51 protein-coding genes, 1 other RNA gene and 3 pseudogenes (2 of these 55 only partly in view) are annotated in these 56,256 nt (G+C 64.9%); 15 read left to right on the top strand and 40 right to left on the bottom strand.

All coding sequences use genetic code 11. The features are described 5' to 3' along the window. From GGD63_RS11610 to GGD63_RS11555, 12 genes are all read right to left on the bottom strand, one after another. A protein-coding gene (locus tag GGD63_RS11610; protein ID WP_312013175.1) for an NAD-dependent malic enzyme crosses the window boundary here: on the bottom strand, positions 1-1,555 show its 5' portion. The gene continues 98 nt to the left of window position 1, outside the view; only the first 1,555 of its 1,653 coding nucleotides appear in the window; the start codon lies at positions 1,553-1,555; its stop codon lies beyond the left edge, outside the window. A 293-nt stretch (positions 1,556-1,848) separates the two neighbouring features. Next, entirely contained in the window at positions 1,849-2,847 is a 999-nt protein-coding gene (locus GGD63_RS11605) for a tripartite tricarboxylate transporter substrate binding protein (RefSeq protein WP_183242327.1), read from the bottom strand. Between the two features lie 102 nt (positions 2,848-2,949). Next, on the bottom strand, positions 2,950-5,289 hold the full coding sequence (locus GGD63_RS11600) for a mechanosensitive ion channel domain-containing protein (protein ID WP_183241925.1): 2,340 nt from the start codon (positions 5,287-5,289) through the stop codon (positions 2,950-2,952). Positions 5,290-6,166: 877 nt separating this feature from the next. Next, positions 6,167-7,204 (bottom strand): patatin-like phospholipase family protein, encoded by a 1,038-nt coding sequence (locus GGD63_RS11595; RefSeq protein ID WP_183241924.1) that lies wholly within the window; start codon positions 7,202-7,204, stop codon positions 6,167-6,169. After that, on the bottom strand, positions 7,201-8,130 hold the full coding sequence (locus GGD63_RS11590) for a polyphosphate kinase 2 family protein (RefSeq protein ID WP_183241922.1): 930 nt from the start codon (positions 8,128-8,130) through the stop codon (positions 7,201-7,203). The genes GGD63_RS11595 and GGD63_RS11590 overlap by 4 nt, the downstream gene beginning before the upstream one ends. After that, on the bottom strand, positions 8,090-9,109 hold the full coding sequence (locus tag GGD63_RS11585; protein ID WP_183241920.1) for a branched-chain amino acid ABC transporter permease: 1,020 nt from the start codon (positions 9,107-9,109) through the stop codon (positions 8,090-8,092). Before GGD63_RS11585 ends, GGD63_RS11590 begins: the two co-directional genes overlap by 41 nt. Next, entirely contained in the window at positions 9,106-9,987 is an 882-nt protein-coding gene (locus GGD63_RS11580; RefSeq protein WP_183241918.1) for a branched-chain amino acid ABC transporter permease, read from the bottom strand. The genes GGD63_RS11585 and GGD63_RS11580 overlap by 4 nt, the downstream gene beginning before the upstream one ends. 5 nt (positions 9,988-9,992) lie before the next feature. Next, positions 9,993-10,697 (bottom strand): ABC transporter ATP-binding protein, encoded by a 705-nt coding sequence (locus GGD63_RS11575; protein WP_183241916.1) that lies wholly within the window; start codon positions 10,695-10,697, stop codon positions 9,993-9,995. A 3-nt stretch (positions 10,698-10,700) separates the two neighbouring features. After that, positions 10,701-11,468 carry an ABC transporter ATP-binding protein gene (locus tag GGD63_RS11570; protein ID WP_183241914.1) on the bottom strand — a complete coding sequence of 256 codons (768 nt, stop codon included), beginning with the start codon at positions 11,466-11,468 and terminating at the stop codon, positions 10,701-10,703. 12 nt (positions 11,469-11,480) lie between these two features. Then, positions 11,481-12,803 (bottom strand): ABC transporter substrate-binding protein, encoded by a 1,323-nt coding sequence (locus GGD63_RS11565; protein WP_183241912.1) that lies wholly within the window; start codon positions 12,801-12,803, stop codon positions 11,481-11,483. Between the two features lie 94 nt (positions 12,804-12,897). Beyond that, positions 12,898-13,602 (bottom strand): NUDIX hydrolase, encoded by a 705-nt coding sequence (locus GGD63_RS11560; RefSeq protein WP_183241910.1) that lies wholly within the window; start codon positions 13,600-13,602, stop codon positions 12,898-12,900. A gap of 28 nt (positions 13,603-13,630) precedes the next feature. Further along, complete coding sequence (locus GGD63_RS11555; RefSeq protein WP_183241908.1) at positions 13,631-14,656, bottom strand: ABC transporter substrate-binding protein; 1,026 nt, start codon at positions 14,654-14,656, stop codon at positions 13,631-13,633. 138 nt (positions 14,657-14,794) lie between these two features. Here GGD63_RS11555 and GGD63_RS11550 point away from each other — a divergent pair, with 138 nt between their 5' ends. Next, a complete protein-coding gene (locus GGD63_RS11550; RefSeq protein ID WP_183241906.1) occupies positions 14,795-15,244 on the top strand; it encodes a cupin domain-containing protein in 450 nt (149 codons plus the stop codon). 47 nt (positions 15,245-15,291) lie between these two features. Here the strand turns inward: GGD63_RS11550 and GGD63_RS11545 are convergent, their stop codons facing one another. Together GGD63_RS11545 and GGD63_RS11540 are read right to left on the bottom strand one after the other, a co-directional pair. After that, on the bottom strand, positions 15,292-16,080 hold the full coding sequence (locus GGD63_RS11545; RefSeq protein ID WP_183241904.1) for an ABC transporter permease: 789 nt from the start codon (positions 16,078-16,080) through the stop codon (positions 15,292-15,294). Then, positions 16,080-16,898: an ABC transporter ATP-binding protein gene (locus tag GGD63_RS11540; protein ID WP_183241902.1), complete on the bottom strand. Its 819-nt coding sequence runs from the start codon at positions 16,896-16,898 to the stop codon at positions 16,080-16,082. The genes GGD63_RS11545 and GGD63_RS11540 overlap by 1 nt, the downstream gene beginning before the upstream one ends. A 279-nt stretch (positions 16,899-17,177) precedes the next feature. Between GGD63_RS11540 and GGD63_RS11535 the strand changes: the two genes are divergently transcribed. Continuing rightward, a complete protein-coding gene (locus GGD63_RS11535) occupies positions 17,178-17,960 on the top strand; it encodes an ATP-binding cassette domain-containing protein (RefSeq protein ID WP_183241900.1) in 783 nt (260 codons plus the stop codon). After that, entirely contained in the window at positions 17,957-19,513 is a 1,557-nt protein-coding gene (locus GGD63_RS11530; protein WP_183241897.1) for a glycine betaine ABC transporter substrate-binding protein, read from the top strand. Before GGD63_RS11535 ends, GGD63_RS11530 begins: the two co-directional genes overlap by 4 nt. Before the next feature lie 183 nt (positions 19,514-19,696). Here GGD63_RS11530 and GGD63_RS11525 read toward each other — a convergent pair whose 3' ends face one another. Both GGD63_RS11525 and GGD63_RS11520 read right to left on the bottom strand, forming a co-directional pair. Beyond that, complete coding sequence (locus GGD63_RS11525) at positions 19,697-21,409, bottom strand: sulfatase-like hydrolase/transferase (protein ID WP_183241895.1); 1,713 nt, start codon at positions 21,407-21,409, stop codon at positions 19,697-19,699. Between the two features lie 176 nt (positions 21,410-21,585). After that, on the bottom strand, positions 21,586-22,242 hold the full coding sequence (locus GGD63_RS11520) for a TetR/AcrR family transcriptional regulator (RefSeq protein WP_246785451.1): 657 nt from the start codon (positions 22,240-22,242) through the stop codon (positions 21,586-21,588). Between the two features lie 88 nt (positions 22,243-22,330). Here GGD63_RS11520 and GGD63_RS11515 point away from each other — a divergent pair, with 88 nt between their 5' ends. Then, on the top strand, positions 22,331-22,969 hold the full coding sequence (locus GGD63_RS11515; protein WP_246785450.1) for a hypothetical protein: 639 nt from the start codon (positions 22,331-22,333) through the stop codon (positions 22,967-22,969). A gap of 7 nt (positions 22,970-22,976) precedes the next feature. Here the strand turns inward: GGD63_RS11515 and GGD63_RS11510 are convergent, their stop codons facing one another. The 9 genes from GGD63_RS11510 to miaA form a co-directional block, all read right to left on the bottom strand. Beyond that, the gene (locus GGD63_RS11510; RefSeq protein WP_183241892.1) at positions 22,977-23,828 is read right to left on the bottom strand and encodes an SDR family oxidoreductase; all 852 of its coding nucleotides are present in this window, start codon (positions 23,826-23,828) and stop codon (positions 22,977-22,979) included. Between the two features lie 473 nt (positions 23,829-24,301). Next, the gene (gene ilvC / locus GGD63_RS11505) at positions 24,302-25,321 is read right to left on the bottom strand and encodes a ketol-acid reductoisomerase (protein ID WP_027577255.1); all 1,020 of its coding nucleotides are present in this window, start codon (positions 25,319-25,321) and stop codon (positions 24,302-24,304) included. A 133-nt stretch (positions 25,322-25,454) separates the two neighbouring features. After that, positions 25,455-26,057 (bottom strand): LysE family translocator, encoded by a 603-nt coding sequence (locus GGD63_RS11500; protein WP_183241890.1) that lies wholly within the window; start codon positions 26,055-26,057, stop codon positions 25,455-25,457. Between the two features lie 7 nt (positions 26,058-26,064). Next, positions 26,065-26,940, bottom strand: coding sequence for an EamA family transporter (locus GGD63_RS11495; RefSeq protein WP_183241888.1), 876 nt, complete (start codon positions 26,938-26,940; stop codon positions 26,065-26,067). Positions 26,941-26,989: 49 nt separating this feature from the next. Beyond that, a complete protein-coding gene (locus tag GGD63_RS11490; protein WP_183241886.1) occupies positions 26,990-27,685 on the bottom strand; it encodes a class I SAM-dependent methyltransferase in 696 nt (231 codons plus the stop codon). 3 nt (positions 27,686-27,688) lie between these two features. Next, the gene (ilvN, locus tag GGD63_RS11485; RefSeq protein ID WP_018640841.1) at positions 27,689-28,231 is read right to left on the bottom strand and encodes an acetolactate synthase small subunit; all 543 of its coding nucleotides are present in this window, start codon (positions 28,229-28,231) and stop codon (positions 27,689-27,691) included. A 236-nt stretch (positions 28,232-28,467) separates the two neighbouring features. Then, positions 28,468-29,421, bottom strand: coding sequence for a threonine dehydratase (locus GGD63_RS11480; RefSeq protein WP_183241884.1), 954 nt, complete (start codon positions 29,419-29,421; stop codon positions 28,468-28,470). A gap of 4 nt (positions 29,422-29,425) precedes the next feature. Continuing rightward, entirely contained in the window at positions 29,426-31,201 is a 1,776-nt protein-coding gene (locus GGD63_RS11475) for an acetolactate synthase 3 large subunit (protein ID WP_183241882.1), read from the bottom strand. Positions 31,202-31,526: 325 nt separating this feature from the next. Continuing rightward, positions 31,527-32,483: a tRNA (adenosine(37)-N6)-dimethylallyltransferase MiaA gene (miaA, locus tag GGD63_RS11470; protein ID WP_183241880.1), complete on the bottom strand. Its 957-nt coding sequence runs from the start codon at positions 32,481-32,483 to the stop codon at positions 31,527-31,529. An 11-nt stretch (positions 32,484-32,494) separates the two neighbouring features. Between miaA and serB the strand changes: the two genes are divergently transcribed. Continuing rightward, positions 32,495-33,400, top strand: coding sequence for a phosphoserine phosphatase SerB (gene serB, locus GGD63_RS11465; protein WP_183241878.1), 906 nt, complete (start codon positions 32,495-32,497; stop codon positions 33,398-33,400). A gap of 241 nt (positions 33,401-33,641) precedes the next feature. Here the strand turns inward: serB and GGD63_RS11460 are convergent, their stop codons facing one another. From GGD63_RS11460 to GGD63_RS11410, 11 genes and pseudogenes are all read right to left on the bottom strand, one after another. Further along, entirely contained in the window at positions 33,642-35,147 is a 1,506-nt protein-coding gene (locus GGD63_RS11460) for a Do family serine endopeptidase (protein WP_183241877.1), read from the bottom strand. A 145-nt stretch (positions 35,148-35,292) separates the two neighbouring features. Beyond that, on the bottom strand, positions 35,293-35,499 hold the full coding sequence (locus tag GGD63_RS11455) for a DUF2065 domain-containing protein (RefSeq protein WP_183241875.1): 207 nt from the start codon (positions 35,497-35,499) through the stop codon (positions 35,293-35,295). 70 nt (positions 35,500-35,569) lie between these two features. Next, on the bottom strand, positions 35,570-36,466 hold the full coding sequence (hflC, locus tag GGD63_RS11450; protein ID WP_183241873.1) for a protease modulator HflC: 897 nt from the start codon (positions 36,464-36,466) through the stop codon (positions 35,570-35,572). After that, on the bottom strand, positions 36,463-37,605 hold the full coding sequence (gene hflK, locus GGD63_RS11445) for an FtsH protease activity modulator HflK (RefSeq protein ID WP_183241871.1): 1,143 nt from the start codon (positions 37,603-37,605) through the stop codon (positions 36,463-36,465). Before hflK ends, hflC begins: the two co-directional genes overlap by 4 nt. A gap of 153 nt (positions 37,606-37,758) precedes the next feature. After that, a complete protein-coding gene (locus tag GGD63_RS11440) occupies positions 37,759-38,268 on the bottom strand; it encodes a dihydrofolate reductase (RefSeq protein WP_183241869.1) in 510 nt (169 codons plus the stop codon). Continuing rightward, positions 38,268-38,753, bottom strand: a complete 486-nt coding sequence (locus tag GGD63_RS11435; RefSeq protein ID WP_183241867.1) for a GNAT family N-acetyltransferase — start codon at positions 38,751-38,753, stop codon at positions 38,268-38,270. Before GGD63_RS11435 ends, GGD63_RS11440 begins: the two co-directional genes overlap by 1 nt. A gap of 5 nt (positions 38,754-38,758) precedes the next feature. Then, the gene (locus tag GGD63_RS11430) at positions 38,759-39,553 is read right to left on the bottom strand and encodes a thymidylate synthase (RefSeq protein ID WP_183241865.1); all 795 of its coding nucleotides are present in this window, start codon (positions 39,551-39,553) and stop codon (positions 38,759-38,761) included. Between the two features lie 208 nt (positions 39,554-39,761). Continuing rightward, positions 39,762-41,276 (bottom strand): tripartite tricarboxylate transporter permease, encoded by a 1,515-nt coding sequence (locus GGD63_RS11425; protein ID WP_183241863.1) that lies wholly within the window; start codon positions 41,274-41,276, stop codon positions 39,762-39,764. 7 nt (positions 41,277-41,283) lie between these two features. Next, positions 41,284-42,045: a tripartite tricarboxylate transporter TctB family protein gene (locus GGD63_RS11420; protein ID WP_183241861.1), complete on the bottom strand. Its 762-nt coding sequence runs from the start codon at positions 42,043-42,045 to the stop codon at positions 41,284-41,286. A 96-nt stretch (positions 42,046-42,141) separates the two neighbouring features. Then, positions 42,142-42,670, bottom strand: a pseudogene (locus GGD63_RS11415) (chromate transporter). Further along, a pseudogene (locus GGD63_RS11410) lies at positions 42,667-43,129 on the bottom strand (chromate transporter). Before GGD63_RS11410 ends, GGD63_RS11415 begins: the two co-directional pseudogenes overlap by 4 nt. 96 nt (positions 43,130-43,225) lie before the next feature. Between GGD63_RS11410 and ssrA the strand changes: the two are divergent. The 8 genes from ssrA (at position 43,226) to GGD63_RS11370 (ending at position 49,247) form a co-directional block, all read left to right on the top strand. Continuing rightward, positions 43,226-43,593: a transfer-messenger RNA gene (gene ssrA / locus GGD63_RS11405) on the top strand. Between the two features lie 114 nt (positions 43,594-43,707). Continuing rightward, a complete protein-coding gene (locus GGD63_RS11400) occupies positions 43,708-44,223 on the top strand; it encodes an SspB family protein (RefSeq protein WP_183241859.1) in 516 nt (171 codons plus the stop codon). A 90-nt stretch (positions 44,224-44,313) separates the two neighbouring features. Then, positions 44,314-45,747, top strand: a complete 1,434-nt coding sequence (gene fumC / locus GGD63_RS11395; RefSeq protein WP_183241857.1) for a class II fumarate hydratase — start codon at positions 44,314-44,316, stop codon at positions 45,745-45,747. A 278-nt stretch (positions 45,748-46,025) separates the two neighbouring features. Beyond that, positions 46,026-46,214: a DUF4169 family protein gene (locus GGD63_RS11390; protein WP_183241855.1), complete on the top strand. Its 189-nt coding sequence runs from the start codon at positions 46,026-46,028 to the stop codon at positions 46,212-46,214. Then, a complete protein-coding gene (locus GGD63_RS11385) occupies positions 46,211-46,462 on the top strand; it encodes a ribbon-helix-helix domain-containing protein (RefSeq protein ID WP_011089261.1) in 252 nt (83 codons plus the stop codon). Before GGD63_RS11390 ends, GGD63_RS11385 begins: the two co-directional genes overlap by 4 nt. Positions 46,463-46,578: 116 nt before the next feature. Then, a complete protein-coding gene (locus tag GGD63_RS11380; RefSeq protein WP_183241853.1) occupies positions 46,579-46,854 on the top strand; it encodes a FeoA family protein in 276 nt (91 codons plus the stop codon). 36 nt (positions 46,855-46,890) lie between these two features. Further along, positions 46,891-48,762: a ferrous iron transporter B gene (locus GGD63_RS11375; RefSeq protein WP_183241851.1), complete on the top strand. Its 1,872-nt coding sequence runs from the start codon at positions 46,891-46,893 to the stop codon at positions 48,760-48,762. 197 nt (positions 48,763-48,959) lie between these two features. Next, positions 48,960-49,247, top strand: coding sequence for a hypothetical protein (locus tag GGD63_RS11370; RefSeq protein ID WP_183241849.1), 288 nt, complete (start codon positions 48,960-48,962; stop codon positions 49,245-49,247). 215 nt (positions 49,248-49,462) lie between these two features. Here the strand turns inward: GGD63_RS11370 and GGD63_RS11365 are convergent, their stop codons facing one another. Beyond that, positions 49,463-50,224, bottom strand: a complete 762-nt coding sequence (locus GGD63_RS11365; RefSeq protein ID WP_183241847.1) for an outer membrane protein — start codon at positions 50,222-50,224, stop codon at positions 49,463-49,465. Positions 50,225-50,856: 632 nt separating this feature from the next. Here GGD63_RS11365 and GGD63_RS11360 point away from each other — a divergent pair. Together GGD63_RS11360 and GGD63_RS11355 are read left to right on the top strand one after the other, a co-directional pair. Then, positions 50,857-51,352 (top strand): annotated as a pseudogene (locus GGD63_RS11360) (GNAT family N-acetyltransferase). Positions 51,353-51,972: 620 nt separating this feature from the next. Then, positions 51,973-52,209: a hypothetical protein gene (locus GGD63_RS11355; RefSeq protein ID WP_183241845.1), complete on the top strand. Its 237-nt coding sequence runs from the start codon at positions 51,973-51,975 to the stop codon at positions 52,207-52,209. A gap of 205 nt (positions 52,210-52,414) precedes the next feature. On the opposite strand, the gene GGD63_RS11350 is transcribed toward GGD63_RS11355, so the two are convergent. The 3 genes from GGD63_RS11350 to GGD63_RS11340 form a co-directional block, all read right to left on the bottom strand. Further along, the gene (locus GGD63_RS11350) at positions 52,415-52,657 is read right to left on the bottom strand and encodes a hypothetical protein (protein WP_183241843.1); all 243 of its coding nucleotides are present in this window, start codon (positions 52,655-52,657) and stop codon (positions 52,415-52,417) included. A 55-nt stretch (positions 52,658-52,712) separates the two neighbouring features. Continuing rightward, the gene (locus tag GGD63_RS11345) at positions 52,713-53,837 is read right to left on the bottom strand and encodes a DUF2336 domain-containing protein (protein ID WP_183241841.1); all 1,125 of its coding nucleotides are present in this window, start codon (positions 53,835-53,837) and stop codon (positions 52,713-52,715) included. 453 nt (positions 53,838-54,290) lie between these two features. Continuing rightward, positions 54,291-56,256 carry the 3' portion of an AsmA-like C-terminal region-containing protein gene (locus GGD63_RS11340; RefSeq protein ID WP_183241839.1) on the bottom strand. It continues 1,667 nt past the right edge of the window, so 1,966 of the gene's 3,633 nt are visible here — the last part of the coding sequence; the start codon falls outside the window, past its right edge; the stop codon is at positions 54,291-54,293.

The raw sequence follows: 56,256 nt of genomic DNA, 5'->3' as shown, positions 1-56,256 counted from the left end.
CCGCGGCTGCGATGCGGACCGAGACCTCACGGATGCGGGGCAGCGCCGGATAGAGGCTGCCCTGGGCGAGGTCCTCCTTGCCGACGCAATCGGCGAGCGTATGGGCGGCCGCCATGAACATCTCGTCCGTCACTAGCTTGGAGCGGCTGGCGATGACGCCGAGGCCGACGCCGGGGAAGATGTAGGAATTGTTGCCCTGGCGCGGCACGAAGGTGCGACCGCTGAGCGTGACCGGATCGTACGGGCTGCCGCAGGCGAACAGCGCGCGGCCCTCGGTGTAGCGATAGGCATCCTCCGCCGAGCATTCCGCCTTCGAGGTCGGATTGGACAGCGCGAACACGATCGGCTGCTCGTTGAGCTCGGCCATCGCCTTCAGCACCTCTGGCGTGAAGGCGCCGCCGACCGCGGCGACGCCGATGATCGCCGTCGGCTTCAGCGTCCTGATGGCGGTGAGGAAGTCGGAGATCGGCGCCTGGCCGGCATGGGCATAGCGCAGCTTGTGGCCGGAAAGGCCCTCACGGCCGCTGACGACGAGGCCGCGGGAATCCACCAGCCAGTTGCGCCGGAGCGCTTCGGCTTCCGTCGCGCCCTCCGCCATCATGGCGGAGACCACGAGATCGGCAATGCCGGTCGCCGCCTCGCCCGCGCCGAGGAACAGTATCTTCTGATCCGTCAGCTTGCCGCCGGAAATGCGCAAGGCCGAGAACAGGCCGGCGAGTGCCACCGCCGCAGTGCCTTGGATGTCGTCGTTGAAGACGCAGGCCTCGTCGCGATATTTGTGCAGCAGCTTGAACGCCGAGTGATTGGCGAAATCCTCGAACTGGATCAGCACGTCCGGGAACGTCTTCCGCGCCGCCTGCATGAACTCGTCGACGAAGCTGTCATAGGCCTCGCCCGAGAGCCGGCGCTCGCGCAGGCCGAGATAATACGGATCGTTCAGGAGCTCTTCGTTGTTGGTGCCGACGTCGAGCACAACAGGCAGGCACAGTTCGGGATGCACGCCGGCGCAGGCCGAATAGAGCGAGAGCTTGCCGACCGGAATGCCCATGCCGTTGGCGCCGAGATCGCCGAGGCCAAGGATGCGCTCGCCGTCGGTGACGACGATCAGCTTGGCCTGATAGGGCCAGTTCTTCAGGATCTCGGCGATCTGGCCGCGATCGCGCGAGGAGATGAACATGCCGCGCGGCCGCTGGAAGATCAGGCCGAATTTCTGGCAGGCGAGCCCGACGGTCGGCGTGTAGATGATCGGCTGGATCTCGTCGATATTGTCGACGACGACACGGAAGAACAGCGCCTCGTTACGGTCATGCAGCGCGTTCAGCGCGACGTATTTTTCGAGGTCGGTCGGCAGCGCGCGCAGATTGACGAGCACGCGCTGAGATTGCGTCTCCATCGTCAGCACGCAGGGCGGCAACAGGCCGCGCAGGCCGAGTGTGGCACGCTCCGCTTCCGTGAAGGCAGTGCCCTTGTTGAGCAAGGGGTCGCGCAGCAGCGTCATGCCGTGCGATTGATCGGACGATGAAGGCTGGGCAACGACCCGGGCAGGTCTATTCACGAATTCCCCCAAGGAGCTTTTGATTGAACGGCGGACATTGTCGGCCAGCGTTCCCCAGAGATCAAGGACGTTGCCCTCGCCGCGTCGATTGTGATCTCGCACCGCAGCGAGACTGCTCGAAAGACCGGCAGTTACGCGCAAAAGGGTTAACGCGGCGCCTGCACTCTCTTCCTCGTCATTCCGGGGCGCGCGTTAGCGCGAACTATGGTGCGCAATTGCACACCATAGTTCGCGACTTCGTCGCGCCCCGGAATGACGGGAATGTTCCGGGATAGGGATGTCTGACGTTGCAGCTACTCAGGCTTGATGTCCGCGGCCTTCACGATCGGCCACCATTTCTCGGTCTCGGCCTTCTGGAAAGCGGCGAGCGCTGCGGGCGTTTGCTGGTCTACAGGCGGTATCTCCTGCCCGAGTTCGCCAAAGCGCCGCTTGACGGAAGCATCCGCAAGCACGGCGACGATGGCCGCGTTGAGCTTCGTGACGATCTCCTTCGGCGTGTTCTTCGGTGCCCAGATGCCGTGCCAGTAGGAAATATAGAGCCCGGGCAGGCCCGCCTCGTCGACAGTCGGAATATCAGGTGCAGATGCAAGCCGTGTCGGCGAGGTCACGGCGAACGCCTTGATGGCGCCGTTCTTGTATTGCGGCAGCGAGTTCGACGCCTGGTCGAACATGATGTCGATCTGGCCTGCGACCAGATCGATCATCGCCGGCCCGGCACCGCGATAGGGCACGAACTGGAAGTCGGTCCCGGTCTTCTCCTTGAAGAAGACGCCGGCGACATGGGCGCCGGTGCCCGCGCCGGCGGTCCCGGCGGTGGCCTTGCCGGGGTGGGCCTTCAGCCACGCGATCATGTCCTTGAGGTTGTTGGCCTCGAGCGACTTCCGGCCGACGATGAGCTGCGTGCCCATCGCGATGGTCGCAACCGGCTCGAAATCGGCGACCACGTCATAAGGCAGCTTGAGGATCGCGCCGTTGAGCACATGCGTGCCCCAATGGCCGATGGTAACAGTGGTGCCGTCAGGCGCCGCACGTGCGACGCGGGCGCCGGCGATGCTGCCGGACGCACCCGCCACGTTCTCGACCACGACCGTCGTGTGCAGCTCGGCCGCGATCCGCTCCGACAGGATCCGCGCCAGCGTGTCGGTCGGGCCGCCCGCGGCGAACGGCACGACGAGGGTGATGGGGCGCGACGGAAACGGCTGCGCGTTGCCGGGTGCGGCCCACGCCGCGCATCCGATCAACGCGCAAATGACGAACACATGACCGCGACATCCGGCCCACAGCCCCCGCATCATCGTCTCCACCCTTTTTTGCCGCCCGCATGTTGTCAGCAGGCTGAGGCTGGAGTGAACGCTGCCGGGCGAGCGCAGGCAAGCTGGAATTTCGCGGAGCTTCTATCCGGCCGCCCGCCGCGGCGTCAGATTGGCGGCCCCCTCTGCCGGCGGCGCGATCTGCATCAGAATGGTCTGGGCGGAGGACGCGACCTCGATGCCGTTCTGCTGGAAGCGCAGCTTCATGCGGCGGTTGAACTCGCGCTGCACCGGCCAGCGGCCGGCCTCGGTGCAGCGGATCTGGCCGACGATCGACACCATCGCGCCGTCGACCTTGTCGACGCCCCACAGCTCGAGATCGCCGCGGATCAGCGCGCGGAAGTCCGCTTCGCGTCGCATCTCGTCGACGATGTCCTTGAGGATCTGGCCGGCGCGATCGGTGTCCTCCTTGTAGGCGACGTTGACGCTGACGGAGGCGTTGCCGGCGCCGCGGCTGGCATTGGTAATGGTGGTGACCGCGCTGAACGGCACGATGTGCACGGCGCCGTCGCCGGCGCGAAGCCTGATGGTGCGGATCGAGACGTTCTCGACGACGCCCGAGAGCCCCGAGACGCTGACGGTGTCTCCGACCTGCACCGTGTTCTCCAGCAGCAGGAACAGGCCGGTGATGAGATCCTGCACCAGCTTCTGCGAACCGAACCCGATCGCGATGCCGACGATGCCGGCGCCCGCCAGCAGCGGGGCGACATTGACGCCGATCTCGCTCAACGCCGTGAGGCCGACGACGGTGGCGATCAGGCAGAGCAGCGCGGTGCGCAGCATCGGCTGGAAGGTGCGCAGGCGCGCCGCGCGGGCATAGTGCCCGTCCCTGGACAGCGCATTGATCTGGCGGTCCAGCAGCGCATTGCTGATTTCCCAGATCGCCGCAGCGATAAATACGGCAATGCCGATCGTCACCATCGCCGAGATCAGCCGGCCGCCGATCTGGCCGCCATAGAACCAGACGATGGCATCGACGCCCCAGACCTCGAGCACGGCCACGAAGCCGATGAAGGCGATCACACCCGAGACGAGCTTGCGCAGCAGCGGCAAATAGCGGTTGGCACGGATCTCCAGCCCCGGGAAGCGCTGAAGGATCTCCGGATTGATGCGGAAGCCGCGGTCGATCAGGCCCAGCGTCACCATGATGGCGACGCGCGTCATCAGCGCCACCACGACGGTCCCGACGAAATATTGCAACAGCAGCGAATAGCCGTTGCGGATGTTCAGCGCCCACACCGCCCACAGCGCGAGATCAAGCGCGATCGCAAGATAATGCCAGCCGCCGGCGATGCGATTGCGCAGGCGTGCCGCAATGCCCTGCCGTTCGGCGGGCGCGCGAATGGCGTCCGCAACCTGGCGGCGGCATTGCAGGACGATGACGACGACGAAGAGATGCACGACCAGCATCACCATGCGCAGCAGCGCGGCATAGCCGGTGCGGGGCAAGCCGAGCAGGAGCGCAACATTGGCAAAGGCGATGCCGGACACACCGACGCCGACGATGCGGCGGGCCCAGATCTCGACATAGGCCGCGGTCTCGGCACGGGCCGGAAACAGGCCAAACGGTCCCGCCAGGGCACGAACGACGCAGATGAGCCCGCGCGAGAACGCATAGGCGTTCACGACCGCGAGGATCACGAGGCGGACGGTGGCGGGTTCGCCGATCTCCGTTCCGAGCAGCGCGGTCGCCAGACCAACGAAAATGAACACCGGCAGCAGCTCGAGCACGAGCCGTCCGACCACGAAGGGCAGCCGCAGCAGCAATTGCCAGACGCGCGCGAGGCTGTGACGATGCTTCTGCAATTCGGGCGCGGGAGTGACGTCGGCCACCGAGGACGGCGGCTCGGCAATTGGGAGCGCCTGCGCCGACAGGCGTAAGGTCTGCGGCACGCGTCCTTCGAGGAAGGCAACGGGACGCCGGATCAGACGGAAGATCACCCACTCCGCGGCGAAGGCACAGCCGAACACCAGCGCGAGTTTCCAGGCGATCTCGATCAGGAGATTATAGGCGGTGGGATCGTTCGCGGTCCGCACGATCCAGTAATAGAACGCCGGGAAATTGGTGAGCGTCCGAGCCATGTCGGCGACATCGCGCGAGATCTCGCCGATCTCCTCCGACACCGTGAGCAGGAGCTGTGCGCCGAGGCCGTCGGCCGAAAGCGGGATCGGCGATTTCTGTTCAGGCGGCGGAGCCGCCGACTGCTCCTGACCCGACGCATTCGCAATCGTGCGCAACGTGGCGATCATCTGCGCGCGCTTCTTGTCGTCCTGAAGGGTTTCCAGCGCGCGCTTCGCCTCATCGGGCGACAGCGCGTTCGCACCCTTGACATCAGGCGCGGGCTGCTCGGCGCGAGTCGGGACGAAAGACACGATGGCGAGGAAGAGCGCTGCGAGAAGCGCCGGGACAAGCTTATGCGACACGCGGATTCCCTGAATAAAATGAATGCGCCTGCGGCGACGGGACCGTCGCCGCCGAAGCGCATGCGTCATGTCGGATGACCGCTATTCGCCCCGACCCTGTGTCGGAAGTTGGCCTTTGAGGCGACATTCTCTTGGCATTTGCCGCAATGCAGGAGCCAGAAACTCCGCGTCCAACCCGGCGAAATGCCGACGTGTAGGAACGCATCGATGGAACCGATGCTCACGCCAAAACCTCTCCCGTCATTCCGGGAGGACACCGGAATGACGGCGAAGAGGAGGAGAAGACATGATGCCAAATGCCGGCGCGACCTCGTGAGGTCCGCGCAACGCGAGCGTGTCAGAATCACAGCGCCGGGAAGGTAGGGGCTATGCCTCACTGATGCAGCCCGCTAAACCTTGACCCGGCGTGCCGTTCGCGGTTTCCGCCGCTATGCGATAGTCCGAACGAGCTCCATCGCAATTAACGCGGCTGGATTTGCGGAGGTGGTGTCATAGACCTCCCCTTGCTCATGAGGTGGACGTTACGCGTCGCGTATTCGCGACTTTGGCGATGCTCCTCCTGAGACACAAAACTGTCAAGCAGGATCGATGACTGAAGGATCACATTTGAACGCGCGAGTTCCCTGAACCACTGCGTCCCAACATATGAACTGCCGGCCGCATTCGCCAATCGCGAGCGCTTCCGCGCGGAGTCGCGGACATCGAGGAGGCCGCGGGGCATGGTGACATCATGCCCCTGTTTTGCCCGACGGGTCAAACAAAATTCTTTAAATCCGAACAAGAGCGGCCCAACCAGGCAAGCCATTGATTCCGCTATCCTCGGCTACTGTGCATGGGGTTGTTTTCGAACTCTTTTGTCGATGGCCGGCTCAGCGGTCTAGAGAAACATGCCTGCCAGGTCGACCGTCGAGGACTTTCCGATCTGGTCGAAGTTGCGCGCCAGCCAGCTTCGCGCCGCCTCGCGGCCCTCGTCGCGCAGGCGACACAACAGGCTCCATTCGGGGTGGAACTGCGTGGCCGTGCCGAGCTGCGACATCAATTGGTCGTTGCCAATCCAATGCATGTACATGCGGCTATGCCTGTCGCTGTCGAGTTCGCCGTCGTCGATCAGCCGCGTGGCGAAGGCGATCGCGCGCATCTCGCGCATCAGGGACGAATTGAAGCTGATCTCGTTGATGCGGTGGAGGACATCGGCTGCACTGGTCGGCAGCTCGTCGCGCCGGATCGCCGTGACCTGCACGATGATGACGTCGTGACTGCCCTTGCGGTAGATCAACGGATAGATCGCAGGATTGCCAAGATAGCCGCCATCCCAATAGTGCTCGCCGTCGATCTCGACGGCCTGGAAATAGGGCGGCAGGCAGGCCGAGGCGAGCACGGTGTCCGCAGTGAGCAGCGGGCTCTGGAACACTTTGATCTTGCCGGTGCGGACGTTGGTGGCGTTGAGAAACAGCTGCGGCGCCTCGGGCGAGGAATTGAGCCGGTCGAAATCGACCACGCGCTGCAGCAGCGAGCGAAGCGGATTGAAATGAAAGGGATTGAGCAGGCCCGGCGGCAGCGTGTGCGTCAGCGTGTGGATGACGGCGTGGACCGGATGATATTCCGGCGGCAGCCTCAAGGCCTGGATCCACTGGTTCAGAGGCGACATCAAATCGTACGCCATGTCCATGCGCGACACTTCGTACCAGAATGCGTGCAGGCTCTCCCGCGCGGCTTCCGCACCTCCGTGCGCCATGCCGGAGGCCATCGCGACCGCATTCATGGCGCCGGCGCTGGTCGCGCTGATCGCCTCGATCGCGAGCCTGCCATCTTCGAGCACCTGGTCGAGCACGCCCCAGACGAAGGCGCCGTGCGCGCCGCCGCCCTGGAGCGCGAAGTTGACGTTCTTGCAGTTCGTGGTCCCGTTGGCTGTCACTTTGCTTTCTTCTTGCCTCCCGCCCCTTCTTTCTCCAGCGCCATGCGCACCTGCTTGAATTCCTCCAGCGAGGCCTTGTCGGCGCGGGGAAAGCGCAAGTCGAGCTTTTCGAGCGCGGCATTGATCACCGAGCCGATCACGACGCGGGCGAACCATTTGTGGTCGGCGGGCACGACGTACCAGGGCGCATGGGAGGTCGCCGTATGCCGGACAATGTCCTGGTAGACCGCCTGGTAGCGCGGCCACAGCGCGCGCTCGTTGATATCGTCCATGGAGAATTTCCACTGCCTGGCCGGATCCTCCAGCCGGTCGAGGAAGCGCTCGCGCTGCTCGCCCTTGGACACGTTGAGGAAGAACTTCAGCACCACGGTGCCGTTGCGGCAGAGATAGCGCTCGAATGCGGAGATGTCCTCAAACCGCTCCTTCCAGATGTTCTTGGTGACGAGCCTCGAGGGCAGCTTCTCCTTGGCGAGGATCTCGGGGTGCACACGCGTCACCAGGCATTCCTCGTAATGGGAACGGTTGAAGATGCCGATACGGCCGCGCTCGGGCAGCGCGATGACGTGGCGCCAGAGGAAGTCGTGGTCGAGCTCCTTGCTGCTCGGCGCCTTGAAGGCCGTGACTTCGCAGCCCTGCGGATTGATGCCCTCGAAGATCGCCTTGATCGCACTGTCCTTGCCGGCTGCATCCATGGCCTGGAACACGATCAGCAGCGACCAGCGATCCTGGGCGTAGAGCTTCTCCTGAAACTCGACCAGCCGCTTCTTGTTGGCGTCGAGAATCGCGAGCGCCTTCTCCTTGTCGAGATCGCCCCTCTCGTCGGTCTTGTGGTCCTTGAGGTGAAACTTGCCCGAGCCATCGTAGCGGAATGGCGTGACGTAGCGGTCAAGCTCCTGGGCGAGCGATTTGGACGGCTTCTTGCTCATGAGCGCGGGATACCTTGCGTTGCGGCTTCAGTCGGTCGAGCAAGCTACCAAGGATGCCCTTGGGAAGGAATATGATGAAGAGCACGAGCAGCACGCCGTAGACGAGATTGTCCCAGCCGACCGCCTTGGTGCCGAAGCCGATGCGCAGGGTCTCGGCCAGGAGGATGGTGATGATGGCGCCGACGGTCGGGCCGAGCGAGACGAACAGGCCGCCGACGATCGCCGCGAATACCATCTGCAGCGACACCGCGATGCCGCTGACCGTGTCGGGGGTGATGAACATCTGGTACTGGCAGTAGATCGCGCCCGCGAGCGCCGTCATCAACGCGCTGAGCAGCGTGATCTTCAGCTTCTCGGCGGTGACGTCGACGCCGGCCGCGGCCGCGGCGTCCTCGTCCTCCGAGATCGCCTCCAGGGCATAGCGGGCCATGCTGCGGTCGACCAAGTGCCAGACCACGATGCCGAACAGCCAGACCGCGAGCGCGATCAGGTACCAGGTCGTCTTGTCGTCGAATTGCAGCGCCAGCAGCTTGTTGCCCGAGGCGCGGTTCGGGGTGTAGCCGAGCGAGCCGCCAGTATAGTCGCGCGTCGCGGTGATGACCTGAAGCACGATGCCTGACAGCGCCAGCGTCACCAGCACGAAATAATGCCCGGTGATGCGGAAGCGGAAGCAGGGATAGCCGACGATCAGCGCCAGCGCGCCGGCCGCCGCCATGCTGATGGGAATGCCGATCCATGGCGACAGCCCCAGGTGATTCCACAATAGCGCGGTGACGTAGGCGCCAATCCCCATGAAGCCGCCATGTCCGAGCGAGACCAGGCCGAACCGCCCCATCATCGACCAGGAGGTATAGGCGAACGACCAGATCAGGATCAGCACCAGGATGTGCAGATGATAGGGATCGCGATAGACGAAGGGCAGCGCAATCAGTGCCGCCAGCCCCATCCCCCATGCAGCGAGACGTCCCTGTCCCATCATCGGCGCCTCGCAAGCAGGCCCGCGGGCCGGATGAACATCATGACGATGAAGAAGGCGAAGGCGAGCACATAGCCCCATTCGAGGTCGGAGAACAGGCCGCCGAGCGAGATGATCTCGGCGAAGACGAACGCCGCGATGAAGCCGCCGATGAAATTGCCGAGCCCCCCGAGCACGCAGATCAGGAAGGTGATCGGCCCGAAGGAGAGGCCGACGAAGGGGTGCACGTCATATTGCAGCACGAGCAGGCAGGCGGCGAGCCCGGCCAGCCCGCCGCCAATGGCCGACGTAATGAGATAGATGCGCCTGGTGTCGACGCCCATCAACGCCATGATCTGGCGGTCCTGCGAGATGGCGCGGATCGCGGTGCCGGTGAAGGTGCGCGTCATGAACAGATAGACGGCGACCATGCCGACCAGCGCGGCCAGAAACGAGAGCAGCCGCGCGTAGCTGAAATTCATGTCGCCGAAGGCGAGCACCGGCAGGCGGATGCCGAGATTGCGGAAGTCGATGCCGAAGGCGACGGTGGCAAAGCTCTGCAGCACGAACAGCACGCCGCCGGTTGCGAGCAGCTGGTTGATCGGGGGCGCCGTGAGCAGCGGCGCGATCACGAGGTAGTGCAGCGCCGCGCCGAGGACGGCAACCAGCAGGATGGTGAGCGGGGCCGCGACGAAATAGCTGACGCCGTAGTACTGCACCATGAAATACATGGCGTACATGCCGATCATCACCAGCTCGGCATAGCAGATCCAGGTCACGTCGATGACGCCGAAGATCAGGTTGAGTCCGAGCGCGAGCAGCGCCAGCACGCCGCCGAGCAGGATGCCGTTGATGACGGCCTCCAGTAGATAGATGTCGAAAATGTCCAGGAACGCCTGCATGCCCATCACACCCCGAGATAAGCTTCCTTGACCGTGTCGCTCGCCAGCATCTCGGCCGAGGTGCCGGAGGCCCGGATCGTGCCGGCCTCGATCAGGTAGGCGCGGTCGACCACCTTCAGCACCTGCTGCACGTTCTGCTCGACGATCAGCACCGTCAGCCCGCTGGCGCGGATCCGCTTCACCAGCTCGAACACCTGCTGCACCACCACCGGCGCGAGCCCCGCCGACGGCTCGTCGAGCAACAGCAGCTTTGGATTGGACATCATCGCGCGGCCGATCGCGCACATCTGCTGCTCGCCGCCGGACATGGTGCCGGCCATCTGGTGGCGGCGCTCCTTCAGGCGCGGGAACAGGTCGAACACCACATCCAGCCGCTCGGCATAGTGCCGGCGTGCCTCCTTCGTGAAGGCGCCCATCTTGAGATTGTCGTCGACCGTGAGCTGCGGAAACAGCCGGCGGTTCTCCGGCACATGCGCGATGCCGAGGCTGACGATCTTGTGCGGCGGCGTCGCGACGACATCGACGCCTTCCATCTTGATCGATCCGCGCGAGGGACGGATCAGGCCGGAGATGACGCGCATCAGGGTGGTCTTGCCGGCGCCGTTGGGGCCGATGACGCCGACGGCTTCGCCGCCCCTGACGTCGAGATTGACGTCGAACAGCGCCTGGAAGGTGCCGTAGCCGGCATTGACGCCGCGGAGCTCCAGCATCGGCTAACCTCCCGCGCGGCGGCGCGCTTCGGCGGCCGCGGCCTGCGTGGTCTCAGCATCGGTGCCGAGATAGACCTCGATGACGCGCGGATCGCCGGCGACCGCGCTCGGCAGGCCTTCCGAGATCTTCTCGCCATGATCGAGCACCATGACGCGGTCGACGACGCGCATCAGGACGCCCATGATGTGCTCGACCCAGATGATGGTGATGCCGAGCTCATCGCGGATGTTGCGCAGCATGTCCGCGGCCTGGTCCATCTCGGCCTCGTCGAGACCGCCGAGGCTCTCGTCGGCGAGCAGCAGCTTTGGCGCGGTGGCGAGCGCCTTGGCGAGTTCGAGCTTCTTCAGCCCTGCTGCGCCGAGGCCGTCGACACTGGCATCGCGATCGATCGGCAGGCCGACCATCGCGAGCGCGCGCTCGGCCGCCTCCTCGGCCCTGGCGCGGCTGTGGCGGCCCTGGCCGTAGAAGCCGGCGAGCGCGACGTTCTCGAAAATGCTCAGGCGGCGGAACGGCCGGGGAATCTGGAAGGTCCGCCCGATTCCGCGATTGATGATCCGGTGCGGCGCGAGGCCCGCGATCTCGTGACCGGCAAACAGGATCGAGCCGGAGGTCGGGGCCAGCGTGCCGGAGAGCATGTTGAAGATCGTGCTCTTGCCCGAGCCGTTGGGACCGATCAGGCCGAGGATCTCGCCCTGGTCGACCCTGAACGACACGTTGTTCACGGCGGTGAAGCCGCCAAACCGCTTCACCAGCCCGCTGACTTCCAACACCGGAGCACTCCGCTACTGGTTGCTGTAGGTGGTGCCCTTGGGCAGCGGCAGCACGGCCTCGCGCTGCGCCTGACTCTTGGGCCACACCACATAGGACTTGTCGTCGACGTATTGGATCACGACGGGGAACGAGCGCTCGTTCTGGCCGGCCATTGGCGAGCCCTCGCCGTGGAATTTGACGCCGAAGCCGAGCATGGTGCCGCCTTCGGGTATGTCGGTGTCCAGTGCTGCCTTGCGCAGGGAGTCGGGATCTACGCCGCCATATTTCTTGATTGCTCGCGGCAGCACGTCGGTCAGGAACAAGTAGGTGTTGGACGCAGCCATGCCGACATGGGCGGAACGGATGGCAACGCCCGGCTTGCGCTTGTCGAACTCCTCGCCAACCGCCTTGATGACCGGCGGCAGCTTCGGATCCATGGTCTTCTGGTTGGCGAGCCAGATCGAGATCGGATCGGTGTTGAAGACGTAGTTTGCATCGGAGCCCAGGCCTTCCTTCAGCTTCTCATAGACCCCGTAGCCGGCGCCATGTCCTACCAGTGCGCCGAACTTCAGCCCCTGTTCGCGAGCTTGCCGGAGCAACAGGGTGATGTCGGGATTGTAGCCGGTGTGGAAGATCACATCCGGCTTGGCCCGCTTCAGCTTGGTGACCAGCGCGGACAAATCCGGGGCCGTCGCCGAATAGCCCTCTCTGAGCACGATGTTGAAACCGGCCTTCTTGGCACCGGCCTCATTGCCTTTGGCAACGTCGACGCCGTAGGCGCCGTCCTCGTGGATGATGGCGACCCGCAGGTCCTTCGGCTCCTTGCCGAGCTTCTCCTTGGCATTCTGCGCGATGAAATCCATCGTCATCATGCCGAACTGGTCGCCGCTCGCCTGCGGGCGAAACACGTATTTGTAGTTCTTGTTCTCCAGCACCGCGGAAGAAATGCAGGTCGTGACCCACATGAACTTCTTCAGCTGCTCGGCGCGTGCTGCCACCGGCACGCACTGCGCCGATGAAAAGAAGCCGAGCAGCATGTCGACCTTTTCCTGCTCGATCAAACGGATCGCTTCGTTGATGGCGACATCCGGCTTGCTCTGAGCATCGGCATAGATCGCCTCGATCTTGTAGCCTTCGACGCCTTTCGCGCTGTACTGATCCAGCATGATCCTTGCGCCGGTATATTGCAGCTCCGAACCGCCGCCGGCGAGCGGGCCCGTCAGATCATAGATGACCCCGATCTTGAGCTTCTTCTCTTGAGCCTTGTCTTGAGCCTCGGCCGCAGCCGTCAAGCCCGTCGCTGATATCGCGACCAACAGCCCACGTACCAAGCGGGCAGCCATGCGCAGGCGCATCTAAACCTCCCTGGACGATTGTGCATTGCATTCTTGTTGCTTTTGCTTTTTTGCCCATCACATGGGCTGCGCGCGGCGATGTCAAGCCTCGCGCTCAGCGCGAGGCGAACTGCTGCTCGACAAAGGCCGTGACAAATCGCGGCATGGCCGGCGTGAGATCGCTCATCCCGCGCACAAGATGGATGGCCGACAGTTCCGGCTCGGTCTCGCGAGCAAGATTGGCCTCGATCCGGGCGCGGGCCACATCGCCCGGCACATCCAGATTGATGACCTGCAGCATCGCAATCGAGGGGCCGGTGACGACGCAATGCCAGCCCGGCTCGGCCCGGTAGTCGGCCGCGGTCAGGCCGGTCTCCTCGCCGAGTTCGCGGACGACACTGCCGGGAATGTCGAGCGTGCCGTCCCTGACATCGTCGAGGTCAGGCGTGCCCGAGGGGAAGTAGACGCGGCCCGCATTGGCGGTGTGGGGTGCCATCTCGCCCATGATGAAGGCGCCGTCGGACGCGCGCAACGCGCCCATGCCAAAGCCGTTGAACACGGCCTTGTCGGGAAAGCCCCAGTCGCGCCAGGCGAGGAAGCTTGCGAAATCGGTCTCGAAATAGGTCGCGGCAAGATGGCCGTCGCTGAACACGGCATCGCGCCCGAGCAGGACGCGGCCGTTCCAGATCTTCGGCCGCTCACGCTGCTTCTCGGCGAAATGCGCCGCGATCTCGGCGCGCCGTTCCTCCGCGAACGGCCAGACGATCGGCCGCACGGCAAGATCAAGCGTTGTGACGCGATGAATGACCGGTGACGTCATGACGCCTGGTACCACGCCTTCGCGTCAGCTATTTGGCACTCCCCGTGGTCTTCTTGGCCTGGTCGACGAATTTGTTGGTGAAGGTCTTGCTGACGTCGATCTTGGCGTTCGCCACCTCGGGCGAACCAACGCTGAACACCGCAAGCACGGCGTCGGCGCCTTTCGGGTCCATCTTGCCGGTCTCCGAGAACATGGGAATCGTGTTCTTCAGCGCCGCGAGATAGAGGTCCTTGTTCTTGCCGACGGTCTCTTCCGGCATCTTCGCCATGATCTCCTCGGGCGAATGCGAATGGATCCAGGCGAGCGTGGCGAGGATTGCGTTGGTCAGCGCCTGAGTCTCCTTCTCGTGGCCGTTGACCCAGGCCGCCGTCGAGTACAGCGCACCACCAGGATATTCGCCGCCAAACGTCTCGAGCGTATCCTTCTGGGTGCGGGTGTCGCTGAGGATGCGCAGATCCTTGTGGCTGCCCTGGAGCACTGTGACGGAGGGGTCGAGCATCACGGCCGCGTCGATCTGCCCCTGCTCCATCGCGGCCACGGCGGTGGCGCCGAGGCCGACGCCGATCACGGCGGCGCTGGTGGGGTCGAGCCCGTGCTTCTTCAGCATGTATTTCAGGAAGAAGTCGGTGGAGGAGCCGGGCGCACTGACGCCGACCTTCTTGCCGGCGAGGTCCTTGACCGACTTGATGTCATTGGTCCGCGAGGGCGCGACCACCAGCACGAGGCCGGGATAGCGGTCATAGACCACGAAGGACAGGAGCTCCTGCTTCTTGGCGGCGAGGTTGACGCAATGGTCGAAATAGCCGGAGACGACGTCGGCGCTGCCGCCGAGCACGGCCTTGAGCGCGTCCGAGCCGCCCTTGAGGTCGACCAGCTCGACATTGAGGCCGGCCTTCTCGTACTCGCCGAGCTGCTTGGCCAGCACCGTCGGCAAATAGCACAGGCAGGAGCCGCCGCCGACCGCGACGGTGACCTTGCTTTGGGCTGCGGCAAGCGAGGTGGTGAGCGTCAACGCGAACAGCGCGCCGGCGAGCCTGGCAATCGTTTTCTTCATTGGTTTCCTCCGTTCGGCCGGCGGCACCATAGAGCAGCGGGACTGGCTTGAGAAGCACTGCCTGAGTGGGCTGGCCATCGGCCTTTCGGCGCAATAGCATGGCTGAACAAGAACAATTCCTGATGGGGAGAATCATCCATGAATCGCCTTGTTGCCGGGCTGTCGATCGCCGCCGCCTTTGCCGCCGGATGCGGCGCGAACCAGCTGCTCCGGCCGGCGCTGGCCGCCGAGAACATCACCGCGCAGATCATCCACACCGGCGAGATGGAGGGCGATGCGCTCGGCCCCGCCAACAATGTCGGCTACCGGTCCAAGATGTTCATGGGCGCCGACGGCGCCACCGTCTCGATCCAGGTCGGCAATGTGCCCAAGCACATGCATCCCAACACCAACGAGATCCAGTACATCCTGGACGGGACCGGGACGATCTGGCTCGGCGACAAGGAGGTCGCGGTGAAGCCGGGCGACCTCGTCATCATCCCCAAGGGCACGGCGCATGGCGGCACCAAGCCGACCAGCGGCCAGGTCAAGGCGATCGCGATCAAGACGCCGCCGCAGGCGCCCGACGACACCAAGCTGCTGGATTGATCGTTCGTACCAATGGGGCTCGCGCAGAGGCGCGGGTCCCATTGGCCCTAGCCGCGCCCATCCGATGCGGTCGGCCGCCACACCAGGAGGCGCCGCTCGACCAGCGTCACGCCGTAGTCGATCAGGATGACGAAGGCCGACAGCACGAACATGCCGGCGAACACGCCTGCGACATCGAACACGCCCTCGGCCTGCTGGATCAGATAGCCGAGCCCTGCGGCCGATCCCAGATATTCGCCGACGACCGCGCCGACCACGGCAAAGCCGACGGAGGTGTGCAGCGAGGAGAACATCCACGACAGCGCCGACGGCCAGTAGACGTGCTGCATCAACTGCCGCTCGCTCATGCCGAGCATGCGGCCGTTGTCGAGCACGGTGCGGCTGACTTCCTTGACGCCCTGATAGACGTTGAAGAAGACAATGAAGAACACCAAGGTCACGCCGAGCGCAACCTTGGACCAGATGCCAAGCCCGAGCCACAGCGCGAAGATCGGCGCCAGCACGACGCGCGGCAGTGCGTTGACCATCTTGACGTAGGGGTCGAACACCGCGGCGACCAGCGGCTGGCGCGCGAACCAGAAGCCGATCAGCACACCACCGGCCGATCCGATCACGAAGGCGAGGATCGATTCCGCCAGCGTGATGCCGAGATGCTTCCAGATCACGCCGGAAGCGAACCATTTCACGATCTGGCTGAACACATCGAACGGATTGGAGAAGAAGAACGGCGGCAGCAGGATCTTGCCGAACACGGGAACGGTCGACAGCACCTGCCACAGCACGATGCAGATGACCGCGACCAGGACCTGCAGCGCAAACAGCGTCGGGCGCGACATCAGACCGCCTCCGCCGCGTGGGTGGACTGCGCGTAACCCTTCATCACCTCGTCCTTCAGCACGCTCCAGATCTCGCGATGGAGCGCATGGAACTCCTTGTCGAGGCGCACCTCGAAAATGTCGCGCGGGCGCGGCAAGCTGACGCGCCAATCGCCGATGATGCGCGAGGACGGCCCCGCGGACATGATCACCACGCGGTCGGCGAGCGCGATCGCCTCTTCCAGATCATGGGTGACGAACAGCACCGCCTTGCGGTCGGCGTTCCACAAGTCGAGCAGGAGATTGCCCATGACCTGGCGCGTCTGCGCGTCGAGCGGCCCGAACGGCTCGTCCATCAGCAGGATTTTTGGGTCGCGGATCAGCACCTGCGCGAGCGCCACGCGCTTGCGTTGACCGCCGGAGAGCATGTGCGGATAGCGATTGGCGAAGGCGCCGAGGCCCACGGAGGTCAACCATTTCCGGGCCTGCGGCAGCGCATCAGTGCGCGGCGTGCCCTTGATCTCGAGCCCGATCGCGACATTGTCGAGGGCGGTCTTCCAGGGGAACAGCGCGTCGGCCTGGAACAGGTAGCCGGCATCCCGGTTCAGCCCGGCGAGCGGCTGGTCGAATATCCTGACGCTGCCGGCGGCGGGCTTGAGCAGGCCGGCCGCGACGTTGAGCAGCGTCGATTTCCCGCAACCGGTCGGGCCGACGATGGCGACGAATTCGCCCTGCGCGACCGCAAGATGCGCCTTCTCCACCGCCGTATAAACCCGGCCGTCCCCTAGCCGGAACGCAACCTTGGCATCTTCCAGCGCCACTGCCGTTGGCGTTGTCATATGTTTCCTCCGAACTCAGGCCGATGCCTTAGCCTCTCGCGCGGCCAAGTTCAATCAAGCCGCCAAGCGTGCTACGCATGGGGACTTGCCGTGCTCTTACCCTCCCCTGGAGGGGGAGGGTCGGCTCACATGAGCGCAGCGAAATGTGAGACGGGGTGGGGTGACAGTCTCTCCACAGAGGCGGTGCCCGCGTGGACAGATCACCTCACCCCGCTCGCGCTGCGCGCGATCGACCCTCCCCCTCCAGGGGAGGGTAAGAGAAAAGCGAGCCGACCCGCGATGCCTTCCAAGCTGGCGATCAGCTACCAAAAGGTCACCAAGAGCTTCGGCTCCCTCAGGGCTGTGGACGATGTGTCGCTCGATATCGCCGAGGGCGAGTTTGTGGCCATCGTGGGCGGGTCCGGCTCGGGCAAGACCACGCTGCTGCGGCTCGCCAACCGGCTGATCGAGGCCGATGGCGGCGCGATCATGGTTGAGGGCGAGGACGTGCGGAACGCCGATCCGGTCGCGCTGCGGCGGCGGATCGGCTACGTCTTCCAGAGCGGCGGGCTGTTTCCGCATCTGAGTGTCGCCGACAATATCGGGATCACGCCGAAGCTGCTGGGCGAGCCGGCAGCGGCCATCGCTGGGCGCGTCGATGAGCTGCTGGAGCTCGTGCAGCTCGACCGCGCATCGCATCGCGACCGCCTGCCCGAGGCTCTCTCCGGCGGCCAGCGCCAGCGCGTCGGCGTGGCGCGGGCGCTTGCCGCAAAACCCCATATCGTGCTGATGGACGAGCCGTTCGGCGCGCTCGATCCCCTCACCCGCGATGCGCTCGGCGAAGACTATCGCGCGCTGCACCGCAGCCTCGGCCTGACCACCGTGATGATCACGCATGACATGACCGAGGCGATCCTGCTCGCCGACCGCATCGCGGTGATGCGCGGCGGAAAGATGCTGGCGCAGGGCACGCCCGCAGAGCTCTCGAGCAGCGGCGACGCTTACGTGCTCGAGCTGCTGCGCACGCCGCGGCGCCAGGTGGAGCGGCTGAATGCACTGCTGCCGCAGAGCGGTGCGGCATGAGCCTCCTCTCCGATCCGCGCTGGGGCGAGGCGCTGTCGCATCTGGCAGACTATCTCGGCAACCATGTGCGGGTGAGCCTTGCCGCGCTCGCGCTTGGCCTCGCCGTCAGCCTGCCGCTGGCGATCCTGACGCGCAACCGTCCGGCGCCGCGCGGCATCCTGCTCGCACTCGCCAGCATCGTGCAGACTGTCCCGGGGCTGGCGCTGCTCGCGCTGTTCTATCCGCTGCTGCTCGCGGCGGCCGCGGTCACCCTCGCCTGGTTCGGCGTTTCCTTTTCGGCGTTCGGCTTCCTGCCGGCGATGCTGGCGCTGGCGCTCTATTCGATGCTGCCGGTGCTGCGCAACGGCATCACCGGCCTCAACGGCATCGATCCCGCGCTGATCGAAGCTGCCAAGGGAGTCGGCATGACCGCGCGGCAGTCGCTTGTCATGGTCGAGCTGCCGCTGGCGCTGCCGGTGATGATGGCGGGCATCCGCACCGCCGCGGTGTGGGTGATCGGCACCGCGACACTGTCGACGCCGATCGGGCAGACCAGCCTCGGCAACTACATCTTCGCCGGGCTCCAGACCCAGAACTGGGTGTTCGTGCTGTTCGGCTGCCTCGCCTCGGCCCTGCTCGCGCTCGCGGTCGACCAGCTGCTCGGCCTGATCGAAGGCGGCCTGCGCCGCCGCAGCCGCTTGCGCGCCGGGCTCGGCGCCGCGGGAATCGCGGCACTGGTCGTCGCAACGCTGGTGCCGACGATGGGCCGCTCGTCGCAGGGCTACGTCGTCGGCGCCAAAACCTTCGCCGAGCAATATGTGCTGTCGGCCTTGATGAGGGACCGCCTCCAGGCGGCGGGCCTCTCGGCCACGGCGCGCTCCGGCCTCGGCTCCAGCGTGATCTTCGAGGCACTGAAGGCGGGCGACATCGATCTCTATGTCGACTATTCCGGCACGCTCTGGGCCAACCAGCTGCATCGCACCGACATCAAGCCGCGCGCCGAGCTGGTGGCGGAATTGAAGACGGCGCTCGCGAAGGAGAACATCACCCTGCTCGGCGAGCTCGGCTTCGAGAATGCCTATGCGCTGGTGATGCCGAGGAAGCGCGCCGAGGCGCTCGGCATCCGCACCATCGCCGACCTCAGCGCACACGCCTCGACGCTGTCGATCGCCGGCGACTACGAATTCTTCTCGCGCCCCGAATGGGCGGCGCTGCAAAAGGCCTATGGGCTCCAGTTCCGCGCCCAGCGCCAGATGCAGCCGGACTTCATGTATGCGGCGGTCGCCAGCGGCGAGGTCGACGTCATCGCCGGCTACACCAGCGACGGCCTGATCGCCAAATACGACCTCGTCACGCTCGACGATCCCAAACACGCCATCCCACCCTATGACGCCATCCTGCTGCTGGCGCCGAAACGCGCCGGCGACGTGCGGCTCAGGACGGCGCTGCAACCGCTGCTCGGCAAGATCGACATCGCCACCATGCGCGACGCGAACTTGCGCGCCAGCGGCAATGACGCGAATTCGTCGCCGGATGCGGTGGCGAGGTGGCTGTGGGGGAAGATTAAGCAGTAGGTCCGCTGCACACACCGTCATCCTGAGGTGCGGGGCATGCGCTGCGAAGCAGTGCGCGCGTAGCCTCGAAGGATGAGCGGCCACGATGTAGCCGGGCCGTACATCCTTCGAGGCCTCCGCTACGCTCCGGCACCTCCAGCGACAATGGCTTTGCCATTGCGCGGGGATAACGGTGACAAAGAACTACAGCCCCCGGATTATCCCCGCATTGATCAGCAGCCGGTTCAGCCGGCGCGCTTCGGCGCCGTCCTTGCAACCGTAGAAGAGGCCCTTGCAGCGGAGCATGATCGCCTTCTGCTCGGCGAAGGACGGGTCGAGCGGGATGCCGGCGGCTTCCTGGATCACCAGCGGCAAATAGGGGCCGTCGATCGTGTCCATCACGGCATCGCTCTTGACCGGCTCGAAATTGACGGCGTCGATGGCGTAATAGGTCGCGTAGAGGCGCGGATCGTAAGCGTCGAGCTTCTTGCCGATCGCGCCCTCGTCGAGCCCGGGCTCGAGCAGGTTCGGCGCAAATTCGGGCTGGTGATCGCCATAGCGCACGATCAGGAAAGGCTCGCCGGGAAAGGTCTTCTTCAAGCCGGCAATAAACGCCTTGTACTGCTCGGCGCTCATCGCCTGCCGGCGCAGATATTCATCGATGGAAGCCACATTGCCCGGCGCGCGCCAGTTCGGCAGCAGGTCGGGGCGGAAGCGGGTCTCCCAGGGAAAATGATTGGCACCGAGATAGATGAAGGTGAACAGCGGCTTGTTCGGCGGCTGCTGGCCCATCAGCTGGAGCGCCTTGTCGTAGAAGAAGCTGTCGGGCTCGACGTCCTTGGCGCCGAGGTCTTTCGAATCGAGGAAGCGCTCGATGCCGGTCGTCATCTGGAAGCTGCGGGCGCCCATGAAGCCGCCATAGGCGGGATAGAGCGACAGCGTGTCGTAGCCGCAGCGGCGCAGCGCCAGCGGCAGACCGCGCTCGACCCGGTTCGAGGCAATGCGCGTCACGAAATAGGCGAAGCGACCGAACGAGCGCGAGGATAGCCCTGCGAGCACGTTGTATTCGGTGAACCAGCTCGGCCCGCCATTGCTCTCGGCGAGGAACGTGCGCTGCTTGCCGTCCCACGATTTGAAATGATCGCCATAGCGCGGCGGCACCTTGATGCCCTGTGCGGCGCGGATGTCGAAGCTGGATTCATCATGGATCATGATGATGTTCGGCCGGCGGCCGGCAGGGTGGCAGGCATCGACCAGGGGCATGCTGAGCCGCTCGTTGGTCGAGGCGGCCGATTCCATGAAGCCGTACTGCGCGAAGTCGGAGACGGCGCTGACGCCCGAGCGGAAGAATTTTGAGAGATAGCCGTCGTCGTAATAGCCGCGCCAGGCTTCATCAGGATGATAGAGCGAATAGCCGACCAGGGCGGCGAGACAGGCGAGCTTGCAGGCGAGTGCCGGCAGGCGGCGGATGCGGAACGGATCGAGCCACCACAGCGCGTACATCAGCGGCAGCGTGACGAGGCCGGCCAGGATCACCGACCAGCGCAAATTCGGGAAGATCGTGAACAGGAACGCGACAGTGTCGCGGTCGATCATCATCAGGTCGATGAAGTTCACCGTCATCTGCACGACGTCATGCTTGAGCCGCGACAGCAGCACCAGCACGACCACCATGGTCAGCGACAGCGCGCCCGACAGCGCCGGCCGGCGCAGCAGCGTGATCCAGAAGAAGTTGAGGATGCCCCAGGCCAGCGCGAAGGACAGGCGCGAGCCGAAATCGGTCTCGGTCTCGTACATCAGCGCAAGCGCAGCCAGATGCGGCGCCGCGACCGCGAGCAGCCGCCAGATGCCGAGCGCGGCGACGCTCGCCAGCACGGCGGTGGCGGCAGAAGGACCTGGATTGGGCGCGGACGCCATTGACGACACGCAACTCTGGTCCGGCGCGGGAATACCAAGCCGTCTGGCCGGTCCTCAAGACGGCTGGGGCGTCCGGCGCAGCCGGAAGCCTGCACCGTGTCATAAAACTGTAACGGAACAGTCAAGGACAGGCAACGCGCGCCGCAACCCGACGTTCGCTTAATGTTGGCTCGTGGCTAATCGGGCCTGGCGATCCCGGAGATGAAGAGATCGATCACCCCTTCCGCCATCCGCTCGATCTCCCCCTCCTCGACGCCCCAGCGCGGAAAATGACCGTCGAGATTCATCCGGGCGAAACCGTAGACCAGGGCGCGACCGGCGATCTGGATGCGCTTGAGGTCGGCCGACCGCAGCAGGCCCTGCGCAGCCGCGTCGGCCAGCATCTGCTCCGTCAGCGCAATCAGCTCGGCATTGTCACGCGTCAACTCCGGCGAGCTGCCATGGGCGAAGTAGCGCCCCGTCGAGATGATCTCGAAATGCGCGGGGTTGCGCATGGCCCAGCGCAAATAGGCAATACCAAAGGCGCGGAAGCGGCCGAGCGGGTCGGCAGCCGGAGCCTCGCCCAGCGCCGCCTCGATCTCGGTTCGGAAGCGCCGCTGCGCCTCCTCGGCCGCGGCCGCCATCAGCGCATCGCGGTTGGGGAAGTGCCGGAACGGCGCCCCCGGTGACACCGCCGCCCGGCGCGCAGCCTCGCGTACCGAAACTTCGACGCCTTCCGCGGCGAGCTGCAATGCAGCGTCGATCAACACGCGGCGGAGGTCGCCGTGGTGGTACGGCCGGGCTTCAGGCGTTTGGCGGCGGGCGCGCGGCTTGGAGGTCGGACGGGCGGACATGGCGCCTTCTAGCATCACTCCATCGTGAATGTAAGCAACGATTACACCATTGACGGATGCGCGATCCCCAAATGTAATCGATGCTTACATGAGGAAGGAGAGCGCCCTGTCGCAACGTCAAGGCTGGCTGGAAGGCTGGCGGCTGCTGGCCGCGCTCGTCGTGAGCCTGATCGCCCTGAGCCTGGGAATCGCCGCGATGCGGCACTTCGAGGTCGAGGGCGTGCGGATGGTGATCCGCTTCACGGCGCGAAGCTCGCTCACGCTGTTCTGCCTCGCCTTCAGTGCCGCGGCACTGGCGCGGCTGTGGCCGAATGCCTGGACGCGCTGGCAGCGCCGCAATCGCCGCTATCTGGGCCTCAGCTTCGCCGCCTCGCACGCGATCCACGCGGCTGCCATCGTCGCCTTCGCCAGGATGGATCCGGCCGGCTTTGCGGAGGCCACCTCGGCGGCCTCCTACATCTTCGGCGGCATTGGCTATGCATTCATCGTGGCCATGAGCGCGACCTCGTTCGACCGCACCGCCGCGCTGCTCGGGCCGCGCGCATTTCGCGCGCTGCACCTTGTGGGCGGCTATTACCTCTGGCTCCAGTTCATGGTGTCGTTCGGCAAGCGCGTGCCGGCGATGCCGCTCTATGCCGCCTTCCTCCTTCCGCTGCTCGTCGTGATGGCGCTGCGGCTGATCGCGATGGCCGCCCATCCACGTGGGCGGACGGCCGAGGCGAGCTGAACGACGGTCACCCCTGCGGCAGCAACCCGAGCCGCTTGGCGATGATGCGGTCCAGCGTCCGCTTCGGCAGCACGGCGCCGATCAGATGGCGCAGCGGATCGGGCGTGATCTGGTAGCGCACCTTGAGGCTCGCCGCCGTCAGCGCTTCGAACACGATTTCGGCGACGCGCTCGGCCGGCAGGCCCTTGGCGCCGAGCTCCATCATGAAGGCCATGACCTTGTTCAGCGCCGGCAGATAGGGCGAGTTCTTGTAGACCGAGAGATCGATCTCTTCGGCCTTGCTCCAGATCGGCGTCTTGACCGCGCCGGGGGCGACGATGATGACGTCGATGCCGAACAGCATCAGCTCACGACGCAGGCTTTCCGACAAGCCCTCGACGGCGTGCTTGGAGGTGCAGTAAGGCGCCGACAACGGATTGCCGTTCTTGCCCGCAACCGAGCTGATCATCACGATCCGGCCCTTCGGCCCCTTCAACGAGGGATCGCCGCCGAGCAGCGGCCCGAACGCCTGTGTCGCGATCACAGGACCGATGACGTTGATATCCATCTGGCGGCGGAAATCATCCGCCGACAATTCGAGCACGGGACCGGCGACTGCGATGCCGGCATTGTTGACGAGGCCGGCCAGCGTCTCTCCGCCCAGCGCCTCGCGGACTTTTCGCGCAGCAGCGAGGACTGCGGCTTCGTCGGTGACGTCGAACAGGAGCGGCGTAAAGTTCGCACCGAACTCCTCCTGAAGCCGGTCGGCATCGGCCTGCTTGCGGATGCTGCCGAAGACACGATAGCCGCGCCCGACCAGGAATTTTGCAATGGCCCAGCCGATGCCAGTGGACGCGCCTGTAACGACGACGGATCGCATGGTCGTTTCCCCCTTTGAGTTCCCGCGATCATGGGGAGGAAGCCGCTGGTGCGCAATGCCAACCAAGGCTCAAGCAGAATGCCGCAGGTGCCAGCTCTTAAGATGAAGCGGCGTGCGAAGGCCGCGACACGAGATGGATTGCGTCTTGAAAATGCGGATGAAGAGCCGAATCCTTGACTCTGGAGACGCTGGGCTTTTGGCGATTGGCCGTTTCTGAAAAAGTTCTGAAAAACGACGCGAGCTCAAGAATGTGGTTTAAGCGTCAGTTCTTCGTGCTCAGAGGGCACATCAGCTCGCGAAGAATTTGAATGAAGCAGCAATGCTTGGCGCGAGATGAAAAGAGCGAGACCGCTGTCTGCGATCTCGCTCGACTATAGTCGCGAAGGCTTAAGATTTGGTTTGGCGAGCGAAGCTTGTGCTTTCGCTCTCGTGTCCGACGCGGCGTAAGCGATACGCCGCGTCCCGACGACGACTTAGTTCTTCGACTTGTCGACCAGTGCGCCCTTCTTGATCCAGGGCATCATGTCACGAAGCTTCGCGCCGACTTCCTCGATCGGGTGCGCAGCGAGCTTGGCGCGGGTCGCCTTGAACGAGGTCTGGTTGACCTTGTTCTCGAGCATCCAGTCGCGGGCGAACTTGCCGCCCTGGATGTCGGCCAGAACCTTGCGCATCTCCTTCTTGGTCTCGTCCGTGATGATGCGCGGACCGGTGACGTATTCGCCGTACTCGGCGGTGTTGGAGATCGAGTAGTTCATGTTGGCGATGCCGCCTTCATAGATCAGGTCGACGATCAGCTTCACTTCGTGCAGGCACTCGAAATAGGCCATCTCGGGCGCGTAACCGGCTTCGACCAGCGTCTCGTAACCGCCCTTGATCAGCTCGACCAGGCCGCCGCAGAGCACCACCTGCTCGCCGAACAGGTCCGTCTCGCACTCTTCCTTGAAGGTGGTCTCGATGATGCCGGCGCGGCCGCCGCCGATCGCGGAGGCGTAGGACAGGCCGAGGTCATGGGCGTTGCCGGAGACGTCCTTGGCGATCGCGATCAGGCAGGGCACGCCGCCGCCGCGCTGATACTCCGAGCGCACGGTGTGGCCGGGGCCCTTCGGCGCGATCATCAGCACGTCGAGATCGGCGCGCGGATCGAGCAGGTTGAAGTGGACGTTGAGGCCGTGCGCGAACACGAGGGCGGCGCCCTTCTTCATGTTGTCGTGCAGGTGCTCCCGATAGATGTCGCCCTGGAGCTCGTCCGGGGTCAGCATCATGACGAGGTCGGCCCATTTGGCGGCTTCCGCAACTTCCAGCACCTTGAAGCCGGCAGCTTCCGCCTTCTTGGCCGAGGCCGAGCCCTTGCGCAGCGCAATGGCGACTTCCTTGACGCCGGAATCCTTCAGGTTGAGCGCATGGGCGTGGCCCTGGCTGCCGTAGCCGACGATGGCGACCTTCTTGCCCTTGATCAGGTTCAGGTCGGCGTCGCGATCATAATAAACACGCATAGTCGTTTCCTCGTTCAGGGCCGAAAATCGGCCGATGGTCAGTGTCCGAAGGGTGAAATTTGCGGATTTCGGGGGCTGTCTAGAGCATTTTCAGCCCTGAGGGAAACCCGTTTCTGCATGGAAATCCGCGACATCATGCATCCATGAAAACGGGGTAGAGGGAGGCCAGCAGCAGGATCGCCATCAGGATATTGAAGGCGCGGACCAGCCGCTCGGAGGTCAGGATCGGCCGCAATGCGCTGCCGAACAGCGCCCAGACCACGGTCGAGACCGTGCCGACGAGCAGGCTGATCAGGGTCTGGATCACGATGTTGATGGGAAACTGGGCAATCGCGGCGTAGGCGGTGATGGTGCCGATCACGATCACCCAGCCCTTGGCGTTGATCCACTGGAACATGGCCGCGCCCCAGAAGGTCATCGGACCGCGACCATCTTCCTCGCCCGGCCTGGTCGGACCGGACATGGCGATCACGGCGGCAAGATAGATCAGGTAGACCGCACCGGCATACTTCAGAAGCGTCTGGAGGATCGGATAGGCCAGGAAGACGGTGCCGAGCCCGACGCCGACGGTGGCGACCATGAAGGCAAAGCCGATGACGATGCCGACGATGTGCGGGATGGTGCGTCGGAAGCCATAGGTCAGGCCCGAGGACAGCAGCATGATGTTGTTCGGCCCGGGCGTGAAGTACATCACCACCATGAAGGCGAGGAAGGCATAGAACAGCGAATAGGCCATGTGCACCTCACGCGGTCTTCGGCAGGACTTGCGGGCGCTTCGCCAGCACCATCACGACGATGCCGCCGATCACGGTCAGCATGCCGGCGAGGCGCAGCGGGCCGAACCGTTCGCCGAACACGATGCTGGAGGCGGCAGAGCCGACGAACGGCACCAGCAGCGCGAATGGCACCACCTGGGCCGCGGGATAGTCGCGCAAGAGGCGGCCCCACAGCCAATAGGCGATGCTGGTGGAAAGGCCGCCGAGCATCAGCATGCAGAGCGCCGATGCGAGCGACATGTGCGTCAGCGACGTCCAGGTCGACGCCGGCCCGTTGGCGATGAGCGCCAGCGTGAACAGCGGCACGGCCGCAGCGAGGCACAGCCAGGCAAACAGATCGAACATCGGCACGCCGCGGGCCCCGCGCAGCAGCAGATTGCCGACGGCAAAGCTGATCGGCGAGATCATCAGCACCGCAAACGCGGCAACGCTGAAATCATAGCCGACGGTGCCGCAGATCATCAGCAGGCCGATCGCAGCAACGACGATGCCCAGCGTCTGCATCGACGTCGGCCGCTCGCCGAATGCGAGCGCGGCAAAGCCGATCGTGAACAGCGCCTGGCTCTGCACGACGACGCTGGTCAGGCCCACCGGCACGCCGTGGGCGATGCCGTAGGCCTGCGACAGGAACTGGCCAAGGAACAGCGTGAAGCTGATCGCGATCAGCAGCGACCAGGCGACCTTTGGCTTGGGAATGAACAGGCACGGCGCCGCGGCGATCGTAAAACGCAACGCCGTCATCAGCTCCGGTGAAAGCTCGTCGAGCGCAATCCGGCTCGCCACAAAGGCAAGCCCCCAGATGATCGCCACCATGACGGCGATGAGGATGTCGGCCGGCTTCATTGTTGTTTCCGGTTCTGCGTTGTCGTGCAGCCCTGTTTGTTGTTCTTGTCTAGCCTTGCTCGCCGGCTTTCGGTTTCCGCAGCAGATACGTGCCGTGCATCGGCGCGTGGTAGTCGGCCGAGACCAGCGTGAAGCCGACGTCGGTCAGCATCCGCTCCATCACCCAGCCGAAGGTCGAATATTCGTCGCGCATATGCGTCACCACGCCCTCGCGCGAGAAATCGTGGTTCTTGATCTGGAAGTCGGCCCATTGCTCGACGTCGCGCTCGATCACGTCGGGCATCGAGGCGTAGACGATGTCGCGCAAGTAAAAGCTCGCCCCCGGCTTCAGCGCGCGATAGATCCGCGACATCGCCACCGCCTTCCAGAAATCCGGCAGATGGTGCAGCGTGAATTCGCTGACGATGAGGTCATAGGATTCCGGCCGATAGGCGAAGCTGAGCAGGCCGGCGGACTGGGTGCGCACGGGCGCCTTGCGGTCGCGTGCGTAGATCTCGGCGAGCGCCAGCATCGCCGGCGAGATGTCGATGGCGTCGACCTCGGCGCCCATCAGCGCCGCTTCGGTGGCAAGTACGCCGTTGCCGCAGCCGATGTCGGCGATGCGCCAGCCGCGCTGGGCACCGAGCATCTTCAGCGCGGCGCGCGCCCGCAGATCGGCATCGTCATGGCTGTCGTAGATCGACGCCACCGCGGGCTCGATCCCCATCCGGTTCCGCTCGTTGTAGTACCAGTCGCGCGCCAGCATGGTTCACATCCCTTCAGGCCCGCGACCGATCGCGGCAACACCCGTGCGCGAAACCTCGACAAGGCCGAGCGGGCGCATCAGATCGATATATTGATTGATCTTGTCCGTATTGCCTGTGATCTCGAACACAAAGCTCTCGGTGGTGGCGTCGATCACGCGGGCGCGGAACGCGTCCGCCAGCCTGAGCGCCTCGACCCGATGCTCGCCCTGCCCGCGCACCTTCACCATCGCGAGCTCGCGCTCGATCGAGCGCTTGGTCTGGGTCATGTCGACGACCTGGTAAACCGGGATCATGCGGTCGAGCTGGTTCTTGATCTGCGCGATCACCATCGGCGTGCCCGTGGTGACGATGGTGATGCGCGACAGATGTTTCTGGGCCTCGGTCTCCGAGACCGTGAGGCTCTCGATGTTGTAGCCGCGACCCGAGAACAGGCCGATGACGCGCGCGAGCACGCCCGGCTCGTTCTGCACGAGCACCGCAAGCGTGTGGGTCTCGTTGGGATCGTGGCGGTCCTCGATGAAGTAGGCGGATGCGGGCTGGTTCATTGTCGTCCCCTCTATTCTTTCTCGTCATGCCCCGCCTAGTGCGCAATTGCGCACGGGGGCGGGGCATCCAGTAATCACCGGCGTCGTGAGTCTCACATCTGCCGCGGCGTACTGGATCGTCCGGTCCCGTCTACGCCAAGGCTTCGACGGGACCTGCAGTGTCAGGCTCGCCGAAGCTTTAGCGGAGGCGGCAAGCCGGACGATGACAGCGGTGCAGTTGGCGGGCGCTCGCGCAATCATGCGACCACCCATTGCTTGAACAGATCGAAATCGATATTGCCGCCGGACAGCACAAGACCGACGCGCTTGCCGGGCAGCTTTGTCTTTTCCTGAAGCGCCGCGGCGAGCGCGGCTGCGCCCGCGCCTTCGGCGAGATTGTGCGTATCGGTCCAGTAGGCGCGGATCGCGGCCGCGACCTCGTCGTCGGTGACCTCCACGATGCGCGAGGCGCCCTTGCGGATCAGCGCGAACGCATCCGCGTCCGGAATGCGCGTCGCCATGCCGTCGGCGCGCGTGTTGCTGGTCTCGGTCGTCACGATCCTGCCGGCCGCGAACGACAGCGCATAGGACGGCGCTTCCGTCGACTGCACGCCGACGATCTCGGTCTTCAGGCCGAGCAGGTCGCGCGCCATGATGCAGCCGCAGATGCCGGAGCCCTGCCCGATCGGCACGTAGAGGGTATCGAGATCGGGCGCGGACCTGAACAACTCCAGCGCATAGGTGGCGACGCCGAGCACGAGGTCCGGATGGAACGACGGCACCATGTGCAGGCCGGTAAACTGGGCGCGCCGCCGGGCCTCTTCGGCTGCCGCCTGAAAGTCCTCGCCATGCTCGACCAGCTCGGCACCAAAGGCCTTCATGGCACGGTTCTTCTCGACCGAGTTGCCGCGCGGCACATAGATCACCGCCGGCACGCCGTGGCGCCCCGCGGCAAAGGCCAGGCTCTGACCGTGGTTGCCGCGCGTCGCCGAGATGATGCCTGATGTGTTCGGCCGCTCACGCTTCAGCCGTTCGAGGTAGACAAGGCCGCCCCGCACCTTGAAGGCGCCGATCGGCGTGTGGTTCTCGTGCTTGACCACGACCTCGGTGCCGAGCCGAGCGGCGAGCAGCGGCCAGGCATGCGCCGGCGTTGCCGGCACCGCCTGCCCCACGATCGCATGTGCGCGCTCGAGCTCCTTCAGGTCGAACATGGCCTTACACCAGCGCCTTGCCGCCGGCGAACGCCTTGGCCGTCGCCTCGTCGTTGGCCTGCTCCGGCAGCAGCATCTCGTTATGCGCCTTGCCGGAGGGGATCATCGGGAAGCAGTTTTCGAGCGCGGCGACGCGGCAGTCGAACAGCACCGGGCGCTTGACCGAGATCATCTCCTGGATCGCGCCATCGAGATCGCCCGGCTTGTGCACCTGGAGGCCGACGGCGCCGTAGGCTTCCGCCAGCTTGACGAAATCCGGAAGCGCCTCGGAATAGGAATGCGACAACCGGTTGCCGTGCAGCAGCTGCTGCCACTGGCGCACCATGCCCATGTACTGGTTGTTGAGGATGAAGATCTTGATCGGCAGCTCGTACTGAACCGCCGTCGACATCTCCTGCATCGTCATCTGCACCGAAGCATCGCCCGCGATGTCGATCACGAGGCTGTCCGGGTGCGCCACCTGCACGCCGACCGCGGCCGGCAGGCCGTAGCCCATGGTGCCGAGTCCGCCCGAGGTCATCCAGCGATGCGGCTCCTCGAAGCCGTAGAACTGCGCCGCCCACATCTGATGCTGGCCGACCTCGGTAGTGATGTAGGTATCTTTGCCGCGCGTCGCCTCGAACAGGCTCTGAATCGCGTGCTGCGGCAGGATCACGTCGTTGCTCTTCTTGTAGTAGAGCGAGTTGCGGGCACGCCACTGCGCGATCTGCTGCCACCACGACTTGACGTCCGGCTTCTTCGCCTCCGCCTTGAACACCTGAAGGATGTCGCCGAGGATGTTACCGCAGTCGCCGATGATCGGCACGTCGACACGAATGTTCTTGTTGATCGAGGACGGATCGATGTCGATGTGGATCTTCTTCGAGCCGGGCGAGAACGCATCGACGCGGCCGGTGATGCGGTCATCGAAGCGCGCGCCGACGCACAGCATGACGTCGCAATCATGCATCGTCATGTTGGCCTCGTAGGTGCCGTGCATGCCGAGCATGCCGAGCCAGTTCTTGCCCGAGGCCGGATAGGCGCCGAGGCCCATCAGCGTCGAGGTGATCGGGAAACCGGTGACCTCGACCAGCTCGCGCAGCAGCTTGGTCGCCTCGGGGCCGGAATTGATCACGCCGCCGCCGCTGTAGATCACGGGACGCTTGGCGTTCGCGAGCAGCGCGACCGCTTTACGGATCTGCGTCGCATCGCCCTTCACGCGCGGCGCGTAGGACCGGTGCACGTCGGACTTGCGCGGCGGATGATAGGTGCCGGTCGCGAACTGCACGTCCTTGGGCACGTCGACCAGCACCGGGCCCGGACGGCCCGAGGTCGCGACATAGAAGGCCTCGTGCAGCACCTTGGCGAGGTCGTTGACGTCGCGCACCAGCCAGTTGTGCTTGGTGCAGGGCCGCGTGATGCCGACCGTGTCGCATTCCTGGAAGGCGTCGTTGCCGATCAGATGCGTCGGCACCTGGCCGGAGATGCAGACCAGCGGGATCGAGTCCATCAGCGCGTCGGTCAACGGCGTCACCATGTTGGTGGCACCGGGTCCGGAGGTCACCAGCGCAACGCCGGGCTTGCCGGTCGAACGCGCATAGCCCTCGGCGGCGTGGCCCGCGCCCTGCTCGTGGCGGACCAGGATGTGCTGGACCTCGCTCTGCTGGAAGATCTCGTCGTAGATCGGAAGCACCGCGCCGCCGGGATAGCCGAAAATGTCGGTCACGCCGTGATCGATCAGCGCGCGGACGATCATCGCGGCGCCGGTCATCTGGTTCGGATCGTGGCTCTTGTCACTCATTGGCTTGCTCCGGATGCGCTGTTGTCAGCGGCTTCGTTCTGGGTTCGGGAAATAAAAAAGGCCCCGAAGAGGGCCCATGCACACCGCCTGTCTTGTGGATGGCAGCTAGCCATCCCCGGCGGTGTGCCTGGGTACGACGGCGATAAGGAGTTTGGTAATAATGTTACGCATGGCAGGCGCCCGGCTTCCCAAAGGTTGCGCGAAACATAGCGGCCAAAGCCCGGATGTCAAGGCAATGCGGCCGTTCCCGCGCGATTTTGGCAGTGTAGCGGTGTTCCCGGGGTTCGGCGAGAGGTAAAATTCGGGAACCCGGCACAAATGCACGTCAGTCCCGGTCTCGGGCGGCCCTCATGATGGCCGCAAGCCATCCCCTCGCCTCCTCCAGCTTCACCCACTCGAATTCGGGCAATTGGTGCCGGAACCAGGTGAACTGGCGCTTGGCGTAGTGGCGGGTGTCGGCGCGGCCGATCGTGGCGGCCTCCTCCAGGCTGAGCTCCCCGCGCAGATGCCGGATCAGGGCCGGCACGCCGTGGGCCTTCATCGCCGGCAGCAGCGGATCAAGACCGCGAGCTGCGAGCCGCTCGACCTCCCTTAGGGCGCCGGCACCCAGCATGGCATCGAAGCGGGCGTCGATGCGGGCATAGAGGTCGTCGCGCTCGGGGGCGAGGAATACCGCGCGAAAACTGTCCCTGGGCAACAGCGGCGGCTGGCCCTCCTGATGCCAATCGAGCAGCGAACGACCGGTCGCCTCGACCACTTCGAGCGCGCGCGCGATGCGGGTGCGGTCGCGCAGGTTCAATCGCCCGGCCGCGCGCGGATCGCGGGCAGCGAGTTCCGCATGCAGCGCCTCGACGCCGTTTCGCTCCAGCCGCGCCCGCACGTCCTCGCGCAGCTCGGCGGGGATTGGCGGCACCACGGAAAGACCCGCGGTCAGCGCCTTGAAATAGAGCCCGGTGCCGCCAATGAAGATCGGCAGCCGGCCTTCGGCCCGCGCCTCCTCGAGCGCCTTCGCCGCGTCGGCAACCCAGGCCCCGGCGGAGAAATTCACGGCCGCATCGACATGGCCGTAGAGACGGTGCGGCGCTCGCGCCTCATCGCCATGTGTGGGGCGCGCCGTGATGATGCGGAGGTCGCGATAGACCTGCATGGAATCGGCATTGATGACCGTGCCGCCGGCGCTGAGCGCAAGCTCGAGCGCCAGCGCCGACTTGCCGCTGGCGGTCGGGCCTGCGATAAGCACCGCCTTGCCAATAGGCCTTCCGCTGACCTGCCTCTCGCTCACGAAAACCTCAAATGTCCCTCGTCGCCACGCTGATCTGCAACCCTGACAATCCCGCCCTCGACTCCACCATCGTCGACGGCGCCCGTGCCGTGCTGCCCAACGCAGCGCCCGCGCACTGGCTGTTCGACGGGGTTGCGGTCGACATCCCCTTCGGTGCCGACAGTAACCTCGAAGGCGACCGTCACGCCATCGAGCAGCGGCTCCGCGAGCTTCGCGGCGACCTGCCCATCGATATCGTCGTGCAGCCTGCCGGCTTCCGGCGCAAGAAGCTTTTTCTCGCCGACATGGATTCCACCATGATCGGCCAGGAATGCATCGACGAGCTTGCCGACCTGGTCGGGATGAAGGCCCATGTCGCAGGCATCACCGAACGCGCGATGCGCGGCGAGATCGAGTTCGAGCCGGCGCTGCGCGAGCGCGTCGCGCTGCTGAAGGGCCTTCCCGCCAGTGTCGTCGACGAGGTGCTGGACAAGCGCATCACGCTGACGCCGGGCGGCCGTGAGCTGGTCGCGACCATGCGCGCGCACGGCGCCTACACCTGCCTCGTCTCCGGCGGTTTCACGCTGTTCACGCGCGCAGTCGCCGCCAAGATCGGCTTCCAGGAGAACCGCGCCAATGAATTGGTCGTGCGCGACGCCAAGTTCACCGGCGAGGTCAAGGAGCCGATTTTGGGCCGCGCCGCGAAGCTGGCGACGCTGGTGGATCTGATGGAATCGTTCGATCTCGACGACGTCGACTCGGTCGTGGTCGGCGATGGCGCCAATGACCTCGCGATGATCCAGGCGGCGGGGCTGGGCGTGGCCTATCACGCCAAGCCGGCTGTGGCAGCCGCGGCAGCAGCGCGGATCGACCACGGCGATCTCACCGCGCTGCTCTATGCGCAGGGGTACAAGCGCGAGGAGTTCGTGGAGGGGTAATCTCTCGCCACGGGCTCAGCAGCGGTAGGACGGGCAAAGCGAAGCGTGCCCACCATCTTTCTCCCATCGCGGCAAGAGTGGTGGGCACGGCGCAAGCGCGCTTTGCCTACCCTACGAGACCAACACAATCGTCGTTCCGGGATGGTGCAAAGCACCAGACATCTTGGTGCGCAATTGCGCACCGGGGAACCTCGAGATTCCGGGTTCGATGCTTCGCATCGCCCCGGAATGACGGATGAAGTCACTGCACGCTCAGCGCCACGAACCGCAGCTCGCCGTCGGCGTTCGACACCAGCAGCAGCACCGACTTCTTGCCGTCCTTCTTGAGCTGGTCGACGCGCTTCTGGATGTCGGCACCGCTGGAGACGGCTTCCTGCGCAACCTCGACGATCACGTCGCCGGCGGAGAGACGCTTTTCGGCGGCATCCGAATTGGCGTCGACATTGGTGACGACCACGCCCTTGACGCTGTCCTTGATCTTGTAGCGCGTGCGCAGGTCCTTGTTCAGCGCCGCAAGATCGAGACCGAGCGCCTTCTGCGTCACCGGCTTCTCGGGCGCCGGCTCGTCGGTCTTCACCGCGGCCTGCACCTTCTCGGGATCCTGCAGGCGGCCGAGCGTGACCTTCTTGGTCTCTTCCTGGCCCTTGCGGATGACGACGACATCGACCTCCTTGCCGACCGCGGTGTCGGCGACGACGCGGGACAGGTCCTTCGGATCCTTGACGTCCTTGCCGTCGAACTTGACGACGACGTCACCGGGCTCGATGCCGGCGGGCTTGGCAGGGCCCTTGTCGTCGACGCCGGCAACCAGCGCGCCGCGCGGCGGCTTGATGTTGAGGCTCTCGGCAATCTCGTCGGTGACGCTCTGGATGCGCACGCCGAGCCAGCCGCGGCGCAGCTCGCCGAACTGGCGGAGCTGGTCGACGACGCCCGCAACCGTCTTCGACGGCACGGCGAAGCCGATGCCGATCGAGCCGCCGGAGGGCGAGATGATCAGGGTGTTGACGCCGATGACATCGCCTTCGAGGTTGAACAGCGGGCCGCCGGAATTGCCGCGGTTGATGGCGGCGTCGGTCTGGATGTAGCTGTCATAGGGACCGGAAGAGATGTCGCGGTTCTTGGCCGAGACGATGCCGGCCGTCACCGTTCCCCCCAGGCTGAACGGATTGCCGATCGCGACCACCCAGTCGCCGAGGCGCAGCTTGTCGGAGTCGCCGAACTTCACCGCAACGAGCGGCTTGGTCGGCTTGAACTTCAGCACCGCGAGGTCGGTCTTCTTGTCGACGCCGACCAGCTCCGCCTTGATCTTGGTGCCGTCGTTGAGAATGACGTTGATCTCGTCGGCGTCCGCGATGACGTGATTGTTGGTGACGACGACGCCGGCGGTATCAATGATGAAGCCGGAGCCGAGCGAATTGGTCTTTTTCGGCGGACCGTTGTCGCCGCCCTTGCTGCCGCCGCCGGGACCCCGTCGGTTCTTGAAGAAGTCGTCGAAGAATTCCTCGAAGGGAGAGCCGGGCGGAAGCTGCGGCATGGTGTTGCTGCCGCCGCCCTTGGCCTCGACGGTCTGCGAGGTCGAGATGTTGACGACCGCGTCGATCACCTTCTCGGCGACGTCGGCGATGCCCTCCGGTCCGCGCGCCTGAGCCGGGTTGCCGAGCGCGCCGAAAGCACTGATGGCGAGCGCAGCCAGCCCAATGCGCACACCATGGCGCAAGCGGGTCGGGGCAATGGTGGCAGCGGTCATTGTGATCTCCAGAGAAAATAAGGATTCGGCGCCAGACTGCGCTCGAACGGGGGCGCGGCGCAAGCGCGGACCTTAACGGGTCCCAAGACCGGGATAATATGGCGAAAACCGGCCTCCCGCCTTCACTTTGGCGTTGGCTCTGCCGCTAAACCGGACGCCGCATTACCCAGATCAGGATCAGGCCGGCCACGGCCGAACCGATCCCGACGGCCCGCAGGACGTGGTCGGGAGTGGCCATCGCACTTTTCATGGCCTTGCGCATCCAGTTTGGACTTGCCGCGAACATCAAGCCTTCCAGCACGAACAGGATGCCCAAGCCGATGAGGAAGTCGGCGAACGCAATGGACCTCATCGGATTGGAACCTCCCGTGGTGCTGTTCTTGTCTGGACGAAGGGCGGCAGAACTGCCGCCCCTGTCTAGCTTACGGCTTCGCCGGCGTCTCGGTCGCCGTCTTGCCGGCCGGGTTACCGAAATACCGGAAGAAATCCGAATCCGGCCGCAGCAGGAAGCGGGTATCGTTAGACTTCAGCCCGTTCTCATAGGCCGTCATCGACCGGTAGAAGGCGAAGAAGTCGGCATCCTTGCCGTAGGCTTCGGCGAACAGGCGGTTGCGCTCGGCATCGCCGACGCCGCGCGTCTGCTCGGCCTGCGACCTGGCTTCCGCCTCGATCACGGTCGCCTCGCGGTCGGCCTTGGAGCGGATCTCCTGCGCCTTCTGGCCGCCCTGCGCGCGGAACTCGGCCGCCTCGCGCTCGCGTTCGGTCTTCATGCGCAGATAGACCGCCTGGCTGTTCTGCTCCGGCAGGTCGGCGCGCCGGATCCGGACGTCGACGACCTGGATGCCGTAGCCGTCGGCCTCGCGATCGAGCTGGTCGCGGATGCGCAGCATCAGCTTCTCGCGGTCGTCGCGCACCACGTTGATGAAGGTGACCTCGCCGAGCACGCGGCGCAGCGCCGCGTTCAGGAGCGTGGTGAGCTGGATGTTGGCGGCCTGGATCGAGCCGACGCTCTGATAGAAGCGCAGCGCATCCTTGATGCGGTAGCGCGCGAAAGCGTCGACCACGAGCCGCTTCTGGTCGGACGCGATCGCTTCCTGCGACGGGTTCTCCAGGTCGAGGATCCGCTTGTCGATGTTGATCACCGAATTCCACGGCGCCTTGAAGTGCAGGCCGGGATCGGTGACGACGTCGACGGGCTTGCCGAACTGGAGCACGATGGTCTGTTCGGTCTGCTGCACCGTGAACAGCGACATGTAGCCGACGATCACGACGAGCAGGAGCCCGAGCAGCGTGACGATACCTGTGACCGGAGACCTCATCGGTTGCCTCCGCTCGACTGCTGGCCGGTGGCAGGCGGCCGCTTGGTCGTCAATTCGCCGAGCGGCAGGTAGGGCACGACGCCCTGGCCCGAGGGGCCGCCGTCATAGACGAGCTTGTCCGCGCCGCCGAGCACGCGCTCCATCGTCTCGAGATAGATCCGTTCACGCGTCACGTCGGGCGCCTTCTTGTATTCCTCGTAAACCTTCAGAAAGCGCGAGCTCTGGCCCTTGGCCTCGGCGACCGCCTGCTCCTTGTAGCCTTCGGCGGCCTGCAGGATCTGCGCCGCACGTCCGCGCGCCTGCGGCACGACCTGGTTGGCGTAGGTCTGCGCTTCGTTCTGCAGCTGCTCGAGATTGGCGCGCGCCGCCTGCACGTCGCGGAACGCGTCGATCACCTGCGCCGGCGGATCGACCTTCTGCATCTGCACCTGGGTGACGAGAATGCCGGCGCCGTAGCTGTCGAGGGTCTTCTGGATCAGCTCCTGCACGCCCTGCTCGATCGTGTTGCGGGCGCCGGTCAGGATCGGCTGGATCTGCGAGCGGCCGATCACCTCGCGCATCGCGCTCTCGGCCACCGCCTTCACGGTGCCTTCGGGGTTCTGGATGTTGAAGAGGAAGTCGCCGACGCCGCCCGGGTCCGGCTTGATGCGCCACAGCACGGTGAAGTCGACATCGACGATGTTCTCGTCGCCGGTGAGCATCAGGCTCTCCTCCGGCACGTCGCGGATGGAGCGGCCGCGCCGCGCCGGATCGTCAATCAGCGTCATGCCGATGGAGATGGTGTTGACGCGCAGCGCCTTCGGCAGCAGCACGGTCTCGATCGGATAGGGCAGATGATAATTCAGACCGGGGTCCACGGTGCGGACATGCTTGCCGAAGCGCAGCACGACACCGCGCTCTTCAGACTGCACGCGGAAGAAGCCCGACAGCAGCCAGAATGCGATGATGATCAGGATGATCAGCGTGATGCCGACGCCGGAGAAATAGCCGCCCGGCATGATCTGCTGAAGGCGGTCCTGGCCGCGCCGCAGAAGGTCTTCCAGATCCGGCGGCCTTGGCCCGACCGGTTGCGGGCCCGTGCCCCATGGTCCTTTCGGACCCGAGCCCCATGGGCCACCGCCCTGATTCTTCCACGGCATTCGACGCTCTCCTCGGCAGGGTGGAATTGCCCCCGCCCGCTTTGTCCGGTCCGGCTTTATAGGGGACAGGCAGGTCCCTTACAACGCAGCCCTCGCCGCCTTCCGAGCTAAGCCCGGGGACAGAAAAGTCAATGTTAACATTGGCGAATTCGGTTAATGGGGCGACCGCCGACGATATGTCACATAGGAGAAGTCGGCGCTGTCGTCGGGGCCGGCAGGATGCCGGATGCGCGCCACCTCATCCCATTCTGCCTTGCCGATGTCGAAATGGGTGTCGCCCTCGGGCCGCGCATGCACTTCGGTGATTTCGAGGCGATCGGCACGATCGAGCCATTGCCGGAAGATCTCGGCGCCGCCGATCACCGCAATCTCGGTGACCGAACGCCGCAGGGCATCACCGCGCGCGACTGCCTCCGCATCCGCCGCCGATGTCGTGACGACGGCACCTGCGGCGCGATAAGCCGCATCGCGCGTGATGACGATGTTGGTGCGCCCCGGAAGCGGGCGCGGTAAGGATTCGAAGGTCTTGCGGCCCATGATCACGGGCTTGCCGATCGTCAGCGCCCTGAAGCGCGCCATGTCGGACTTCAAGCGCCACGGCATCGCATTGCCCGCGCCGATGATGCCGTTTTCCGCGATCGCAACGACGAAGACGATCTCCATCAGGACGTGCCCCCGGCAAGCCGCCTCAGCGCAGGACCGGTGACGCGGCACAGCGTCCAGTCGTCCATCATCACGGCGCCCAGCGACTTGTAGAACGCGATCGACGGCGCGTTCCAGTCAAGCACCGCCCATTGCAGGCGCGACCAGCCGTTCTCGACGCACTCCGTGGCGAGATAGACCAGCAGCGCCTTGCCGAGGCCCCTGCCCCGATGCGACGGCCGCACGTACAGATCTTCGAGATAGATGCCGTGGCGGCCGCTGAATGTGGAGAAATTGGCGAACCAGACCGCAAAGCCGACCGGCTCGCCGTTCCACTCGGCGATCGCGCAATAGAGCTGCGGCCTCTCGCCGAACAGCGCCTCCGCGAGGTCAGCCTCGGTCGCCTCGACCTCATGCGAGAGCTTTTCATAGTCGGCGAGCTCGCGGATGAACGCAAGAACGAGCCCGGCTTCACCGGAGCGCACGCGGCGGATGTTGACCGACATCCGCGCTAGACCGCAACTTCCGCCTTGATGTGCGGATGCGGATCGTAGCCGACGAGCTCGAAATCCTCGTAACGGAAGGAGAAGATGTCCTTCACATCGGGATTGATCCGCATCACCGGCAGCGCGCGCGGCGCGCGCGTAAGCTGGAGCCGCGCCTGCTCCAGATGGTTGGAATAGAGATGGGTGTCGCCGAGCGAGTGCACGAAGTCGCCGGGCTTCAGGCCGGTGACCTGCGCGACCATCATGGTGAGCAGCGCATAAGAGGCGATGTTGAAGGGCACGCCGAGGAAGACGTCGGCCGAGCGCTGATAGAGCTGGCACGACAGCTTGCCGTTGGCGACATAGAACTGGAACAGCAGATGGCAGGGCGGCAGCGCCATCTTCTCGACGTCGGCCGGATTCCAGGCGGTGACGACCAGCCGGCGGGAATCCGGGGTGCGCTTGATCATGTCGATGACATTGGCGATCTGGTCGATGCTGCGCCCGTCGGCCGTGGGCCAGGAGCGCCACTGATGGCCATACACCGGGCCGAGATCGCCATTGGCGTCCGCCCATTCGTCCCAGATGGTGACGCCGTTGTCGCGCAGATATTTGATGTTGGTGTCGCCCTTCAGGAACCACAGCAGCTCATGCACGATCGCCTTGAGCGGCAGCCGCTTGGTGGTCAGCATCGGGAAGCCGGCCGACAGGTTGAAGCGCATCTGATGGCCGAACACCGACAGCGTGCCGGTGCCGGTCCGGTCAGTCTTCTCGACGCCGTCTGAAAGAATCCGCTCGAGCAGGTCCTGATATTGGTGCATGTGCCAAAAACCTTAGGAAGACGGCAGCCTTTGGGGAGGCGGCGAACTTAATGGGCGCCCCGACACCGCGACAGCGGCGATTCGCGGCCTCCACCGATTATACAAGGAAAAATGAGAGTTCCGGGGCAAACGACAAGGGGCGGAACTCTCGTCCCGCCCCCTCACCTATCAGCTTGATCCTGCTGTCGAAGTCGCAGGCGTCGCGCGATCAGTTCTCGGATTCGGTGAACACCTGGTCGCGCTTGGCGCGCAACACCGGCAGCACCGTGAGGATCAGGAGGCTCGCCGCGATCGCCAGCAGCACCGCCGACAACGGACGCGTCAGGAACACGCTCCAGTCGCCGCGCGAGATCAGCAGCGCACGACGCAGGTTCTCCTCCATCAGCGGTCCAAGCACCATGCCGAGCAGCAGCGGTGCCGGCTCGAAATCGTGCTTGATCAGCCAGTAGCCGACAAGCCCGAACACGCCGGCGAGGATGACGTCGACCGGTGCGTTGTTCACCGAGTAGATGCCGATCGCGCAGAAGATCACGATCGAGGGGAACATCAGCCGGTAAGGCACGCGCAGCAGGCGGACCCAGATTCCGACCAGCGGCAGATTGATGATAATCAGCATCAGATTGCCGATCCACATCGAGGCGATCATGCCCCAGACGAGGTCGGGCTGCTTCTGCATCACCTGCGGACCCGGCACGATACCGTGGATGGTCATCGCGCCCACCATCAGCGCCATCACCGCGTTCGGCGGGATGCCGAGGGTGAGCAGCGGAATGAAGGAGGTCTGCGCCGCCGCGTTGTTGGCGCTTTCCGGCGCCGCAACGCCCTCGATCGCGCCGCGGCCGAACCGCGACGGGTTCTTGGCGAGCTTCTTCTCGAGCGTATAGGCCGCGAACGAGGCGATCACCGCGCCGCCGCCCGGCAGGATGCCGAGGATCGAGCCGAGCACGGTGCCGCGCAGGATCGGCGGCGTCGAGTCGACCAGGTCCTTCTTGGTCGGCATCAGGCCGGTGATCTTCTGCTGCACGAGGTCTCGGTTCATCTCGGCGCCATGGTCGAGGTTGCGGATGATCTCGGCAAAGCCAAACACACCCATCGCCACCGTCGCAAAGCCGAGACCGTCGGCCAGTTCCGGAATATTGAAGGCCATGCGCGAGGCGCCGGTCTCGATGTCGGAGCCGACCATCGACAGCAAGAGGCCGAACACGATCATCGCGATCGCCTTCAGCACCGAGCCCTTGGCCAGCACGACCGCGAAGATCAGGCCGAGCACCATCAGCGAGAAATATTCGGCCGGACCGAACGCCAGTGCGAGTTTTGTGAGCGGCGCACCGAGAACGGCGATCAGCACGGTCGCAACGCAGCCGGCGAAGAACGAGCCGATCGCGGCAATCGCCAGCGCCGGGCCGGCGCGGCCCTGCTTGGCCATCTGGTGGCCGTCGATGGCGGTGACGACCGATGTCGCCTCGCCTGGAATGTTGACGAGGATCGACGTGGTCGAGCCGCCATACTGCGCGCCGTAATAGATGCCGGCGAGCATGATCAGCGCGCCGACCGGCGGCAGACCGAAGGTGATCGGCAGCAGCATCGCGACGGTCGCGATGGTGCCGATACCGGGGAGAACGCCGACCAGCGTGCCGACGAGGGCACCGATCAGGCACATCAGCAGGTTGATGGGAGAGAGCGCGACGGCAAAGCCGTGAGCGAGGTTGGCAAAGATATCCATCACGCCCTCACTGGATCAGGAAACGCGGAAACATCGGCATCGGGAGCCCGAGCACGTAGGGGAACAGGATCGCACAGCCAAGCGTCAGGCAGGCGCCGACGATGGCAGCCTCCAGCCAGCGCGTCTCATGTGACCCTGTCGCTGCGATCATGAAACTCGCGAAGGCCGTGACCACGAGGCCGAGCGGCCGGATCGCCAGCGCGAAGAACAGGATCGCGACCATCACGAACAGCGGGCCGCGCCAGGAATAGTGGGACATTCCCGGCCCCTCGCTCAAAAGGCCGGTCAGGGCGATGCCGGCCGACAAGGCGACTAGCAGCCCGCCGAACATCCGCGGCGCGGTGCCGGCGCCGAAGGAGAAGCCGCGCATGCCCTGCAAATCGCTCGAAGCCCACAGCGCGAACAAGGCGACCGCCATCAGAATGACGCCGCCGACATAGTCCTGCGCCGACCGGATGGTCATGAACAGCGTGACGATCGCCACCGCGAAAATCGGATAAGAATAAATCAGCGCCAGCAGCACATCGGAGGACGCCTTCTTGGTCTCACCACTGGCCGATCCGATCAGGGCTGCGGGAGCGCCCGCGACCAGCGCGGTGGCGTGGCTGATCAGGACGGTGGCCGGGCCGCGTCCCGCGCCCCAGCCGAAGATGGTCCCGATCGACCAGATGAATTCGAAGATCTGCGGCGCTATCGCCAGCAGGCAGAAACCGATCGCCACCGAGGTGTTTCGAGTGGCTGTCGCTGAGTGGCCCATCGTCTCGGCCATGCATGTCTCCTCCGCGACCCGTAAGTCACGAGCACTGTTGTTCTAAATCGGCTGGAAAGGGATCCCCCGGGCCGCAGCACTGCCTAGCGATTTTCATCACACAATGCCAGCAAAACCCAACAGGCCCCCGGCGAGCAGGAGCCAGAGCGGATCGATGCGCGAGACCGATGCGATCATCGCAACCATCGCGGTCAGAAGCACTGCAGCAATTGTCCGGTCGGTCGCCTCGGCCAGGATCAGGGCACTCGCCGCCATCAATCCGATCGAGAGCGGAACCAATGCAGCCTGGATCAGGGCCGGCCAGCGCGATTGGCTGGGCCGTTAGGAGACGGCTGACATAATAGGCAACCAGCGCGGTCGGCAGGCACATCGCCAGCGTCGCCGCGAGCGCGCCGGGCATGCCGACGATGGCATAGCCGATTAACGTCACGATAAGCACGTTTGGACCCGGCGAGAGCTGCGCGATCGCATCAGCATCCGTGAACTGCTTGTCGGTCATCCAGTGATGCTCGTCGACCGCGATGCGGTGCATCTCGGGCACCGCCGCGGCGGCGCCGCCGACCGCGAACAGCGACATCAGGCCGAAGGTCGAGATCAGCGCCCAGACCGGGTTCTCGGCGTTCACATTGCTACCTTCCGCCGCAGGAGGAAGGTGGCGCCAACGCTCACGGGGATCGCGACCAGGAGCACCGCGGAGAGCGGCAGGCGAAGCACGCCGATGGCGAGGAAGACATCCGCTTCAGGGTCATGATCAGCGTCGGCGACAGCAGCAGCCCGGCAAAGGCGGCGACACCTCCGGTGATCCGCGCAGCCGCGCGCCGAACACCATGGACAGATTGACGATGTTGGGGCCGGGCAGGAAATGGCAGAGCGCAAACGTCTCGTTGAACTCGTCGGCCGTCATCCAGCGATGCTGCTCGACGATCGCCCGCCGCGCGAACACCAGAACCCCGCCGAAACCCGCCAGCGACAGCCGGGCAAAGGCCTCGAACAGCGCGGTCAGGCTGGGCGGGGCGGCAACCGAGGCGGGCTGGTCCGGCTCTTGATCTGCCTCTTGGACGGCCGGTGCTGAATCGGCGGACATCTCAGGAGGTTAGAACGGCGGCCGCGGCCCGGCCAAGATCGGACCCGCGGCGATCCCGGAACCTATCCAAAGGGAACCGCACATCGCCGCTCGAAACCTCTGTTTTTTGAAACCTTTGCCCCCTATATTGGGGGTGCCGGTTCGCCGGCTATGGAAATAAACGGTCGTCGCAATAAACCATTCGGACCCGGGGGCGGTACCCGGCGCCTCCACCAAAGCCCACCATCGGGCTGGCCCCACAAGCGGGCTTTGGCGGGGGCGAAATAGGATCGACGAGGGCGTAAAGGGCGTACTTTTTCCCGGTATTGTTCCGCCGTTATCGGGCTACTGCAATAGTTGCCAACGACAACTTTGCTCCGGTTGCTCAGGCTGCGTAACGCAGTTTGAAAGACCACTCTAAAGTCCTAGCGGGTTAAGCTCCGCTAGGCGGGGTTCGGAGGCACCTGGCAACAGAAGCCTCCACTTGCCTTCTATTTCCTCCCTTGCGGGGACTCCTGCCAACCCGTCAGACACGGTACTATTGCGGCTTGGCGAGTCGGGCCGGCAGGGCCCAACTCCTGGAATGCAACAGGACCACCATGGCGACCGATCATATCCGATACGATGTGCTGGCCCGCGACGCGTTGCGCGGCGTGCTGCGCAAGGTGCTGACCGATGCCGCGGTCCATGGCCTGCCCGGCGAGCACCATTTCTTCATCACCTTCGTGTCGAAGGCCGAGGGCGTGAAGCTGTCGTCGCGGCTGCTGGCGCAATATCCGGAGGAGATGACGATCATCCTCCAGCACCAGTTCTGGGATCTGACAGTGCTCGAAGACCGCTTCGAGGTCGGCCTGTCCTTCGGCGGCATTCCGGAACGGCTGATCGTGCCGTTCAGCGCCATCAAGAGCTTCCTCGATCCGTCCGTGAAATTCGGCCTCCAGTTCGACACGTCCGATGTCGCCGAAGTCGCGCCTGAGAATTTGCCGGCGGCCCCTGCCCCTTCGGCCGTAGCCGTGCCTGCCGCCGCCGAGAAGGCGGAGACCGCGGAAGAGTCGACCCCGCCGAGCCAGGGCGGTGCCGAGGTCGTGCGGCTCGATCGTTTCCGCAAGAAATGATCTAGGCTGTCGCGCGAAGCCATCGCGCCCGGTCAAACTGTCTATATAGAAGAGCACATGAAGAGGCCGTGCGGCGTTTCGCGCGGCAGAATGGATGTGCTCATGGCCAAAGCTTCCCGCTCGAAGACCGCCCGCCCCGCAACCCGCATCGAGACCGACAGCTTCGGTCCGATCGAAGTGCCTGCCGATCGCTATTGGGGGGCGCAGACCGAGCGGTCGCGCCAGAATTTCCGCATCGGCACGGATCGCATGCCGATCTCGCTCGTGCATGCGCTCGGCATCGTCAAGCTCGCGGCCGCGCAGTCCAATCTCGAGCTCGGCCTGCTCGACCAGCGCCGCGCCAATGCCATCATCCGCGCCGCGCGCGAGGTGATCGACGGCAGCCTCGACGATCATTTCCCCCTCGTGGTGTGGCAAACCGGCTCGGGCACGCAGAGCAACATGAACCTCAACGAGGTGATCGCCAACCGCGCCAATGAGCTGCTCGGCGGCGAGCTCGGCGCCAAGAAGCCGGTGCATCCAAACGATCACGTCAACATGAGCCAGTCGTCGAACGACTCCTTCCCGACCGCGATGCATATCGCGGCCGCAAACCGCATCAATGCCGATCTCGTCCCTGCGCTCGGTGAGCTGCTGCGCGCGCTGCGCAAGAAGGAGAAGGAGTTTTCGAAGATCGTGAAGATCGGCCGCACCCACACCCAGGATGCGACACCGCTGACGCTCGGCCAGGAATTTTCCGGCTATGCCGCGCAGGTCGAAAGCGGCATCGCGCGGCTCAAGGTCGCGGTGAAGGACCTCTATCCGCTGGCGCAGGGCGGCACCGCAGTCGGCACCGGCCTCAACTCGAAGCCGCGCTTTGCAAAGCTGTTCGCAAAGCATGTCGCGGGGATTACGAAACTCCCCTTCACCAGCGCCGCCAACAAATTCGAGGCGCTGGCCTCGAACGACGCCTATGTGCTGGCGCACGGCGCCATCAACTCGGTCGCGACCGGCCTGTTCAAGATCGCCAACGACATCCGCCTGCTTGGATCGGGCCCGCGCTCGGGGCTGGGCGAATTGATCCTGCCGGAGAACGAGCCGGGCTCCTCGATCATGCCGGGCAAGGTCAATCCGACGCAGTGCGAGGCGATGACCATGGTGTGCTGCCAGGTGTTCGGCAATCACACCGCGATCACGGTCGCCGGCAGCCAGGGCCATTTCGAACTCAATGTCTACAAGCCGGTGCTGGCCTACAACATGCTGCACTCGATCCGCCTGATGGCGGATGCCGCGCGCTCCTTCACCGAGCATTGCGTCAGCGGCATCCGCGCCGACGAAAAGCGCATCAGGGAGCTGATGGAACGCTCGCTGATGCTGGTGACGGCGCTGGCCCCGAAGATCGGCTACGACAACGCCGCCAAGGTGGCCAAGACCGCCCATGCCAACGGCACCACGCTGAAGGAGGAGGCGATGCGGCTCGGTTTCGTCTCGGCCGACGAATTCGACCGCCTGGTGCGCCCGGAGAAGATGACCAGCCCGGGCTAGATTTCCGAATTCCGATAGTCATCCGTAATGATACGGACGCTGGACGCCCAGAAATATGCAGTTTTGGGGGCGGGATTTGATTACCGTCAATGTTGCGCCGGGGCGGCGTGTTACGCAACCCCACTGCCCTTGACGGGGCGAAATTCATCGTTTGATGGCCCGAAGGGCCGATTGACGAGGACGAGCGAATGGCGATCAAGTCTTTTGGGGCGCAACGCGCCACCCTGTTTCTGAATGTTTCATCCTGCCTGAAGAGGATCGGATGATGGAGACGCGGCATGGGGAACGTCATCAACCTGAATCGTTTCAGGAAGCGCGCCGAGCGGGAAGCCTCGGCGAAGCAGGCGGACGCCAACCGGGCGAAGTTCGGCCGCACGAAGGCGGAGCGGTCGGCGGAGGAGACGCGCGCGGACAAGGCGAAGGCGCACCTGGACCAGCATCGGATCGATCACGAGGAGCAGCCATGAAGTCGCCCGTCGTGAAACGGTCGATCGTCGTCGCCGGCCACAAGACCAGCGTCAGCCTGGAAGAGGCATTCTGGAACGGCATGAAGGAGATCTCGGGTCTGCGTAACATGACGCTGTCCGAGCTCGTCGGCGAGATCGACGGCAACCGCCAGCAGGGCAACCTGTCCTCGGCGATCCGCCTGTTCGTGCTCGACTACTTCAAGAGCCGGGCCATGGCCGTCCAGCCGGACAAGGTCCCAGCGCAGTAGCCGCCGGGGCGGGTTTCCGGCGCGCCTCCGGCGTCTGTACTTTAAAATCACTCTAAGGTGCAGTTTCAGCCGCCGCGCGCGCTTGACCTCGATGCCCCGCGTTGAAAATACAGGGCATGACCGACCATGATGACACACGCCCGCATATGCCGCTGGGTCTGGCCCTGCGCGGCTATACCGGCGTCATTCAGCACCTTTCCACCAAGGATACGGACTCGGCGCTTTCGGACATCGAGCTCGAGAGCCGCCTGATCGAGCTCGGCTTCGTCGAGGGGGCCCGGGTCGAGGTCCTGCACGAGGGGCTGGTCGGGCGCGACCCGATCGCGGTCAGGGTCGACAGCATCACGATCGCGGTCCGCCGGCGCGAAGCCATGGCCATCATCGTCGCCTAGTCAGCGACCGGATAACTGCCCCAGGCCCTTGATCCCATGGAAGCACCCCTGCTGCATCTCGCCCTGGTCGGCACGCCCAACAGCGGCAAGACCTCGCTGTTCAATGCCCTGACCGGCAGCCGGCAGAAGGTCGCGAACTATCCCGGCGTCACCGTCGAGCGCAAGGAAGGCTTCTTCGTCACCCCACAGGGGCGCCAGGTCTCCGTGGTCGACCTGCCCGGCACCTATTCGCTGCGCGGCCGCAGCCCGGACGAGGAGATCACCCGCGACTTCGTGCTCGGCAAGGCCTCCGGCGAGATCGTGCCCGATCTCGTGCTGTGCGTCGCCGACTCCACCAATCTGCGCCTGACCATCCGCCTGCTGCTCGAGCTCAAGCGCACCGGACGACCGATGATCCTCGTCCTCAACATGTTCGACATCGCCGCCCGCCGCGGCATCACCGTCGACGTCGAGCGGCTCGCCAAGGAGCTCGGCGTGCCCGTGGTGACCTCGATCGCGGTGCGCAAGGGCGGCACCGCCGACCTGCTGGCGCTGACCGACGAGATTTCTGCAAAGCTTGCCGCCGAGCCGACTGAGAACAGCTGGCGCGCGCTCAGCGTCTCCGAGCTGCGCGCCACCCAACGCGATGCCGACCGCATCATCGCTGACTGCGTCAGCCTGCCTGCTAGGCCCGACACCTGGACCGCGCGGATCGACGCCGTGGTGCTGCATCCGGTCGGCGGCCTCATCGTGCTCGCGCTGATCCTGTTCGTAATGTTCCAGGCGGTGTTCGCCTGGGCGCAGCCGGCGATGGACCTGCTCAAGTCCGGCTTTGACGCGCTCGGCGGGTTCGTGCAGGCCACCCTGCCCGACGGCCTGTTGCAGAGCTTCCTGCAGAACGGCGTGATCGCGGGCGTCGGCAGCGTCATCGTGTTCCTGCCGCAGATCATCCTCATCTTCCTGTTCATCCTGCTGCTGGAAGATTTCGGCTACATGGCGCGCGCCGCGTTCCTGATGGACCGCATCATGGGTGGCGCGGGCCTGCACGGCCGCGCCTTCATTCCGCTGCTGTCGAGCTTTGCCTGCGCCATTCCCGGCATCATGGCGACGCGCGTGATCGACAACAAGCGCGACCGGCTGACCACGATCCTGATCGCGCCGCTGATGACCTGCTCGGCGCGCATTCCCGTCTACACGCTGATCATCTCCGCCTTCATTCCCGCGAAGGACGTCTGGGGCTTCATCAACCTGCAGGGCCTCGTGATGTTCGGCCTCTACGCCACCGGCATCGTCAGCGCGCTGCTGGTCTCGTTCGTGATCAAGTTCTTCATGATCCGCGACTATGCGCCGGCGCCGTTCATGCTGGAGCTGCCGGACTACAAGATGCCCAGGCTGAAATCGATCGCGATCGGCATCTACACCCGCGCCAAGATGTTTTTGCAGCGCGCCGGCACCACGATCTTCTCGATGATGGTGCTGATCTGGTTCCTGGCCTCTTTCCCGCAGCCGCCGGCGGGCAGCACCGAGCCCGCCATCGACTTCAGCCTCGCCGCCATCATCGGCAAGGCGCTCGAGCCGCTGCTCGCCCCGGTCGGCTTCAACTGGCAGATCGCGGTCGCGCTGATCCCGGGCATGGCGGCCCGCGAGGTCGCAGTTGCGGCGCTCGGCACCGTCTATGCGATCGAAGGCGGCAAGGAAGCGGCCGAGCAGATCGGCCAGGTGCTGGCGACCAAATGGTCGCTCGCCACCGCGCTGTCGATGCTGGCCTGGTACATCTTCGCCCCGCAATGCGCCTCCACGCTCGCCGTGATCCGGCGCGAGACCGGGAGCTGGACCTGGATGGCGGTCACCTTCTTCTACATGCTGGTGCTGGCCTATGCGGCGAGCCTTGTGACGTACAACGTCGCCGTCGCGCTCGGCGCGGGATAGCGCCCTCTCAAAACCAAACTACGAAAACAACCCCATGCACAGTAGACAGGGGTTGTGAAATCAATGGCTTACGCGAGTGCGCAGAAAATTACGGGGGCACCCGCGATCCACTCGGAATTGCGATCATTGATTTCGGTCAATGGTCGGGCTCATCGGCGTGTCAGGTTTTCTCGTCGTCCTGCTAAGGGAGAGAGCACATGGCTACGCATGCCAAGCTGATTGGACTGTTCGTCACCGCCGCGCTTTTCACGGCAGCGCCATTGTCGGTCCGCTACTCGCCCGTGGATGCGCTGGCCGTGTCCGTTGACACAGCCGAGGCCCGCGTCGGGCGCCCCCTTACACCGATGAGCGTTGCCGGCGTCAACCGCAGGGTCCATCGGCGGGCATATTACGGTGCGGCAGCGGCGGGAGCCGCAGCCTATGGGGCCTATGGCTATGGCTATCGCCGGGCTTGTGGATATTACCCCTACCCGCCCTGCTATTGAGGCGCGCGCGATCGCATCCAACAATCAACCAAGCAAACGGAGGCGGCCTGAGCCGCCTCCGTTCTCGCTCTGCGCTATTGGCACACATACATGATCCCGTCGCCGCCCTTGACGAGCGTGCCATTGATGCCGGGACATCATCGCGTTTCCTTCGGGGTCTCATGAAAAAGGCCCCGGTCAATGCCGGGGCCTGAGTTCACCGGGAATACTTTGGATCAATAGCGCGCCGTGACCGGCGCACCGTAACCGCCGAAGCGGTAGTTCACCCGAACCGTGACCATGTCGATGTCCTGGGTGACGCCGCTGCCCGTGAGGGTGAATCCACCGGGCGTGACTACGCCGGCTCCGAAGGTGGTGTTGTCACGCCCCATCCAGAGATGGTCGTATTCGATACCGACCGACCAGTTCGGCGTGAAGCCATACTCCCAGCCAACACCCAGGGCGCCGCCCCAGCGCGTGTGACCTGCCGAAGCGAGGCCGACGCCTGTGACGTTGTTGAAGATATCAAAGCGATTGCGCGTCACGGCGGCGCCGCCCTTCACGTAGAGCAGCGAGGCGTTCCATGCCCAACCAAGCTGGGCCGTGAACAGCCCGATGGCATCGGTCTTGCCCGTGGTCGAGATTAGCGGATCGATCAGAGTCACGCGCGTGTTCTTGATCTCGGCCCAATCGCCCTGTGCTTCAAGGCCGAGCACAAACTGATTGGTCTGCCAGCGGTATCCAATCTGCCCGCCAACCAAACCTCCAGAGCGATTAGCGCAACCACTTGCGAGTGTCCCTATTGGCGTCAGAAAATCCACGCAGCCATGGCTCTGCCCCCAGCCTCCATTGGCACCGATGTAGAACCCGGTCCAATTGTAGACCGCCACCACCGGCGCCGGCGGCGGCGCTGCCTTGACAGCCATATCGGCCGCCATGGCCGGAGCCGCCATGCTCAGTGCCGCGAAACCGATCGCAGCGATCGAAAACTTTTTCATCGTCTCATCCCCTTTGCTCAAATCTCGTCCGTCAGAAACGAGCCCTTATGCAGGCTGGCGTGCATAAGTGCTGCGAACATCCTGGAGTCTACGCGCGAGGGGAGTTTCAACCCGTACCAAAATGGCAACACTCAAGCGCGATTGCTATGCACGAGAACGTGCTTAGCTCTCATTGGAAGTTCCAGACGTTGCAGAGGGGCCCTGTTCCTCGGCGAGCCAAGCTGCGATGCCGGCCGCCGGAATGAGCCGCCTCGGAAGGTGGGGATTGATCGTCCCCGCGAAGACAGCGAGGCCTTCATCGAGCTTTGCGCGCGCGAATAGCCTGGCCTCGGCCTCCGTCGCAAACGTCTTCGTCTCACGCGGGCTGCGCTGTCTTGGAAGCACGCCTCGCTTTCGAACTTCAAAGGTGACGTACCAATTCGGGACCATCGCGCCAACCAACGAGTCACAAAGACCTCACAACGGCCTTGTGCTGTGGCTGACATCCGCGTGCTTGATTCAGATCAAGCTGTCACTTGACCACTCTTATGCGAGCGTTGGACGAACCGGGCGTCAGTTGACCCGCCGGGCAGAACAGGGGCACGATCGCATCATCAAGATCGCGACCAGCTCCAAAGCGACAAACCGCTTCCATGGATCACTTCAGCACCGACAGACTGACCGCCGAGCGACTGAACCAAGACCACCTCGCCGACCTCGTCGCGCTGCATCTCGATGCCGAGGTGTCACGTTATCTCGGCGGGGTGCGCTCGGCGGAGGCGACGAAGACCTATCTCGACGTCAACATGGACCATTGGGACCGGCGGCTTCGGCCTCTGGGCGCTGCGAACGAAGGACGGCGCGTTCGCCGGGCGGGCGGGCATCAGGCACATCCTCGTGGATGAGGTCGACGAGATCGAGATTGCCTACACGTTCAAGCGCGAATTCTGGGGGCTCGGACTTGCAAGCGAGATTGCGACCGCGCTGACCGACATCGGGCTGACGCAACTCGAGCTGCCATCCCTCATCGGCCTCGTCTTCGTCGGCCACGCCGCATCCCGCCGTGTGCTGGAAAAGGCGAATTATGCTCTCGAGAAGAGCACGATCCATCGCGGCGAGGACGTCGTGATCTACCGCATCCGGCGGTGAGAGCGCATCATCGTAGGATGGGTAGAGCGAAGCGAAACCCATCGCGCTTCGACACGCTCGGAAGCAATGATGGGTTTCGCAAGAGCTCTACCCATCCTACGAACTACGAAGCAGAACCGAATGCCGCCGCACGCGCCGATCCATGCCCGTCACCCTGAGGTGCTCAACATGCGGCGCGTTTGCGCCGCGTGTTGAGCCTCGAAGGGCGACAACCCGGCTGTATCTCGGCCGTTCATCCTTCGAGGCTCGGCTTGCGATGCATTCGCATCACAAGCCTCGCACCTCAGGATGACGGGATGGATACTGCCGCAGGGACGCAGGATGGGTTGAGCGAAGCGAAGCCCATCGCGCTTCGACACGATCAGAAGCAATGATGGGTTTCGCAAGAGCTCTACCCATCCTACGGGTTGCCTCATATGCGACAGCCCGTTCAAAGCCTCGTGTCATGGGGACCAATTGGAACAGAGGGACTCGCCTGGCGCAGTTCCACGAGCTGCTTCGGTGAAGTTCCTGAACGCAACCGAACTGAACAGTCATTCAAGAAAGTTTCGTCGCTGTTCCTGCAACAGGCGAAGGTGGCGGTCGTTGACTCGCGACTGACGCAGGCCAAGGAGGAACAGATGAAGAAGCTGACTTACGCTCTTGCAGCGCTAGCGACGCTTGCAATCGGTACCCCTACCATCGCCAACGCGGCCGGCTTCGGCGTCTATGTCGGCGGCGACAGGGACTACTATTATGACGGCCCCCGCGCGCGCATCTACGAGCATGACCGCGGCTGGCACCGTGGCTGGTACCATCACGACCGCGACTACGACCGCGGCGTTGTGATCCGTCGTTATCATTATTGGGACGATTAGTGCGAGCCAGCACGGTCGAACCAGGAGGCCTCGCTTCGGCGGGGCCTTTTTGTGTTTCGCGAACAATCCAGGGTCTTTCCGTTGAGGCAGTCTGGATTGCTTCGCGGAGCCTGTCATCGAGCCGCGCTTTGCGCGGACCCGTTGGCTCGCAATGCCGATGTGGAAGCAGCACGTAGCCCGTTGGCTCCATCGGGCTACGAAGATCCTACCGGAAATACCCCACCACGAGATCGACATCCGAGCTGCGGGCCACCGTGCCGTTCAGCTCGGCATCGATGACGCGGCGGCAGGCTTCGATCGCGGCGTGGTCGCCGAGGTCGTTGGCGGCTTCGAGCACGAGCCAGGCGGCGTCCACCGAGGCCTTGTCCGGTGCTCCGCCGCCGATGTCTGCGGCGACGACCTTGTCGAGGCTCTTCTTGCGAACTGCGGTGCCGAATTGAGGCAACATCTGCAAATACTCCCCTCTCGAATTCCCGCTCGGTGAATCTGTTCAGTGGACCTGTTCAATGGACCTGCAGCTCAGGCTGACGGCCCGAGGTGGAATCGGCACCCGCGCTGTTCTTGCGCGACTGGTAGAATTTCAGGATGCTGCGCGACGTCTCGATCTTGAGCCGGCCGTACTCGCGCTCATTGTCCTGGAGGTCGCGCGCGGTGATCAGATGATCCTTGGCGCCGAGGAACAGCAGCGACATGGTCGTGTCCCAGGAGAAGTCGAGCGCCTTGCACAGCACCAGCAGCATCTCGCGGTTGCGGTCCATCAGCGCGCGTTCGATGACGTCGACCGGCAGCGCCGACAGCAGCGACAGGCCGATCTGCACCTCGTCGAAGCGGTGCTGGCGCGCATAGCTCGCGATCGAGTCCTGGTTGAGGTTGCCCTGGCGGTACTGCGTCGTCACCACGCGCTTGGCGACGAAATAGCTGCGCGAGGACGGGCCGAACTTGGACTGCAGATCGCCGGTGAGCTCGGTCACCGAGCTCTGGATCTGCGCCATCATCTCGGGGCGCTCGGTCTCGAGGCGGCGGCGGACGTCTTCCGACGCCTTCGCGATCAGCTGCTGGAAGATGTGGCGCGGCACGTCCTTGCGCAGGCCGAGCTGCTCGGCGAGGATCGAATCGCCCTCGGCGCGGCGGACCATGTGCAGCAGGCCCGAGCCGGAGAAGCGCGCGCCCTCGTTCTTGGCGACCGACGTCACGACCTCCTGGTTGCCGCGCTTGACCAGCACGTCGGTCACGGCCTCGCCGATCGACCGGCGCTGCGAGATCGCGAGCAGATGCGCCTGGCCCTTGGTCATGGCGCTCTCGACCAGCACCTTCTCGTCGATCCGGGTGGAATCGCGCAGCACGGGGCCGGCGACTTCGATGGCGTCGTCGAAGGCGAGCTTCTCGATGACGTTGAGCGGAGCGTGGTCGCAGGCCGACATCAATTCGGAGAGCTGCACGCGCGCGGCGACCTCGATCTCGTCGGCGAGCCGGCCGATCACCTCGCCAAACATGCTGATCTCGTCGTCCACATAGCGGCCGGTGATCAGAAGATCGGTCGCGTGCCACAACGCGCGTGCCCGGCTTTCGTCGGTGCCGCGCGCGATCGCGTCGTCCAGATCCTGCAGAAGCGATTTCGCCCCGTTCATCTCGATACCCCAGTTCTTGGCGAGCCGTCCCGCCTGCTTGGCGCGACGCCGAATTCCTCTGGGATCCAACGCTAGAGATGAAACGCGAGAATTCGGTAAAATCGGCAAATCAGTTTTGCCGACGAAAATTCATTCAAATGCGAGGGAATGGGTTAACCGGCCGGCAAGCTCTTCACCTCGCCCGTAGGGCCCAGGGCTATCGCATTTGAGAGCTTTTCCCTGTGGCCATCCTTCGAGACGCTCGCTTCAGGGCGGGCTCCTCAGGATGAGGACGGAGTGCGCGACAGCAGTTTCAACGGGCACTGACGCTGATTAGCCTCATCCTGAGGAGGCGCGTAAGCGCCGTCTCGAAGGACGAGGCGTGCGCGCAGGCCGCCGCAACGAGTCATATGCGATAGCCCTCTGCCCCGCTGGGGAGAGGTGAACTCCGAGCGCGACGGGAGCGGCGTTGCCTCACGGATTCTGCGGCACCAGCACGAGCGGCGGCTTCGGCTTGGGCTTTGCGGGCGGAGGGCCCGGTGCCGGCCGCACCTCGATTGGCGGCGGCAATGGCGCGACCTGCTGGCTTGCGAGCGGCGGACTTGTGAGCGGAGGGCTTGGCGCGGCCGGAGCGGCATGCGGAGCCTTCGGCGTCGGCGCGGCTTTCGGCTTGGGCGGCGGCGCGCGGCGCGGGTCCTGGCCGGGTAGCGGCACATTGGCCGGCGCCTGCTCAGGCGCTGCATCCGGAGAGACCAGCGTCGGCAGCGCGGCGGTGGCCGGCGGCGGCTCGCCGCGCTCGATCGCATCGAGCCGGCGCGTCTCGCGGTCGATCGTGCGCACCGCAAGCCATGACGACAGCGGCGCGAGGTCGACGGTACGGCTCAGCCTGTCGGGAGGACCTGCCGCAAACAGCTGGATCTCGGGCGGTGCGCCGGAGAGTCCGGTCATGATCGGCGTCAGGCTGGCGCGGATGTCGGCCTGGTCGGCGGGAATGTCGTAGCCGCCGGAGACGATGGCGCGCGCATTCTTGGCCTCCAGCGGCGTCGCCCCGACCCGCAGCCGCCCGTCGCGGATCGTGAACGGGATCTGCGCCGAGGCGACCGTGATCGGACCTGCCGACAGCGCCGGTTCGACGATTTGCCGCAGGCGGTTGTCGTCACTGACCTGGCCGCCGTCACTGGCGCGGATGGCGATCTCGAAGGCGCGCGGGTTGAGGCCGGATATCTCGGCAGACTCCAGCGTCACGGTGCCGTTGCCGGCGAGTGCGCCGATGAGCGCCGCAACGCTGCGGCCCTGGCTGGTCAGCGCCATCTGCACCGAGGCGCGGCCCTTGGGCAGCGCGAGGTCGCGATAGCGCAGCACGGTCGCATCAACATTGCTGAGCTCGATCCGCGCGTTCAGCGCCAGGCCATTGGCGCCATTGCGCGCGTCAAAGCTCGCCGACATCTCGCCGCCGCCAACGCCGCCCTTGAGGCCATCGATCGCAAACGACTGGCCGTCGCTGCGGATCGTGCCGCCGAACGGGCGCAGCTCGATGCCGCCGGGCATCGTGCCGCGCAGCGCCTGGAAGGCGATGCGGCCGCGCCAGCCACCGAGCAGCCCCGCGCTCAGCGGCTCGCCCGCATCGCGTCCCGCCGCGCCGATTGCCATCGCGAGCGCAGGCCCAAGGTCGAGCATATCGAGGCCCACCTCGCCGTCGACGCTCTTCTCCGGGTCGAGCATGACCGCGAGACGCCCGCGCAGATGCGAGCTGCCTGCGCTGCTGTCGAGATCGTCGAAGGTCAGGCGGTTGCCTGAGAGCGTGAGGCGCGAGGACAGGCTGACGCTCTGCGCGGATTTGTCCGCCATGCCAGTCCCGAACAGCGGCGCGAGGTTGACGTTGCGCAGGCGCAGATTCACGCTGGCCTTGGGCTCCGACAGTTCGACGTTGCCCTGCGCATCCGCGTCCAGCCCGCCCCCGCTGATCTTCGCGCTCAATTGCAGCGGCCGCCGCCAGGCGCCGCTCAAGCGGCCTTCGAACTGCGAGGCGCCTTCGCCTGCGGCCACCACGCGATCGAGCCCGAGCAGGGCCAGCAATGCGCCGGCCTGCGGGGTCGACAGTTTGGAGTCCAGCGTGAAGTCGCTGCTCCGCAATTTGTCGAGATCGATGCCGTTTACGGCGGCCACCGGTGTCTGCGCGGCCAGCGTCGCATTGGCCTTGAGCTGCGGCGCGTCGAGATCGAGCACGGCGCGGGCGTCGCTGCGATCGGCGTGCTCGGCGTTCTTGTCGAGGCTGAGGTCGAGCTTCAGGCGGGTTGCGCCCGGCAGTGATGGCAGGGCATCGACGCGCGCGCGCACCGACGGCGCAAATGGCTCGATCAGCGCGGTGAGCTCGCGCAAGGAATTGGCCGAGGATTTCAGCGCGAGCTTGCCGGTGGCCCTGGTGCGATCGAAGCTGCCG

Origin of the sequence: Bradyrhizobium sp. cir1 (genome assembly GCF_014198245.1) — a bacterium.
Classification (GTDB): domain Bacteria; phylum Pseudomonadota; class Alphaproteobacteria; order Rhizobiales; family Xanthobacteraceae; genus Bradyrhizobium.
This window is presented reverse-complemented; position numbering and strand designations above follow the sequence as displayed.

Excerpts from the sequence above, each read along its gene's own strand:
- GGD63_RS11550 (WP_183241906.1), top strand. The coding sequence starts at position 14,795 with ATGAATCGCCTTGTTGCCGGGCTGTCGATCGCCGCCGCCTTTGCCGCC.
- GGD63_RS11475 (WP_183241882.1), bottom strand. The coding sequence starts at position 31,201 with ATGAGTGACAAGAGCCACGATCCGAACCAGATGACCGGCGCCGCGATG.
- GGD63_RS11575 (WP_183241916.1), bottom strand. The coding sequence starts at position 10,697 with ATGCTGGAGCTCCGCGGCGTCAATGCCGGCTACGGCACCTTCCAGGCG.
- GGD63_RS11375 (WP_183241851.1), top strand. The coding sequence starts at position 46,891 with ATGGAAGCACCCCTGCTGCATCTCGCCCTGGTCGGCACGCCCAACAGC.
- GGD63_RS11365 (WP_183241847.1), bottom strand. The coding sequence starts at position 50,224 with ATGAAAAAGTTTTCGATCGCTGCGATCGGTTTCGCGGCACTGAGCATG.
- GGD63_RS11355 (WP_183241845.1), top strand. The coding sequence starts at position 51,973 with ATGAAGAAGCTGACTTACGCTCTTGCAGCGCTAGCGACGCTTGCAATC.
- GGD63_RS11390 (WP_183241855.1), top strand. The coding sequence starts at position 46,026 with ATGGGGAACGTCATCAACCTGAATCGTTTCAGGAAGCGCGCCGAGCGG.
- GGD63_RS11430 (WP_183241865.1), bottom strand. The coding sequence starts at position 39,553 with ATGCACCAATATCAGGACCTGCTCGAGCGGATTCTTTCAGACGGCGTC.
- GGD63_RS11605 (WP_183242327.1), bottom strand. The coding sequence starts at position 2,847 with ATGCGGGGGCTGTGGGCCGGATGTCGCGGTCATGTGTTCGTCATTTGC.
- GGD63_RS11380 (WP_183241853.1), top strand. The coding sequence starts at position 46,579 with ATGACCGACCATGATGACACACGCCCGCATATGCCGCTGGGTCTGGCC.
- GGD63_RS11385 (WP_011089261.1), top strand. The coding sequence starts at position 46,211 with ATGAAGTCGCCCGTCGTGAAACGGTCGATCGTCGTCGCCGGCCACAAG.
- fumC (WP_183241857.1), top strand. The coding sequence starts at position 44,314 with ATGGATGTGCTCATGGCCAAAGCTTCCCGCTCGAAGACCGCCCGCCCC.
- GGD63_RS11535 (WP_183241900.1), top strand. The coding sequence starts at position 17,178 with ATGCCTTCCAAGCTGGCGATCAGCTACCAAAAGGTCACCAAGAGCTTC.
- GGD63_RS11585 (WP_183241920.1), bottom strand. The coding sequence starts at position 9,109 with ATGATGGGACAGGGACGTCTCGCTGCATGGGGGATGGGGCTGGCGGCA.
- hflC (WP_183241873.1), bottom strand. The coding sequence starts at position 36,466 with ATGAGGTCTCCGGTCACAGGTATCGTCACGCTGCTCGGGCTCCTGCTC.
- GGD63_RS11370 (WP_183241849.1), top strand. The coding sequence starts at position 48,960 with ATGGCTACGCATGCCAAGCTGATTGGACTGTTCGTCACCGCCGCGCTT.
- ilvC (WP_027577255.1), bottom strand. The coding sequence starts at position 25,321 with ATGCGTGTTTATTATGATCGCGACGCCGACCTGAACCTGATCAAGGGC.
- GGD63_RS11460 (WP_183241877.1), bottom strand. The coding sequence starts at position 35,147 with ATGACCGCTGCCACCATTGCCCCGACCCGCTTGCGCCATGGTGTGCGC.
- GGD63_RS11530 (WP_183241897.1), top strand. The coding sequence starts at position 17,957 with ATGAGCCTCCTCTCCGATCCGCGCTGGGGCGAGGCGCTGTCGCATCTG.
- serB (WP_183241878.1), top strand. The coding sequence starts at position 32,495 with ATGTCCCTCGTCGCCACGCTGATCTGCAACCCTGACAATCCCGCCCTC.
- GGD63_RS11420 (WP_183241861.1), bottom strand. The coding sequence starts at position 42,045 with ATGGCCGAGACGATGGGCCACTCAGCGACAGCCACTCGAAACACCTCG.
- GGD63_RS11350 (WP_183241843.1), bottom strand. The coding sequence starts at position 52,657 with ATGTTGCCTCAATTCGGCACCGCAGTTCGCAAGAAGAGCCTCGACAAG.
- GGD63_RS11435 (WP_183241867.1), bottom strand. The coding sequence starts at position 38,753 with ATGTCGGTCAACATCCGCCGCGTGCGCTCCGGTGAAGCCGGGCTCGTT.
- GGD63_RS11480 (WP_183241884.1), bottom strand. The coding sequence starts at position 29,421 with ATGTTCGACCTGAAGGAGCTCGAGCGCGCACATGCGATCGTGGGGCAG.
- GGD63_RS11525 (WP_183241895.1), bottom strand. The coding sequence starts at position 21,409 with ATGGCGTCCGCGCCCAATCCAGGTCCTTCTGCCGCCACCGCCGTGCTG.
- GGD63_RS11520 (WP_246785451.1), bottom strand. The coding sequence starts at position 22,242 with ATGTCCGCCCGTCCGACCTCCAAGCCGCGCGCCCGCCGCCAAACGCCT.
- GGD63_RS11345 (WP_183241841.1), bottom strand. The coding sequence starts at position 53,837 with ATGAACGGGGCGAAATCGCTTCTGCAGGATCTGGACGACGCGATCGCG.
- GGD63_RS11440 (WP_183241869.1), bottom strand. The coding sequence starts at position 38,268 with ATGGAGATCGTCTTCGTCGTTGCGATCGCGGAAAACGGCATCATCGGC.
- GGD63_RS11455 (WP_183241875.1), bottom strand. The coding sequence starts at position 35,499 with ATGAGGTCCATTGCGTTCGCCGACTTCCTCATCGGCTTGGGCATCCTG.
- GGD63_RS11580 (WP_183241918.1), bottom strand. The coding sequence starts at position 9,987 with ATGCAGGCGTTCCTGGACATTTTCGACATCTATCTACTGGAGGCCGTC.
- GGD63_RS11425 (WP_183241863.1), bottom strand. The coding sequence starts at position 41,276 with ATGGATATCTTTGCCAACCTCGCTCACGGCTTTGCCGTCGCGCTCTCT.
- GGD63_RS11510 (WP_183241892.1), bottom strand. The coding sequence starts at position 23,828 with ATGCGATCCGTCGTCGTTACAGGCGCGTCCACTGGCATCGGCTGGGCC.
- GGD63_RS11560 (WP_183241910.1), bottom strand. The coding sequence starts at position 13,602 with ATGACGTCACCGGTCATTCATCGCGTCACAACGCTTGATCTTGCCGTG.
- GGD63_RS11515 (WP_246785450.1), top strand. The coding sequence starts at position 22,331 with ATGAGGAAGGAGAGCGCCCTGTCGCAACGTCAAGGCTGGCTGGAAGGC.
- GGD63_RS11590 (WP_183241922.1), bottom strand. The coding sequence starts at position 8,130 with ATGAGCAAGAAGCCGTCCAAATCGCTCGCCCAGGAGCTTGACCGCTAC.
- GGD63_RS11540 (WP_183241902.1), bottom strand. The coding sequence starts at position 16,898 with ATGACAACGCCAACGGCAGTGGCGCTGGAAGATGCCAAGGTTGCGTTC.
- ilvN (WP_018640841.1), bottom strand. The coding sequence starts at position 28,231 with ATGAACCAGCCCGCATCCGCCTACTTCATCGAGGACCGCCACGATCCC.
- GGD63_RS11545 (WP_183241904.1), bottom strand. The coding sequence starts at position 16,080 with ATGTCGCGCCCGACGCTGTTTGCGCTGCAGGTCCTGGTCGCGGTCATC.
- GGD63_RS11400 (WP_183241859.1), top strand. The coding sequence starts at position 43,708 with ATGGCGACCGATCATATCCGATACGATGTGCTGGCCCGCGACGCGTTG.
- GGD63_RS11555 (WP_183241908.1), bottom strand. The coding sequence starts at position 14,656 with ATGAAGAAAACGATTGCCAGGCTCGCCGGCGCGCTGTTCGCGTTGACG.
- GGD63_RS11565 (WP_183241912.1), bottom strand. The coding sequence starts at position 12,803 with ATGCGCCTGCGCATGGCTGCCCGCTTGGTACGTGGGCTGTTGGTCGCG.
- GGD63_RS11490 (WP_183241886.1), bottom strand. The coding sequence starts at position 27,685 with ATGCTGGCGCGCGACTGGTACTACAACGAGCGGAACCGGATGGGGATC.
- GGD63_RS11495 (WP_183241888.1), bottom strand. The coding sequence starts at position 26,940 with ATGAAGCCGGCCGACATCCTCATCGCCGTCATGGTGGCGATCATCTGG.
- GGD63_RS11500 (WP_183241890.1), bottom strand. The coding sequence starts at position 26,057 with ATGGCCTATTCGCTGTTCTATGCCTTCCTCGCCTTCATGGTGGTGATG.
- hflK (WP_183241871.1), bottom strand. The coding sequence starts at position 37,605 with ATGCCGTGGAAGAATCAGGGCGGTGGCCCATGGGGCTCGGGTCCGAAA.